Source organism: Aeromonas veronii bv. veronii, assembly GCF_000820225.1.
GTDB classification, from domain to species: domain Bacteria; phylum Pseudomonadota; class Gammaproteobacteria; order Enterobacterales; family Aeromonadaceae; genus Aeromonas; species Aeromonas veronii.
Map to the genome: position 1 here is coordinate 112,186 of NZ_CDDK01000028.1, position 45,173 is coordinate 157,358.

A 45,173-nucleotide genomic window follows, 5' to 3' on the forward strand; every position below is an offset into this window, starting at 1 on the left:
ACCATCATCCCGGTGCAAGGCGAGGCGGGCATGACCGAGGCCATCACCGGGCAGCAGGCACTGCTCGGGCTGATTATTCCGGGGGATTTCTCGCGTCGGCTGGCGCGCGGCGAACCGGCCAAGGTGCAGCTGATCATCGACGGCCGCCGCTCCAACGGTGGTCAGGTGGCGGCGGGCTACATCAGTCAGGTAATCGCCCGCTGGCAAAGTGAGGGCAAGGGGCAACCCGAGCTGGCGGTACGCAACCTTTACAACCCCAACGTCGAATTCCACTGGCATATCCTGCCGGCGCTGGTGGCCATCATCACCACCACCGGCTGTCTGATTGTCACCGCCCTCTCGGTCGCGCGGGAGCGGGAAGAGGGCACCTTCGATCAGCTGCTGGTCTCCCCCCTCACCGCAGGCTGGATCATGGCGGGCAAGGCGGTGCCCGGCATCATGGTGGCGGTGGGGCAAGGGTGCATAGTCGCGCTGGCCGCCCGTTTTGTCTTTCACCTCCCCTTTGCCGGCAGCCTCAGCCTGCTGATGGCGGGCATGGTCTGCTACGGGCTGGCACTGGCCGGGATCGGGCTCTTCATCTCGTCGTTCTGCTCGACCCAGCAGCAGGCGTTTCTCGGAGTCTTCTCCTTCACCGTACCGGCGGTGATCCTCTCGGGCTACATCTCGCCGGTGGAGAACATGCCGCAGGTGTTCCAGTGGCTGGCGGCCATCGACCCCCTCACCCACTTCATCGTGCTGCTCAAGGGGGTCTTCCTCAAGGGGTTTGACTGGTCGGCCGCCTGGCCCCTGCTCTGGCCGCTGCTCGCCATCGCCGGCGTCACTCTGTCGCTGGCGCTCGCCATGTTCCGCCGCCATATCGCCTGACGCGCCACCTTGTTCAGCTGATGCCGGTCTCGCCCAGCGCGAGGCCGGCCATTTTCCGCCAGAAGTTTTCACTCCCCGGCCGTGGGTAAACCGGGCTTTCCCTCCACCACCCCTCACCCCGAGCCACCCCAGAAATCATCAACTGGTATACCTAATTTTGTATATCTTTGAATTTTATCGAATTACCCCTGACGAGATATATAAATAGACACTTGATTTGCATCAATTGCCCGCTCCGACTGACTGGGTAGCCTAGCCCCAGAATGATGTTTTATTACTCCAAACTAGAGGCAATCATGAGCAAAGTCAGACTGGTCGTTGTGGGCAACGGCATGGTGGGGCACCGCTTCATCGAAGAGTTGATCGAGCGGGCCGACCCGGGCCGCTACGAGATCACCGTCTTCGGTGCAGAACCCCGTCCCGCCTACGATCGCGTCCATCTCTCCTCCTACTTCTCCCATCACACCAGCGAAGATCTCTCCCTCGTCAAACCCGGTTTCTACGACAAGCACGGCATCCGCCTGCTGCTCGGCGAAGCGGTGAAAAAAATCGACAGGGCCAACCGCGAAGTGCACTCCAACAAGGGGACTGTGGTCGGGTACGACAAGCTGGTGCTGGCCACCGGCTCCTACCCCTGGGTGCCGCCCATTGCGGGCAGTCAGCACCACGAGTGCTTCGTCTATCGCACCATCGAGGATCTGAAAGCCATTCGCAGCGCCGCCAGGAGTGGCAAGAGCGGGGTGGTGATCGGGGGCGGCCTGCTTGGCCTTGAAGCGGCAGGTGCCCTCAAGGCACTGGGTCTCGAGACCCACGTGGTGGAGTTTGCTCCGGTGCTGATGGCCGAGCAGCTCGACGGTCAGGGCGGCCAGCTACTGCGCCGCAAGATTGAATCCATGGGCGTGCAAGTGCACACCAGCAAGAGCACCAGCGAGATCCTGATGCATGGCGGCGAACAGGCGAAACACCGCCTCGCCTTCGCCGACGGCAGCCAGCTTGAAGTGGATGTGGTGGTCTTCTCCACCGGCATTCGTCCGCAAGATACGTTGGGCCGCTACGGTGATCTCGCCATCGCCGAGCGCGGCGGCATCGTCATCGACGATCACTGCCTCACCTCCGACCCCGACATCTACGCCATCGGCGAGTGCGCCGCCTGGCAGGGCCGCTTCTTCGGGCTGGTGGCGCCGGGCTACAAGATGGCCCAGATCACCGTCGACCATCTGCAGGGCGGCGACAGCCGTTTCGAAGGGGCGGACATGAGCGCCAAGCTCAAGCTGCTCGGCGTCTCCGTCGGCTCCATCGGTGATGCCCACGGCCGCACCCCGGGCAGCCACAGCTATGTGTTTCAGGACGATCAGGCCGGCGTCTACAAGAAGATCGTGGTGAGCGAAGACAACAGCCGATTGCTCGGCGCCGTGCTGGTGGGTGACGTGGAAGATTACGGCAACCTGCTGCAGATGATGCTCAACGCCCTGCCGCTGCCGAGCCACCCGGATACCCTGATCCTGCCCGCCTACGCCGGTGCCAAACCGACGCTGGGGGTGGATGCCCTGCCGGAAAGCGCCCAGATCTGCTCCTGCTTCGACGTCTCCAAGGGCGACATCGCCAAGGCGGTGGCCGAGGGTCACACCACCCTTGCCGCCATCAAGCAGCACACCAAGGCCGGTACCGGCTGCGGCGGCTGCGTGCCGCTCATCAGCCAGGTGCTCAACGCCGAACTGGTGAAGCAGGGCATCGAGGTCAACAACCACCTCTGCGCCCACTTCCCCCACTCCCGTCAGGAGCTGTTCCATCTGGTCAAGGTGGAGGGGATCAAGAGCTTCGACGAGCTGCTGGCCAAACACGGTCAGGGCTATGGCTGCGAGGTGTGCAAACCGACCGTCGGCTCCATCCTCGCCTCCTGCTGGAACGAGCATGTGCTGAGCCCGCGCAACATCCCGTTGCAGGACACCAACGACATCTTCCTCGGCAACATGCAGAAGGATGGCAGCTACTCCGTCATCCCGCGCATGGCCGGTGGCGAAGTGACCCCGGAAGGGCTGCTGGCGGTGGCCGAAGTGGCCCGCGACTACAAGCTCTACACCAAGATCACCGGCGCCCAGCGCATCGGCCTGTTCGGGGCCCAGAAGGATGACCTGCCCGCCATCTGGCGCAAGCTGCTGGCGGCCGGATTCGAGACCGGTCAGGCCTACGCCAAGGCGCTGCGCATGGCCAAGACCTGCGTCGGCAGCACCTGGTGCCGCTTCGGCGTACAGGACAGCGTCGGCCTCGGGGTCTTCCTCGAGAACCGCTACAAGGGCATTCGCACCCCGCACAAGATGAAGTTCGGCGTCTCCGGCTGTACCCGCGAATGTGCGGAAGCGCAGGGCAAGGACGTCGGCATCATCGCCACCGACGCGGGCTGGAACCTCTATGTGGGCGGCAACGGCGGCATGAAACCGCGCCACGCCGACCTGCTGGCGTCTGACCTCGACCGCGAGACGCTGATCAAGCTGATCGACCGCTTTATGATGTTCTACGTCACCAGCGCCGACAAACTGCAGCGCACCTCGGTCTGGCTCGGCAATCTGGAAGGGGGCGTCGACTACCTACGCGAGGTGATCGTCGACGACAAGCTGGGGCTGGCCGAGACGCTGGAGCGCGATATCCAGACCCTTATCGACAGCTACGAGTGCGAATGGTCGCGCACCCTCAGTGAAGAGGAGGCGCTCAAGCGCTTCAGCCACTTCATCAACAGCGACAAGCGCGACCCAGACGTTCAGTTCGTCAGCGAGCGCGACCAGCACAGACCCGCCACTCCGGCCGAGCGCATCCCCGTCTACCAGATCGAGGTGGAGACCAAATGATGAAATTAGCCTGCCAACTCAACGATATCCTGCCGGGCACCGGTGTCTGCGCACTCATTGAAGGTCGCCAGATCGCTCTGTTCCGCCCGAGCGCGGCCGCCGAGGTGTTCGCCATCGACAACCGGGATCCCTTCTTCGCCGCCAACGTGCTGTCGCGTGGCCTGATCTGCGAACACGACGGCGAGCTCTGGGTCGCCAGCCCGCTCAAGAAGCAGCGCTTTCGTCTGAGCGATGGCCACTGCTTCGACAACCCTGCGATGTCGGTGCAGAGCTATCCCGTTGAAGTGCGCGATCAGCAGGTCTGGGTCGCCGTCTGATGTCGACAACCCCCAGATCTATGTCGGTACAGGGATACCCCGTTGAAGTGCGCGACCAGCAGGTCTGGGTCGCCGTCTAAGCCGATTTCACTCTCTTTCGGGCTGCCTGTGGGCAGCCCTTTCAAGGACTCACAAGATGTACACGGAAACCATCAACAAGTGCGCCGCCAACGCGGCCCGCATCAACCGCTTCGAGCGCAGCGACAAGCTCGGCTTCTGGCTCAGCTCCGCCATGGCGGGGGCCTATGTGGGCCTCGGCATCATCCTCATCTTCACCCTCGGCAATCTGGTGGATCCCGCCATCCGGCCGCTGGTGATGGGGGCCACCTTCGGCATCGCCCTGACGCTGGTGATCATCGCCGGCTCCGAGCTGTTTACCGGCCACACCATGTTCCTCACCTTCGGGGTGAAGACGGGCAAGATCACCATGGCCGACCTGCTGCGTATCCTGCCGCAGACCTGGGCCGGCAACCTGATTGGCTCCATCGTGGTGGCGCTCATCTACTCCTACGGCGGCAGCCTGCTGCCGGACGCGGGCAGTCTGGCCCACAAGGTGGCGCTGGCCAAGACCCAGGCCCCGACGCTGACCCTGTTTATGAAGGGGATCCTCTGCAACTGGCTGGTCTGCCTTGCCATCTGGATGGCGCTGCGCACCGAAGGGGCCGCCCGCTTCATCGCCATCTGGTGGTGCCTGCTGGCCTTTATCGCCTCCGGCTACGAGCACTCCATCGCCAACATGACCCTGTTTGCCCTCTCCTGGTTTGGTGCCCACTCAGATGCCTACACCCTGGGCGGCATCGGCCACAACCTGCTGTGGGTGACCCTGGGCAACACAGTCTCCGGCGTCCTCTTTATGGGCCTCGGCTACTGGTATGCCACCCCGAAAGCTGAGCGCCCAGTTGCAGTGAGCGAGACCACCAGCACCGCCAACCAGACACAAACCGCCTGATCCGGAGGCCCCATGGACTACTTGCCCATCTTTTGCCGACTCGACAACAAACCCGTGCTGCTGGTCGGCGGCGGCGAGGTAGCGGAGCGCAAGGCGCGCCTGCTGCTGGATGCCGGTGCCCAGCTCACCGTGGTCGCGCCCGAGCTCGACCCCGAGCTGGCGGAACTGGCTGCCAACGGGAGCATCGAGTGGCTGGCGGGTGAATTTGCACCGCAGCAACTGGCGGGCAAGTGGCTGGTGGTGGCAGCCACCGATCGGCGCGAGGTGAATGCGCTGGTTTACCAGAGCGCCAATCAGGCGCGGATCTTTGCCAACGTGGTGGATGACCCGAAACGCTCCAGCTTCATCATGCCGTCGATCATCGACCGCTCGCCACTGATGGTGGCCATCTCCTCCGGCGGCAAGGCGCCGGTGCTGGCCCGGCTGCTGCGGGAAAAACTGGAAGCCCTGCTGCCGCAACATCTGGGGGCCGTGGCGACCTTCGCCGGCAGCCTGCGGGAGCGGGTCAAGGCGCGATTCGCCACCATGGGAGAGCGGCGCCGCTTCTGGGAGCGGCTGCTCGGGGCGGATCGGCTCGGGCAGGCGCTGGCGCGGGGCGATAGCGCCTCTGCCCACCAGCTGGCCGACAACCTGTTTGCCGACGGGAGCCAGACCGGAGGCGAGGTGGTACTGGTGGGAGCCGGCCCCGGCGATCCGGGTCTGCTCACCCTGCACGCCCTGCGCCAGATGCAGCAGGCGGACGTGGTGGTCTATGACCGACTGGTCTCTGACGAAGTGATGGCGCTGGTGCGCCGCGACGCCAAGCGCATCTTCGTCGGCAAGCAGGCGGGCAACCACTGCGTGCCGCAGGAGGGGATCAACCAGCTGTTGCTGGAGGAGGCGAAGAAGGGGCAGCGGGTGGTACGGCTAAAGGGGGGCGACCCCTTTATCTTCGGCCGTGGCGGCGAGGAGCTGGAGACGCTGGTCGGCACTGGCATCGGCTTTCAGGTGGTGCCGGGGATCACCGCGGCCAGCGGCTGCGCCGCCTACGCCGGCATTCCATTGACCCACCGCGACCATGCCCAGAGCGTCCGTTTCGTCACCGCCCACGGCAAGGGGGGCGCCCGGGATCTCGACTGGCCGCTGCTCGCCAAGGACAAACAGACTCTGGTGTTCTACATGGGGCTCTCCTCCTGCGCCACCATCCGTGAACAGCTGCTGGCCCACGGCAAGGCAGGCGACACCCCGGTGGCGCTGATCGAGCGCGGCACCCAGCCCTGCCAGCGGGTCATTCGCGGCACTCTCGATGAGCTACCCGCGCTGGCGGTGGGGGTCGAAAGCCCGGCGCTGATCATGGTGGGCTCGGTAGTGACCCTGGCCGACCGGCTCGCCTGGTTTGGCGAGGCCCCGCAGCGCCAGCGAGCCCTCGCCTGAGGGATCCTCGGCAACTCACCATGAGGCCACCAGCAGGTGGCCTCACTTTTACCCCCCTCTTCTCCCATCACGGTCATAACCTGTTGTTTTAAGTCTGGTATCCTATGGGCATTGAGCCCTTGGCTACCATCTCAGGAATTCATCCCATGTCTCTTCCCATCAAGAACAGCGCCCGGCAGCGCGCGGATGACAGATCCCGCATTCTCACCCTGCTGCTGCGCGATGATGCCCTCACCGACAGCCTGCTCGATCCGCAGGTGGTGCAGGATGCCGAGCAGCGCGATCAGACCAGCGAACTCACCACGCTGGTCAACGGGTTGCCCGCCGCCGACGTCGCCGATGCGCTGGAGTCGCTGCCGCCCGATGAGCGTCATGCCCTGTGGGCGCTGGTGGAGGAGGAGAAGCGCGGCCAGATCCTGGTCGAGGCGTCGGAGACGGTGTGGGACAGCCTCATCAGCGGGATGAGCGACAAGGAGCTGCTGCACGCCCTGCGCACCCTGGATATCGACGACCAGATCTATCTGGGCCAGTACCTGCCACGCAACCTGATGGGGCGGCTGCTCACCTATATGGCCCCCGCCGAGCGGGATCGGGTGCGGGAGGTGATCCGCTACGGCAAGCACACCGTCGGCGCCATGATGGATTTCGAGATCATCACCATCCGCCCCGAGGTGACGCTCGCCACCGTCCAGCGCTATCTGCGCCTGCGCGGCAAGATCCCCGCCAACACCGACAAGCTGTTCGTCATCGACCGGCGCAACCACCTGCTGGGGGAGCTGGCCCTCACCACAGTACTGCTGCACAAGCCCGCCACCCTGGTGAGCGACGTGATGGAGCGGGATCCGGTCACCTTCGATCCGGAGGATAACGACGAAGCGGCCGCCCGCACCTTTGAACGGGATGACCTGCTCTCCGCCGCCGTGGTGGATGGCAAAGGCAAGCTGATGGGCCGCCTCACCGTCGAAGAGGTGGTGGATCTGGTCTATGAGGAGAGTGACACCGACCTGCGCCGGATGGGGGGTATCAGCGAGGATGAAGACGTATTCGCGCCCGTCTCCAAGGCGGTCAAGACCCGCTGGGCCTGGCTTGCCATCAACCTCTGCACCGCCTTTGTCGCCTCGCGGGTGATCGGCCTGTTCGAGCACACCATCTCGCAGCTGGTAGCACTGGCGGCGCTGATGCCCATCGTCGCTGGGATCGGCGGCAACACCGGCAACCAGACCATCACCATGATAGTGCGGGCGCTAGCACTGCAGCACATTCAGGCGGGCAACCTCTCCTTCCTGTTGCTGCGGGAACTCGGCGTCGCCTTTATCAACGGGCTGGTGTGGGGCGGCACCATGGGCATTGCCACCTATCTGCTCTATCAGGATGCGGCGCTCGGCGCCGTGATGACGCTCGCCATGATGCTCAACCTGCTGGTGGCGGCGCTGATGGGGGTCATTATCCCCATGACCATGACCCGCCTCGGCCGCGACCCGGCGGTGGGAGCCAGCGTGATGATCACCGCCATCACCGACACCGGCGGCTTCTTTATCTTCCTCGGGCTGGCGACCCTGTTCCTGCTGTAAACCATGCGTTGAAAACAACAAGGGAGCCACTGGCTCCCTTGTTGTTTCAGGCGCGTTTGCCCACCCCTGCCGTTAGCTGCTTATCGCTTGTCAGCGGTGATCAGCAAGCCATTGGTGTCGGGGAAGCCGATGACCAGCGCCTCTTTTTTGGCATCCGTGGTATAGGTGGTGACATAGGCGACGCGGTTATCCATCGCCCGGGCCAGAGCAGCATTCCAGAGGTTTTCGATCGGCGTGGCGGCAGCGGATTGCTTGAAGTTGCACTTGCCAAACCCGGTCATGGTCAGCTTGCTCAACCCGGCCGTCGCACTCCCCTCGCCCACCAGCGTACAACCTGCCGCCGGAAACTCGATCGCCACCGTCAGCTTGCCGCCGTTGTTGGTGGTATCCACCTTGCCCACCATGTCGCTGCTGAAGCCATCGCTGCCCGTGGCACTCCAGCTGGCCGTGGTCACCGCTTTGGTGGTCAGGGCCGTCACCGCCACATGACCACTGAAACCGGAATAGATGGGGGAGTTGTCGGAGAACTTGGTGCCAGTTCGGGTGAAATCAAAAACCCAGCGCTTGCTCTCCTTGCCCTGCAGATCAATGACCGGCTGATCCTGGAAGGTGATGAGGTTGTGGTCGTTGGTCACCGAGCTGAGCGCCGTGCTGGTGCCGAGCCGTTCGCTGTTGCGGATCAACTGCACCGGGTAGATCCCGTCTTTGTCGGCTTTCTGGTCAGCCTGACCCAGCCACTGGCTGTTGGTCTCGACCTTGCCCACCTGATGATCCACCCAGACACCCCAGTGCTGCACGGTTTCACCCTTCGGGTAGACCAGCGCCAGACCATCCAGCTCCTTGATCATGCGCGGCGTCGCCTTGTCGCCGTCGCGGCTCATCAGATTCGCTTGGTAAAGACCCGCCTCCGGCAGGGCCAGTGGCACCCGCTTGGCAATGCTGTTGGCAGCTTTTTCGCTGTCACAGGCAGACAGGGCCGCAGCGCAGGCGATGGCCAGCAGCGCTTTGTTGTGCATTTTCATGAGGTTTTATTCCTTGCTGTCGCTTTGTAATTTTTAGATGCAATCAATCGCCGCTGAATTTAAGGGAAAGGTCATCTATCAGTCGAATGGAGATCTGTAACCAACCATTACAGCCTCGCAGGAGCGGCAAGCCGCGCAGCTTGCTCCGACCGCACAACGGTGACTACAGGGTGACTCACGGCGGAAAAGCAGCGAAAGTAGCGGCCCTGAAGAAAGACAAAAAACAGATGAAAATCAGAGCCATAACTCTATTAACAAGAGAGTAATTAGCCCGAATTGCCAGCCTGCTCACAATCGGATTCTTTTGCTGTCGATAGAATGCACCACGCTGGCATACCCATAACAAGAGAATCCAACAATGAAAACCACCCTCAAACTGAGCGCGGTGGCAGTTATCTTTTTGCTGTCCGGCTGTGATGACAACAACTCTCAGGCCCCCGGTGATCTCACCCTGCGGCTGATCGAAACCTCTGATATCCACTCCAACCTGCTGAGTTACGACTACTACCAGAACAAGCCGGATGCCTCGCTGGGCTTCGCCCGCACCGCTGTGCTGATCCGCAAAGCCCGCGAAGAGAACGCCAACAACTTGCTGATCGACAACGGCGACCTGATCCAGGGCACCCCGCTGGCCGACTATATCCACGACCAGCAGGTCAAACAGCAGTGGCTGAGCAAGCAGACCCACCCCGCCATCAAGGCGCTCAACACCATGAGCTATGATGTCGGCAACCTGGGCAACCACGAATTCAACTTCGGTCTCGACTTCCTCTCCGAGACCCTGAAAGGGGCCAACTACCCCTACATCAACGCCAACGTCTTCCAGGCCGATGCCTTCAGCCGTGATGGCAAGGGCACCATCGACTGGAGCAAGCAGAAGTTCAAACCCTATGTGGTGCTGGATCGTCAGGTGAAGGATGCCAACGGCAATACCCAGACCATCAAGGTCGGTGTGCTGGGCCTGACTCCGCCCCAGATCACCCAGTGGGACAAGCGCAATCTGGAAGGCAAGGTGGTGGTGGCCGATATGGTCGAGACCGCCGAGCACTATGTACCCGAAATCCGCGCCAAGGGCGCTGACATCGTCGTGGTCGTGGCTCACACCGGCATCATAGGTGACCCGCGCGAACCCATGATGGAGAACGCCGCCCTGCCGCTGGCCAAGGTAAAGGGGGTCGATGCCCTGCTGCTGGGTCACGCCCACCGCACCTTCCCGGGCGACTACCCCAACATGACCGACGTGGACAACGAGAAAGGCACCCTGGCGGGGGTACCGACCGTGATGCCGGGCGTCTGGGGCAACCACCTCGGCATCATCGACCTGCACATGACCTGGAAAGAGGGTCGCTGGGAAGTGGCCTCCAGCCAGTCCCAGCTGCGCAAAATCGACAGCAGCGCCACCGGCACCGAAGATCAGGCGGTAGTCGATCAGGTCATTGCCGAGCACGAGCAGGCCAACCAGTGGCTGGACGAGCCCCTCAGCAAGATCACCAAGCCGATCCACAGCTTCTTCGCGCTGGTGCAGGATGATCCCTCCATCCAGATCGTCAGCGACGCCCAGCTGTGGCATGCCAAGAAGCTGCAACAGGATGGTCAGCTCAAGGAGAAATGGCCCATCCTCTCCGCCGCCGCGCCATTCCGTGGCGGTCGCAACGGCCCGACCGACTTCACCTATGTACCGGCTGGCGATATCTCCCTGCGCAACGTGGCCGACCTCTATGTCTACCCCAACACCCTGCAGGTGGTCGCCATCAATGGCGCGACCGTACAGGAGTGGCTGGAGAAGAGTGCCGTCCAGTTCAACAAGATCGATGCCGCCAGCACCGCTACCCAGTGGCTGGTGAACGAGAAGTACCGCACCTACAACTTCGACGTGATCGACGGGGTGAACTATCAGGTCGATGTGACCAAACCCACCCGTTACGATGTGGATGGCAACAAGGTGAGCGACAGCTATCGCATCACCAACCTCACCTATCAGGGCAAGGCGATCGACCCGGCCCAGATGTTCTACGTGGTGACCAACAACTACCGCGCCAGCGGTGGTGGCAACTTCCCGGGCATCAACGCCAAGGTGATCGTCCATGAAGATCAGTTCGAAACCCGCGAAGTGCTCTCCGAATACCTCAAGGATCTGGCAGAGAAGAATCCGGCCGGTTTCGAGCCCCCGGCAGACAACAACTGGCAGCTGGCCCCCCTGCCCGCCAATCTGGATCTGCGCATCTACAGCTCGCCACGCAGCGAGGCGCAAGCCCTGACCGGTGGCAAGCTGAACTATGTGGAGACCCTGCCACCCACCGATGCCAAACACCCCGGCTTTGGCGTCTACAAGCTGGTGCTGGCACCCTGAACCTCAGGGTTAATCCGGCAATAACCTCTGCAACCCCCTCCTGATACGAGGGGGTTTTTAATGGTACTGGCAGCGGGATATGCACCTGTAAGCCAGCCGCTCCCCGCAGCAACTCACGCAGCCCCTTTATCCCTTCACGCCATCGCCTCCCTCTATCACACCATCCAGATCCCGACTGATCTGTCCCATCCCGCCCATAAAAAAACAGGCCCACCGAAGTGGGCCTGCTGTTATCTGTGTAGTCGGGAGTATCGCGATAGAGGGCGCTACTCCCGTTCCTTCACATAGGGGGTGCCGAGCGCCTTCGGCGCCACCGCACGGCCGATAAAGCCGGCCAGCAGGAACACGGTCAGGATGTAGGGCAGTGCCTCGATGGCCTGCACCGGAATGGCGAAGCCGCCGATGCTGACCCCTTGCAGCCGGATGGCGACCGCATCGAGGAAGCCGAACAACAGACAGGCTGCCATGGCATTCCAGGGGCGCCACTTGCCGAACACCAGCGCCGCCAGCGCCATAAAGCCCTTGCCCGCACTCATGTTGGGGATGAACTGGGCCGTCTGGGCCACCGCCAGATAGGTGCCACCGATACCGGCCAGCAGGCCGCCGATAAGGAGCGCGATGTAGCGCATCCGCACCACAGAGATACCGGCGGTATCGACCGCTGCGGGCGCCTCACCCACCGCCCGCAGACGCAAACCGAAGCGGGTACGGAACATCACCCACCAGGCCAGCGGCACGCAGGCAAACGCCACGTACTCCAGCAGGGAGTGGCCGCTCAGCAGCTCGCTGTAGAGCTGGCCGATCACCGGCACATCCCACAGCTCCTTGGCATAGGGCAGATCGATGGGGGCGAAACGGGCATCACCGGAGAGCGCCGGCGTCTGGCCACCCTGATCGAACCAGTAACGGCCCAGCGTCACGGTCAGACCGGCCGCCAGAATGTTGATGGCCATACCGCTCACCACCTGATCACCGCGGTGGGTGATGGTGGCAAAGCCGTGCATCAGGGCAAACAGGATGGAGACACCCACCCCGGCACCCAGACCTACCCAGGCAGAACCGGAGACCGCCGCCGCCGCACCACTGGCGAACGCCGCCGCCAGCAGTTTGCCTTCCAGCGCGATGTTGACCACCCCGGAGCGCTCGCAGAACATGCCCGCCATGGCGGCCAAAATGAGCGGCGGCGCAGTACGGATGGTCGCATCCAGCATCAGGATCAGAATTTCAAACATGATCAGACTCCTTTAGCTTGCGCGGCTGAGCGGTTGGCAAACGCCAGATAGAGCTGCTCGATGCGCGGACGCATCATGTGCTCAAGGGCGCCACAGAACAGGATCACCAGACCCTGCAACACCACTACGATGTTGCGGTCGACACCGAACTCGAAGCTGAGCTCGGCGCCCCCCTGATAGAGGAAACCGAACAGCAGGCTGGCGATGATGACACCGACCGGGTGGTTGCGCCCCATCAGCGCCACCGCGATACCGGTGAAGCCGAACCCTTCCACGAAGTTGAGCTTGATCTGGTGCAACTCACCCTGCAGTACGTTGAGGGCAAAGAAGCCCGACAGAATGCCGGAGATGACCATGGCCAGGATCACTACCTTGGGATAGGAGATACCGGCGTAGGCGGAGGCACTTTGGCTGGCGCCGACCGAACGGATCTCGTAACCCCAGCGGGTGTGCCAGATAAAGACCCACACCAGCGCCGCACAGATCAGCGCCCAGAAGAAGCTGATATTGAGCGGACTGTTGGGGATCTCCATCCCGAACAGGTTGGCCAGCCCGCTCATCTTGGGCAGCCAGCTTGCTTCGGCAAACACCTTGCTCTCGGTCGCCATCGAGCCGGGCGGCTTGAACACCTCCACCAGCAGATAGGCCATCAGCGAGGCGGCGATGAAGTTGAACATGATGGTGGTGATCACGATGTGACTACCGCGCTTGGCTTGCAGCCAAGCCGGAATAAAGGCCCAGGCCGCACCGAACAGACCACCGGCAATGATGGAGAGCGGCAACAGCAGGGCAAACGGCAGCACATCGCCGAGCATCAGACAGACCAGACCCACACCGAGACCGCCGATATAGGCCTGACCTTCACCACCGATGTTGAACAGACCGGCGTGGAAGGCGACCGCCACCGACAGACCGGTAAAGATAAAGCCGGTTGCGTAGTAGAGGGTGAAGCCGACCCCTTCACCTGTGCCGAACGCGCCGTACCACATGATCTTGGCGGCATCGACCGGGTTGATGTCGAGGTAGTAGAACAGAATGGCCGACACCAGGAAGGCCAGCAGGATGTTGACCGCAGACAAGACGCCTACGGAGACCCAGGCAGGAATACGTACTTGGCTCATCAGTGGGCCTCCTTGGCAACGTCATCGGGAACGATATTCGCCATCATCAGACCAATGGTGCGCTCATCCGCCTTGGCACCATCCAGCTCGCCGACGATGCGACCATCGGCAATCACCAGAATCCGGTCTGCAAGGCTCATGATCTCGTCCAGCTCCACCGAGACCAGCAAGACGGCCTTGCCCTTGTCACGCATGGCGATGATCTGCTGGTGGATATACTCGATGGCGCCGATGTCGACCCCGCGGGTCGGCTGGCCGATCAACAGCACATCCGGGTCCTGCTCCACTTCACGGGCGATCACCAGCTTCTGCTGGTTGCCACCGGAGAAGTTGGCGGTCTTGTGATCGGGATGGGGCGGGCGCACATCCCACTTCTCCATCTTGGCCTGACAATCCTGCTGGATCGCCTCCTTGTTCTGCAGCCAACCCTTGTTGTATTGCGGGCGGCGGTGATAACCGAGAATGAAGGCCTCTTTCGCCTCGAAGCGGTTGATCAACCCCATCTTGTGGCGATCTTCCGGCACATGGCCGAGGCCGTAGTTGCGCACCAGTTCGGGATCGGCCGGGTGCTCAGCGCTCACTTTGTGCACGCCGCTGCGGCTGCTGATGGTGAAGCTGCCCTTGCTCGGCTTGAGAATGCCGCCAAGCAGACTGAGCAGTTCGGACTGGCCGTTGCCGGAGACCCCGGCGATGCCGACCACTTCACCGGCCCGCACCTCGAAGCTGACCGATTTGACCCGCTCCACCTTGCTGGCGTCGAAGTAGCTGAGCCCTTCGATCTTCAACTTGGCTTCACCGGGCTGGGTTGGCCCCTTGTCGACCTTGAGGCGTACCTTGCGGCCCACCATCAGCTCGGCCAGCTGCTCCTTGTCGGTATCCTTGGTGGCGACGTGTGCCACCATCTCGCCACGGCGCATGATGGAGACCTGATCGGTAATGGCCAGGATCTCCCGCAGCTTGTGGGTGATAAGGATGATGGTCGCCCCCTGATCCCGCAGCTTTTTCAGCACCTCGAACAGGTGATCCGCCTCTTGCGGGGTCAGTACCCCGGTCGGCTCGTCGAGGATCAGGATGCGGGCGCCGCGATAGAGCGCCTTGAGAATTTCGACCCGCTGTTGCAAGCCAACCGGCAGATCTTCAACCTTCTCGTGCAGCGGCACGTCGAGGCCATAATCCCGCGCCAGTTCGCCAAGCAACTTTTCGGCTGACGCCACGCTCTGCTGAAGGTGCCAGCCGTTCTCAGCGCCGAGGATGACGTTTTCCAATACGGTGAAGTTGTTGACCAGCATGAAGTGCTGGTGAACCATGCCCACCCCTGCGGCAATCGCATCTTGTGAGCCATGGGGTTTGAAAGGATTCCCGTCGATCAGCATCTCGCCTTTGTCGGCATGGTAGAAACCATAAATGATGCTCATCAGGGTGGACTTACCGGCGCCATTTTCGCCGACAATGCCGTGGATACTGCCTTTGCGAACCTTAAGGTCGATCAGCTTGTTGGCGTACACTTCGCCGAACCGCTTATCGATACCTCTTAATTCGATGGCATAGCGATCTGTCTGGTCCATGATGCAGCCCTGCGTTTCATGAAATAAGACTAAAAACCGGCCCGTGCGGGCCGGTGGTGCGTTGAGAGTCGTAGCAGCTATCTAATTAGTATTTGCAGGTGTTATCGCTCATATAGTCATGAACCTTGACCTTGCCAGCGATGATTTCAGCCTTGATGGCATCCACCTTGGCTTTCATTTCCGGGGTGATCAGCTTCTCGTTGTCCTTGTCGAGTGCCCAATCCACACCGCCTTCGGCCAGACCCAGGTTCTTGATACCCGGCTTCCACTCGCCTTTGGCAGCGTCATCCCAAGTCTGGTAAGCGGCCAGACCCACAGACTTGACCATGGAGGTCAGCATGGTGCCCGGTTGCAGGTGGTTCTGGTTGGAATCCACACCGATGGCGAACTTGCCGCTGTCCTTGGCTGCCTGATAGACACCGATACCGGTACCGCCAGCTGCGGCGTAAACCACGTCAGCGCCTTTGGCGAACTGGGACTTGGCCAGCTCGGCACCTTTGGCCGGGTCAGCAAACGCGGCCGGGGTAGAGCCCGCCATGTTCTGGAACACTTCGATCTTCGGATTGACGAACTTGGCACCCTGCTCGTAACCGCACTGGAATTTGCGGATCAGCGGGATATCCATGCCGCCCACGAAGCCGACCTTGCCGCTCTTGGAAGCGATGGCAGCCAGCGCGCCCACCAGGAAGGAACCTTCATGCTCCTTGAAGATGACGGACTGGACGTTCGGCTTGTCGACCACCATGTCGATGATGGTGAACTGGGTTTTCGGGAACTCGGTCGCAACCTTCTCTACCGCAGAACCCATGTTGAAACCGACCGCCACGATCGGGCCGTTGCCACGGCTGGCCAGACGACGCAGACCCTGCTCGCGCTGGGCTTCGTTCTGGGGTTCAAACTCTTTGACCTTGACGCCCTTGTCCTTGTTGTAGAGCTCGACGCCGTTACGGAACACGGCTTCGTTGAATGATTTGTCATACTTGCCCGCTGTGTCATAAATGACGGCTGGCTCGGAAGCAGCCTGAGCAGAGAGAGCAGCGAGAGTGAGGGAGGCCACGGTGGCCAGCTTGAGCACTTTAGTCACGATCGTATCCTTGATTGTTATTAAGTGAGGGAACTTGCTTGCCTGTCAGAGCAGGCTATCTAGCACGCAGGCTTACTCTAAGTCAGCCCCGATGCGGGTCAAGCAAATGATAAGGGAAAAACGTTTGCGTTAACGGTTTGAATTCTAAGCAAATAACCTTATAAGCAGTTGTTTTTTAGCTACTTTTCAGTTTTTTATGCTAACAACCAAAAGACCCAAACGACATTTCTCTTATTGTTCAGCAAGTTACTGTAAACCGTTTTCCCCTGTTATTCATCCAGCCCCCCGGCAAGCCCGTGATCCGGCTCGCAAAATCCCCACAAACCGCGCGAGCAAGAGTTGGCTACAGCTGGGAACCTCAGCCCCCTCTTCTTTCTGTGCTAGCCAAAATTGGCCGCATCGGCGCCCCCGCAAGCGCCCATCTCGCCCCTCCCCCCCGAGTTTGGATTTGGTCTGGCAGGGGGATGGCCGTATAATCCCCGCCTGTATAAATAAACAGGAGTGGTGATGGACGTTTCAACCCTGCTCGACGGGCTCAACGACAAGCAAAGAGATGCCGTTGCGGCGCCCCGCAGCAACCTGCTGGTGCTGGCCGGTGCCGGTTCGGGCAAGACCCGGGTGCTGGTGCACCGTATCGCCTGGCTGATGCAGGTGGAACGCTGTTCACCCTTCTCCATCATCGCGGTCACCTTTACCAACAAGGCGGCGGCCGAGATGCGCGGCCGGGTCGAGAAGGTGATCGGCGACGGCGTGCGCGGCATGTGGATCGGCACCTTCCACGGCATCGCCCACCGTTTGCTGCGGGCCCACCATCTGGATGCGGGGCTGCCGCAGGATTTCCAGATCCTCGACTCCGATGACCAGTACCGGCTGATCCGCCGGGTGCTCAAGGCGCTCAACCTCGACGAGAAGCACTGGGCCCCGCGCGCCGTGATGGGCTACATCAACGGCAAGAAAGATGAGGGCTTGCGCCCCGGCGACATCGACCTCTACGGCGACCCCGTCACCCGCACCTATCAGCAGATCTACGAGACCTATCAGGAGACCTGCGATCGCTCCGGTCTGGTGGACTTTGCCGAGCTGCTGCTGCGCGCCCACGAGCTGTGGCTCAACAAGCCGCACATCCTCGAGCACTACCGCGACCGCTTCCAGAACATCCTGGTGGACGAGTTTCAGGATACCAACGGCATCCAGTACGCCTGGCTGCGAATGCTGGCGGGCAACAGCGGCAAGGTGATGATCGTCGGCGACGATGACCAGTCCATCTACGGCTGGCGCGGCGCCAAGATCGAGAACATCCAGCGCTTCCTGACCGACTATCAGGGCGCCGAGACCATCCGCCTCGAACAGAACTACCGCTCCACCGCCAATATCCTCAAAGCCGCCAACAGCGTCATCGCCAACAACGCCGAGCGCCTTGGCAAGGAGCTGTGGACCGAAGGGGCCGAGGGCGAGCCGATTTCGCTCTACGCCGCCTTCAACGAGGTGGACGAAGCGCGCTTCGTGGTCGGCCGTCTCAAGGATTGGAAGGAAAAGGGCGGCCTCCTGGCCGACTGCGCCATCCTCTATCGCTCCAACGCCCAGTCGCGGGTGCTGGAAGAGGCGCTGATGCAGGACGCCATGCCGTATCGCATCTACGGCGGCCTGCGCTTCTTCGAGCGCCAGGAAATCAAAGACGCCATGGCCTACCTGCGCCTTATCAACAATCGCGGCGACGACGCCAGCTTCGAGCGGGTGGTCAACACCCCGACCCGCGGCATCGGCGATCGCACCCTCGAGATCCTGCGCGGCAACGCCCGCGATCAGGGGCTCAACCTGTGGCAATCGGCCAAGGCGCTGCTCAACGACAAGGTGCTGACCGGTCGCGCCGGCAACGCGGTGCGCGGCTTTGTGGATCTCATCGACGCGCTGGAGGAACAGGTCTCCCTGCTGCCGCTGCACCAGCAGGCGGATATCGCCATCCAGAACTCCGGCCTCAAGGCGATGTATCTGGCGGAAAAGGGCGAGAAATCCCAGGCACGGGTAGAGAACCTGGACGAACTGGTCACCGCCTGCCGCCAGTACCAGCGCCCGGACGAGCTGGAAGATATGAGCGATCTCTCCGCCTTCCTCGCCCACGCGGCGCTGGAGTCCGGCGAGAATCAGGCGGACGAATATGCCGATGCGGTGCAGCTGATGACATTGCACAGCGCCAAGGGGCTGGAGTTCCCGCTGGTGCTGCTGGTCGGCGTCGAAGAAGGGATGTTCCCCAGCCAGCAATCGACCGAGGAGTCGGGCCGGCTGGAGGAGGAGCGCCGCCTCTGTTACGTCGGCATGACCCGCGCCATGGAGAAGCTCTACATCTGTTATGCCGAGAGCCGCCGCATCTACGGCCGCGAGATGTTCCACAAGCCGAGCCGCTTTATCCGCGAGATGCCCGCCGAGTGTCTGGAAGAGATCCGGCTGCGCACCCAGGTGAGCCGCCCCACCCAGTACGGCCGCTTTAGCCAGAACGAGGTGCAGCAGAGCTTCGACGCCAGCGGCATCAAGCTCGGCCAGCGGGTGCTCCATCCGAAATTCGGGGAAGGGGTGGTACTCAACTTCGAAGGGGTCGGCCAGCAGAGCCGGGTGCAGATCCAGTTCGACGACGTCGGCGCCAAGTGGCTGGTGACGGCGTATGCCAGACTGGAAGCGCTTTGATTTTTCCTGCCTTTTGATGCAACCAACCCGGCTTAGGCCGGGTTGGTTTTTATATCCGTTATCGCGACATATTAATCACGCGATCGTCCGAATACGCTTCGCTATTCGAACCTACGGGCAACCGGCAAGGAATACTAATCCCATTGACCATCATTATCCAGATCACGATCTGTACCACCTCGGTTGTAATCCCATTGACCATCGTTATCGAGGTCACGATCAGTGCCACCTGAAGATTGATCCCACTGACCATCATTATCTAGGTCTCGATCTGAGCCACCTGAAGATTGATCCCACTGACCATCATTATCTAGGTCTCGATCTGTACCACCCGCTAATTGATCCCATTGCCCATCGTTGTCTAAATCTCGATCCGTGCCGCCACGGTTATAATCCCATTGGCCGTCATTATCTAAGTCCCTATCATTTGCATAAGAAAAGCTAGTGCAAAATGAAAGCAATAATATAGTAACCATAAATATCTTCATTAGGATGATCCTCAAGTGTATTAGGATAGCCGTGGATTCAGCACCGAAGTACAACGCCAGTTCAATCATCAGGCCGCATTCAGTAACTCCTCAAAAACGACCTGCGGCCGTCTAAATCTTAGAAGGAAATCTGGAGAAATCTGGGACACCCACCTTCCTGAGCAAGTCATTGCTCGGCACACATAACACCTATGACAGGAACTCGTTCTAAAACCGAGGTGACAAAGAGGCTAAGTAGCGCGCTGACTCGAAAAAACCTTTGCTCAGGAAACAACCAGCGCGATCCTGGAGGTGAGCCTGTTGCACCTTGGCAACACTGCGGCGCAGCAGGTCGATCTGCTCCACCAGCAACCGGTTGTTGCGCCGCTCCAGCAGGTTGACGGTGAAGAACCAGGTTCCTCCGGGCCACCATGCCCGCCGCCAATTGGCCATCCCTTTCCCCTCATCGAGACCGAAAAGCCAAGCATAGCCTTGCCTCACATCGATCGGCTTGCGGACCGTGATGGTGCGGATGTTCCATTGCGCGATCGTCCGATTACGCTTCGCTAATCGAACCTACAAGGCGACTCAAAGCGGCTTGCAGCGATTCGTTAGACGAGTGGGCAAAACAGGTAGGAGGAAATCAGAAACCCGGCCGCCAGATGGGCTCGGCGGTCGGGTGAATTGTAAAGAGTAGGGTGACAGGGAAAGGGATCAGCCTAGTCTAATCAACTCGATGGGGGCGTAGCGCTCACCGGAGTTTGCCAGCAGCACACACTTCTCATGCTCCGCCTGATAGGGGGTCATATTGTCGGTGTGGGCCTCTTTCAGAAAGTCGACTGCGCCGGTGGCGGCAATCATCACGCGCTGACCCAGGTTCAGCACATTGCGGTTACGGTCATAGATCTTCATCTCATTCTCCTTTTCTTGTGTCCTGGCGAATGCGCAGGCGTCTGTCCAGGACAACGGCATTCAGCCTACGCCCCTGAAAAAAGGTGATTTATGTCACAGATCAAAAAAGGGGCGATAAGGGACTCGCAGGCTCAAAAAGCGAGCAGAACCCCTTGGCCAGCGGTTGTCGCGCGAAGTAGCGCCGCCCTGCCCTTTTTGTCTCCACGGGCTCGAACCCGGCAGCGGTTGGGGTATATTGGTGGTCGATTAGCCAGTCTCATTCACCGTGGCCGCGCACGCGGGACGCTGTTTCAACAAGATGGAGAGTGCTCATGAATCGCGATATCACCGTCCAGTTCATCAAGATGCTGACCAACCTCGACCACTGTCTGGCCAAGGCCGAAGCCCACGCCGCGGCGAAGCAGTTCAACGTGGAGAACTTCTTCGGCGAGCGGCTGATCGTCGATATGCTGCCGCTGTCCAAGCAGGTGCTGATCTGCTGCGATTCGGCCCGCGCCGTGGTCGCCACCGCCAGCCACAGCGAGCTGCCGGTGCTGGGGGATGACCCCAAAACCATGGCGGACCTGCGCGCCCATCTCGGCAAGACCATCAGCTATCTGCAAGGCAAGCTGGACGCAGACTACAGCCAGTATGCCAGCGGCCGTTACGTGCCCCACTGGGCGGGCGGCAAGGGGATGGATGGCCATACCTGCGTCCATGAGTACGGCATTCCCAACTTTTACTTCCACCTCACCATGGCCTACGCCCTGCTGCGCCGCGCCGGGGTCGATCTCGGCAAGCGCGACTATCTGGGCGGGCTCAATATGCAATAAGCGCCGCTCGCCACAGGCGACAAACAGATAGCAAAAGCCTGCCACGCGGCAGGCTTTTTTATATCGGGTGGTGCAGGGCTGGTGCGCAGAAAGGCTGCGCCCTAGAAGGGGCCGTTGCTCTCGCGCAGCTTGTCGGGCAGGCCGTCGTGATCCCCCAGCTCACGCTCGGGTACGTCATCCCAGCGCAGCTTGCCGAGGGTTATATTGCGCTCAGGATGCACGGCGTAGTGGATGCGGTTGTCCTCCCGATCCGTGTTACCGATGCAGAGCAGCCGGACAGTCTCTTCGGTGTTGTTGATAAAGGCGTGGGCCAGCCCGTCACCGGCCTTGAAACCGACCGAGTCCCCCGGTTGCAGCCGATAGAGCACGCCATCGAGCCAGACATCCGGCGTCCCTTCCAGCACGTGAACAAACTCATCTTCGGTCTTTTCGGCATGGGGCCAGCTGGTGCGATGGCCGGGTTCGACTATCTCGTGGTGAATGCCGATGCGGCTAAAGCCGAAGTGCTTGCCGAGGGCGCAGCCGCGAGAAAGGGGCTCCTGACTGCCGGAGTAGTAGCGCGGCGTCTGCTCTTGCAGCTCGCGCCAGTGTTTGATGCAGGGGTGGCGATTCATAGCGGTTCCTTTTCCATGAGGATGCAGTCACGGGAAGGGTCATCCTAACTGCCAAAATGTGGGGGAGAAAAGCAGAAATCGGTCGGCCCACTTCGCAGCAGATGGTGAAAAGGCGGACTCGGCCACGGGTCGATTCCCCATTCGGCAAGGGCTGCACGGCCATGCCAGCGGCAGCGGTGCGGACAAAAATAGGGAGCCGCTGGCTCCCTCACTCGATCTGTCTGCACCGGTTTTCTGAGGCTGATTTTCCGCTCTTATTTCCCCAGATTGTCCGCCAGCTGTTTGGCGCGGCTGGCCGCCCACTGGTCGATCATCTTCTCCATCTCCCCGGCGGTGATGGGCGAATCCTTGTGGGTGGTATCCGGAGTCTCGCGGGCATCCATCACCCGCACCAGCAGCTTGCCGCTCCGGGAGTCGAGCAGCTGGGCCATGCTGCCCACCTTGAGCAGATAAGGCTCCTTGCCGATCACTTCGCGGGTGACGTTGATGGCGATCTTGGCCGGCAGCAGGTCACGCAGCTTGGGGTCGGGGCGGGTCAGGTCGAAGTTGGTGACAGCGGCCTGGATCCGCATCACTTTCGGGCCGGGGGCGGTGGCGATCTTTACGCCCTGCTTGATCAGCTCGCTCTGGAACTTGTCGTGGTAGTAGCGGCCAATCTGGTTCTGTTCATTGGCGGTCAGCAGATACCACTGACCGTTCTCCTGACGAATAAACTGCAGCGGATCGAGCAGCACCTCATTGTATTGGCGCAGATCAACACCCGGCTCCTTGTAGACGCGCTGATTGGGGTTGCTCTCGCTCTGCTGGAAGGCTGTCAGCGGGATCGCCTGCAAGCTGTGGGATACCTGATTCTTGACGGCGCAGCCACCCAGCAGGGCCGCAGCCACGGCAACCATCACGACCTTTTTCATATTTGCTCCTGCATTTTACTGTTTGTTTTTGCGGTGGATTTCGCACCACATGGCTGGATAACCCGTGCCGGATGCCGCCAATGTCACAGAGAAATAACCTATTCATCACCTTCCCACAAGGGACAGCTCAGGATTGTTCAGCTCACATCCAAGTTGTCACAATTGAGGCACTTTTGTACAGGGTCAGCCAGGGTATGAACGGCAATCTGGCGAGGGTTCGGTTGTTTAATCCGGCTAAATGGGATTGCGGAAAGCGCGCAGTTTTTTCAAACGATGGGGGCCAACGAGCGGCGTGAGTTGAACGGGGAAATGCCCTGGAACGGGCGATGACCGATCATCAGCCATCTTGCGCAAACTTGCCTGCCGCCGGAGAAGCGGCAGGCTCATTCATCAGTTATCGAGATCCCAGGGGCACTGCTTGACCAGCCCCTCTTTGCCGCTGGCGACGATCGCCTGCTGCACCATCCGTTTGTAGCGATTCTTGATATGGGCGGGCAACGCGGGCACCAGCAGTCGCTCGTCAAACTCCGGCAGCGGGCGATCCGGCAGCACCGCCTGCTCCTGCGGGCTGAGGGGTGGCCGGGAGGCAATATTGCTGGCCGAAATGGTGGGCGTGCCCACCAGCATCTGGCGTTGCAGCGGCGCGCTCAGCAGAAAATCCACCAGCAGGTAGGCGGCCTTGAGCCGTGCAGGATCATCCCCGACATGGCGAGCGATGGAGATCGCATCGAGGGCATAGATGGCCCCCTCCTGCACCATGGCGATCCGCCACTGCTGATCGTTCTGCTTGTTGCACTCCACCAGCTCCAGCCCCCAGGTGGTGGCAAAGGTCTGCTGGCGCAGATCCTCGCAGCGGTTGGCCTGATTGAACCAGAAGCCGCGACTGGCTCGCAGCCGCTGCGAGAGCTGCTGCTCCACCTCTTGCTGCAAGGTCTTGTCGGCCAGCATCTCGCCGCTGGCAAACAGGGCGGGCGACTTGCCAAGGGAGAGCAGCACCGAAAAGAGCAGCGGCTCGAACTGGTCGCAGAACTCGGCAAACTGGCCCGACGGCGAGCTGTTGGCGAGCACCTGCCAACTGGTGGGCGCTTGCGGCACCTGCTTGCTGTCATAAGCGAGGCTGAACATGGCGTAGGAGAAGGGCACCGAGTAGTTGCGCTCCCCCTGCTTGTCATACTCGGTGTTCTTGAGGGCGGGCTTCACCTCGGGGTAGTGCTGCAGGCGGCTGAAATCGATGGGGAGCAGCAGCTTGAACAGCGGCTGGTGATGGGCCTTGTAGAAGTAGCTGGTCGGCAGCACCACATCGGCGCTGCGGGTGCGCAGGGCGCGGTAGACGCTGTCGAAATCGGTCAGCAGCGGCTCTATCCGGCTGACCGTCGCCTCCACCCCATGGGCTTTGGCGTAGTCGGAAAACTGTTGTTCATAACCCGCAGGCAGATAGCCCCACTCCAGCAATTTGAGCTGAACCGGGGCCGCCAGCGCCGGGGTCATCCCCAACAACCAGCAAAGAGGCAGTAGACGCATGGCCGGGTACTCCTGACAGGTAAACCTTGTTGGAGTATAGGCCCATGCGCCCACTCGTCAGGCCACCAGCTCGGCCCCCATGCTCACCAGAATGGAGAGGCTGACCACCGCAAACAGCACGCCGGTCACCAGATTGAGTGGCCGCTGCACCCGCAGCAGCAGGCGCTGGGCACGATCGGTGGAGAGGCTCCACGCCAGCAGCCCGAACCAGCAGAGGGAGATGATGAAGAGCTCGCCCACCAGCAGGCTGCGGGTCATCCCATCCACCTCTGGCGTCACCATGGCGGCCAACAGACCGATAAAGAACACCAGCGCCTTGGGGTTGAGCAGATTGGTGGCAAGGCCAGTGCGCACGCCCCTGCCCCAGCCGCGCAGCTCGTTGGCGGCACTGGCCATCACGGGACTGCTCTGCTGCCGAGCCGCCATCAGGGCCCCCCACCCCAACCAGCCCAGATAGAGGGCGCCGCAGCACTTGATCACCATAAACAGCAGCGGATGGCTCGCAATCAGCATGCTGATCCCGGTCAGGCTCAGGGTGGCGTGCACCATGATCGCCAGCGAGATGCCCAGCGCCGCGCCAAGGGCAGTCGGCCGGTGCAGGCTGGTGCGCAGGATCAGGGCGAAATCGGGGCCGGGGCTGGCCAGTGCAATCAGGTGCATCAGGCCGAGGGTAACGAACAGACTGGTCAGCATAACAACTCTCGCTTTAACGACGGAGAGCCAGCATGGCGGATCAGCGGGGGGCGTGGCTTGTAAAAGATTGCATCTGGGCACGAAATTCGGCGGGCGTCAGACCGAATGCCTGGCGAAAGCCGTGGTGGAAGTGACTCTGATCGAAGAAGCCGACCGCCAACGCCACCTCGCTCACCGCCATGCCGCTCGCCAGCAGCCGCTTGCCCTGCTCCAGCCGCAGCCGTTTCAGCCAGGCGTAGGGGGTCATGCCGCTGCGCTTCTTGAACTGGCGCAGGAAGGCGAAACGGTCGAGCCCGAGCAGCCCCGCCAGCTCTTCCAGCGAGTGGGGCTCGTCGAGGGCGGCCATCAGGTAGTCGCGCAGGAATCGCAACTGGGGATCCGCCAACTGGTGTACCTCGGGGGCCAGATGCAGCAGCTCCCCCAGCAGGGCGAGCAGCTGGCTCTCGATCAGCAGGCCATCAGCCTTGGGGTTGTCGAGATAGCCGTGTAGCTGGGCAAAGCCCTGATAGAGGTCGGGGCGGCTCTGCAATCCCTTGTCGAAGAAGGGTTCCGGCTGCTCCGGCAGCCAGAGCGCCAGCTGCTGCGGATCGATGGCGAAGACCCGTACCTCGTACCCTTCCGGCAACAGGCTGAGGCCGTCGTGCACCTCATCCGGGTTGACGGTAGAGAGCACCCCGCGCACCAGATGGTGGCTGTTCCCCTTGTGGATAAACTTCTGGCCACCCCGCTGCACCAGCCCGATATGGTAGTCGAGATGGACATGGCGGCCGTAGCTGAACGCCCTGTGGTGGGAGTGTGACAGCTCGACCCCCGGCAGGTGCGGGGATTGCCAGTAGCGGATGAGGGAATCGGTGGTATTCATGGGTTATAGATACACCAGAAACGGGCCTTGGGCTTGTAGATTATTGCACGCAAGCCCCTCTCAACGCCCCCACAGCCGCGGGGTTGGCTCCACCAGAGAGGCGAGCGGCACCCGTTCCACCATCTGACGCATATGTTGCACCAGCTCGGAATTGCCATCCCCCAACGACTTGTTCAGCACGATATGCACCTGCAGCGGGGTGACCGGCAGATAGATGAGGCGGGTCGCCGCAGGAAGTTTGGCGCGAAAATGGTTGGCGGAAATATCGTTGGAGAAGAGCGCGGCATCAATCCGTCCGCGCAGCAACTTCTGCATGTTGCCATGCTCCCAGCTGAGCTGGGAGAGGGTGTCGATATGGATCTGCGGATGCTGCAACAGCGGCGGCACGATCGCCTGACTCGACCAGCCGATGGTGGTGCCGAAGAGATCTTCTTGCCGTTCGACCGAGTGAAGCCGCGATGGCACCAGTACCACCAACACCGGCCGCAGCAGCAACAGGTGGGGGTCTATATAGCGGAAGTGACGAGCACGCTCGGGACTGTAACTCAGCAGCGGGGTCAGATCGCACTCGCCGCTCTCGAGGTTGCTGAGCAGCCGCGCCACATTGAGCCCCTGCCACTCGATGGTGCGCCCGATCGCGGGTTCGATATGACGGCGAAAGTAGTCGATCACCGGCCCGGAGACCTCGCCCTGCTGATCGATGGTGACCAGCGGCGCCAGCTGGAAGACGCATCCTAGCAGTGGCGCGTTGATCGCCACGGCCTGGCTGATGGTCATAAGAGGGAGAAGAAGTGCCGATAGCAGTAATAACAAACGCATAGCCGAACGAGAGATGCCCATAGGTGCCGACCCGATGCCCTGATAGCCATCAGCATGGCACAAGGCAAATGAGCGGGCTATCCGCTCATGCCGCGCTTCGACCTCTTGTGCCACCTACACCCATGACCAATGGGCCCCCGTTTTATTGCGGTGAAAATCAATAATTCCGCTGCTTTGATGGATTTGGGTCTCTTGAGATATAGTGCGGCCCCATTCATCAAACCGGCGGGTGAGCGCCCCGCCGGACAGGTAAATTCATGAGACTGTTTTTGCTGTTGTTGTCGTTGTTTGCTGCGACTGTAAGTTCTGATGAAAAGCCGCGCCTGCCCTATTACGACTGGGGTCGCTGCCCGTTTGAAGGTTGTACCTATAAGACATGGACCACCAAGCAAGAGGTGATCGTCAGAGCCGAGCCATCCCTGACGGCCAAAGCGCTGTTCCGGCTACCCCGCGGCCAGCAGGTGGAAGGGCTGACCGGGGTCGTCATTACCGAACAACCGGGGATCGTCGAAATACTCAGATCGGTCAAGCTGGGCTACAGCAAGGAGGGAAAAGGGCCGCTGTTGAATATGAAGGCAGGGGAAACGCTTTATATCCTCGGCGGACTGGGCGAAGGCAACAGCCTGTTCTGGTACAAGGGCAAAACCTACATTCTCGATTATGACTATGCGCGCAAAGAGCTCAGATACGGCCGGTCACCGCAGAACCAGTGGTGGGTAAAAATTCGGGACAAGCAGGGGCGTGAGGGTTGGGTTGCCGAAGCCAAAAACTTCGCCCATATGGACCGTTTCGAATAGTGACAGCCAGCCCACCGAGATCGGGGAGCTGGCCGTGGATGACTCACTGCTTGGGTTGCAGCTTCATCTCTTGCAAATACTCCAGCACCTGGGTTTTGTAGTCCGCCTGATAGGAGAACTTGGTGCTGTCGCACGCCGCGATCAGGTTCACAGCGGTACAGAACAGGGTGGCCGCCAGCAGCCCCTTGCCAACCCACAGCGGATAACGACGGCTCCAACGCACCAGCAACAGTAGGATCGGGAACAGGGCGTAGGGGAAGATCAGCATCAGGTGCCAATAGTTGAAGATGATGGGCGAGAGCGCCGCACTCACCAGCACCGCCAGCACCGCCGCCAGCGCATAGAGACCGAGCCAGCTTTCACCATCCACTGGCGCGCGGTCGCTACGCAACAGACGCGGCTTGAGCTCACGCCACAGCTGCCAGTTGGCCTTGGCCGCCAGCAGCACAGTCGCCGAGCCTACCCCGTAAATCACCACCCGCCACAGCCAGACTGCCGCCATCTGCAGATATTCGTGCCCCGCCAGCCAGATGAACTGGGTATCGTTGACCAGCTTGCTGGCAAACAGCCAGGAGCCGTAACGCAGCCAGTAGAGCACTGATTTCAGCACCGGATAGACGTGCACCAGCCCCCAGCCGATATAGCGCTGGCGCGCCTCGGGATCGACGTTCTGGGTAATATGACTGTTGCTCATCACTTCCATCGCGTAGGGGATCAGGGAAGCACCGATCAGCAGGGTAGCCACCACCACCCCGCTCCAGCTCACCTTGAGAATACGGCGCCAGAACAGATAGGTGGACATTACCGCCAGCAGCGGCCAGGAGTAGTGCAGTTGCATCGCCATGCCGATGGCCAGCAGGTGAACGATCATGTGCCAGAAGGAGGCCCGCTCGCGCATATGCCAGGCCGACCAGCAGTGCATGGCCGAGAAGAGGAACAGATAGGAGGGGTTGTAGAGCAGACTCTCGTACTGGAACCAGGGGTTGAGCCAGCAGAGCACCAGAAACAGCAGACGCACCCTGTCATCAAACACCTGACGGATCACCGCATCAAACAGCAGGAATCCGACCAACCGCATCGCCAGCAGCAACACCATGGGGGCATAGGGAGAATCCCACAGCAGCAGCGGCCCGCCAATCAGCCAGGCCGACAAACTCCCCGGCACATTGCCCACCGCGCTCGCCGCATTGCCATAACTGAGCCAGACCCCCTCATAGGCCCCCAAGTAACCCTTGTAGAGCATCTGGGTCTGATCGCCGGTGAGGAGTTGGTGGCATAAGAACAATGCGCTACAAAATAGACCTAATAATACCCCCCCCCCCCATAAAACTCCGTGACTTGATTTTGAATTATAATTATTTCTTAACACGGACATCTCCAACACGCTTATTAAAACCACTTAAAATGGATATATAACCCACCAAGTTTTCCATGTCTATAATACTAACACAGCTATCTTGCCATGCCATTTACCAACCTAGTTACCACATTAACATACGTTCCTCTGGTGATGCCTCATAGAATTCCCCAGCTTTGCCGAGCAGATCATAAAAAAAAGTACTCTCCAGCGGCCCCTGAACCTGACACAACGTATCAGTTCTTTTAAAATAAACTTGAACTTAATGACTGATGCGCTAAGCCAAGAATAATTCTTGCTTAAAAAATAAAATAACGATATGTAAAATTCTTTTTCTATATTAATATTTCTTGTCGTACTTCCACCACCAAGATGCACTATTTTAGAAGATGGTACATAACTCACCTTCATATTCTCACGCTGCAACCTCAAACAAATATCCTCTTCTTCACAATATAAGAAATAGTTGCTATCGAAGCCGCCAACTTTAAAGTAATCACTTTTTCTAAAACACATTGCAGCCCCAGAACCCATCTCAACATAAATAGGCTCACAGTACTCTTTCTTACGATCAGGAAATCTACGCCCTTTAATAGCACAATATACTTTATCACCAAAAATAGAATTTATTATTCCTGGTAGATAAGCAAATGATGCCGTTCGTCTACCATCAACTTCATAAATAGACGGAATCGAAAGAGACACTTGATTATTTTTTTCCATGTAGGAAACCAACTCTTTCAGAGCGTTTTTTTCTACTGTTGTATCATTATTTAAAAATAAAATATAGTCACCAACAGCATTATTTGCGCCAATAACATTCCCCATAGCGAAACCATGATTTATTTTATTCTTTATGAGCCGAATATGATTGCAATTTATTTTATTTAAGCCTGCTGCTAACAGTTCAACGTCTGCAGATAATGAACTATTATCAACAACAATAATTTCAAAATCTTGATAATCACTTTGCAACAGGCTCTCAATACATTTAATAGTGTATATTGATGAGTTGTAGTTCAATAAAACTATTGAAATCATATCTCCCCCAAGTAAAAGACTTTCCAGCTTGTTACACTTCTTCTTTATTTGTTTCATTTAGTGAAGTAATTAATAATGAAAAACACACAAAGAAAAATACAATCCCAGAATTATGGCTAATAAATGCTTGGGAAAGACTGTAATCTATGAGTGTTAGCGATGCCACAGCCATTAAAATATACTTCATCGATAAACTTTTTTTATACTTATAAAAAACTGATATCGGATAAAAATATACTAAACAAAGTGCAAACAATCCAATTATGCCACGTTTCGCCATCTCATCCAAAAACTGATTGTGAGCATGATAGTTGAAGTTATATATAAACTCAGAAATTTTACCCTGCTCTAACTGTTGCTTGTGTATCTGCCGAATACCATTATTACCCCAGCCAAATATTGGCTTTTTTTGAAAAGCATCCCAAGCACTTGACCACAATTGAAATCTAATACCTAAAGATGTATCCGGATTCTCACCATCAATGAACTGAACTATATCACTTTTTGCTGTTTTAATTCTGTCTAACACTCCGGTCTGAGGAGTTGAAATAATACCAAAACCACCAATAACAATGCATGTAAACACCCATAAAAAATAACGACGACCTGATCTTTGATAATGCATAACTATTGTGGTGATAATGACCGGAAGCAGCACCCATCCTCCTCTAGTGCCAGATAGAAAACTCCCCAACATCCCCATCAGACATGCCGCAAGCATAATTTTAGAAAAAACGTACTCATTATTTTCTCTATGCCAAAAATATGCACACAGACAAAACAGACCGAGTGTCATACTTATATTTCCTGATTGAATAGGCATTCCATCACCAAATGCACGCTCCATGCCAATATATATCTTGTCATATATTGCAATGAAACCGGATATGACAGCACCCAAAGCGAATCCGGACATGATGGAAACGAGGTGCACTCGATGTTTGGATAATAACGGTAAAATTATGGCCGCCATTAAGGCTCTACTGGGTCGGTCTAGCTCTTTGAGTGCACCATTATCCAAGGAAATCGATATGGCCTGAACCATAAAATAAAAAATAAATATCCAGAAAAGGATCTTCGCCTCTCGTGACATGGCTAACCAATAATCAGCTCGCCAAAAAACAAACAGGCTCATTATTGATAATAAAACTGGACCATATGAATAACCACTAGGAATAGCCAAGCAAAGAGCACCAAAAAAAAATGCTGATGTTTGTACTAAGTTATGAGTCAGATGGCTGCGAAAAGGCATGATCAGTGGTGAGCAGATGGCCATTCATTACTTCCTGAATACATAATTCCCGCGAATCTTGCGCCACAATCCGAACACATCGGTACGGGGGAAGATGGCAATCCGGCGGATCTGGAAAGGGTCCTGGTGCATTGCTTTGGGGCCGCTATTGGTAGCAACGGCAAAACGATACCCGGCGGTGATAGCCTGTTCCTTGGCACTCTCGTTCATATCTCCGTAAGGATAGGCGAACGAGAGCAGCGGATGGCCAAGCAGGGCCTCCAGTTGGCGTTTATTCTCCTGAATTTCATGGGCTTGCTGTTCGGGTGTGAGCTTGCTCAAGCGGGGGTGAGTCAGGGTATGACCCCCAATCTCCACATGACCGCTAGCGGCCAGCGCCTTGACCTGCTCACCACTCATCAATGAAACCTTGGTGTCCGGATTGGTCGGATGCTCCACATCCCAACGGTTATAGCCTTCACCGGTGACCACGTACACCACGGCTTTATAACCATATTTTTCCAGCAGCGGCAGCATGCGGGTCAGGTTGTCCTGATAGCCATCATCGGCGGTGATCATCAGGTACTTCTTGCCGTATTGCAGACGGTGGATAAAGCCTTTGTCCGCCAAATCGCGGAAAGTCAGGGTTTCGTAGCCGAGCCACTTCATCAGTCGCAGATGCTTCTCGAACATGGTGATCGGCATCCAGGTGCCATGCACCCCTTTCTCGCTATCCTGTTCGATAAAGCGGTGGTACATGATGACGGGCATCTCGCGGCGCAGGGTTTCGACTACGGCATCCTGATAGATGGTTTCGAGGCCGGATACTACCCCCTGCAAGCCATACTCATCCTGAATGCGTTGGCGAATGACTTCCGGCACCGTCTTGCTGGCCAGGGCGGGCTCGATTTCTCCCTCCAGAGCAGCAAAATCGATAGCTAGATCCTTGGGACCGATATCGCCAAAATTACTCGCCAGAGCATCATCCAGATTCTGTTCGGTCACCAGACCAATGGCCCTGGCTTCACCAATGGCAAAGGCGGGCCGACCGCAGAGCAGTGCTTCCATCGCTACCCGACCGGCGCCGATCACCAGATCGCAACTCGCCAGCAGAGCGGGCACATCATCGACATAACCAACAAACTCGGCACGGCCTTCGAAACGGGCAAAGCGCTCCGGTACCTTGGTACCGCTGACAATCCGCACCTTGCAGGCATCCAGATCGAGTACCTCGTCGAGCAGACGGTAACAGAGCTCCCCTTTGGGGCCGCTCAAACGGCCAATGATGGCGATCACCGGCTTTGGATTATCCGGCGCAGGTACAGGCTGGAATTTGTCGGTTTCGATACCGTTGCGCAGCACCTGCACGATCGCGGGATCGACCCCCAGATTGTCGACAATCTGATGGGCAATATCCTCACAAACGGCAACCGCCCTAAGCCCAAGGGCATGGAACGCTTTGCGCGAAGCGTGCACCGGCTGGCGACCATGCACCGTGGTGATCATCGGGGTGCCAGTCAACTTGCAGGCCACATAACTGCTCCAGCCGGAGGCGCGGGAGTGAGCATGCACCAACTGAATATGATGCTTCTTGATGAGATAGATGAGGTAAAAGACGTGCCAGAAGCGGCGCAGAATGCTGCGCTTGTTGAATCTCAGCTTGAAGACGGGGCCAAGGGTCGGCTTGGTCAGGGTATCTGACACATAAAAGACGTGGTGACCACGCCGGGTCAGTTCGTTACCGACCGTGGTGGCATAGACCTCAGCTCCCGTTACCTCGAGCTGGGAGAGTGCCATCAATATATTCATCGCGCGGTTACCCGGTAGAGAAGAGAGGAACGGCAAGCAGCTACAGAGACCAGAAACCGGAAGCAGGCGAGGGCCCACTTCCGGTTTTGCGCTCAAACTGCCGCGTTGTGCTCACCCGTTAGCGGTTGAGCCAGGCCATGTAATCCGCTACCCCTTCGGCAACGGTTTTAAACTCGGCGTCATAACCCACGCTGCGCAGCTTGGTCATGTCAGCCTGGGTGAAGCTCTGGTAACGACCCTTGAGGTGATCCGGGAAAGGGATGTACTCGATAGCTCCCTTCTGATGATGCTTGATCACCGCTTCGGCCACGTTCTGGAACGGCTCGGCACGGCCGGTACCACAGTTGAAGATGCCGGAGTGCTGCGGGTTCTGCCAGAACCAGAGGTTTACCTTGCAGACGTCGTCGATATAGATGAAGTCACGCATCTGACCACCGTTCGGGAAGCCATCGCAACCTTCGAACAGCTTGGGATTCTCGCCCTTCTTCACCTGGGTATTGAGGTGGAAGGCGACGGAAGCCATGGAGCCTTTGTGCTGCTCGCGCGGGCCGTAGACGTTGAAGTACTTCAGACCGACAACCTGAGAGTTGATCTCCGGCATCCAGCGGCGCACGTACTGGTCAAACAGCTGCTTGGAGTAGCCGTAGACGTTGAGCGGCTGTTCGAACTTGGGATCTTCGATGAAGTTGTCGTTGCGGCCACCGTAGGTCGCGGCAGAAGAGGCGTAAATGAACGGGATTTCACGCTCGATGCAGTAGTGGAACAGATCCTTGGAGTACTCGTAGTTGACCTCCATGATGAACTTGCCGTTCCATTCGGTGGTGGCAGAGCAGGCGCCTTCGTGGAAGATCACCTCAATGCCGTTATCCCACTCTTCAAACTCGTCACCGGAGACGATGCGCGCCTGAAACTCGTCTTTGTCCATGTAGTCAGCGATGGTCAGATCGACCAGGTTGACGAACTTGGTGCCGTCGGTCAGGTCATCAATGACCACGATATCGGTCCGTCCTTGAGCGTTCAGCTGCTTGACCAGATTGCTGCCGATAAAGCCAGCACCGCCAGTTACTACGATCATGGAGTTTGCCTCTCGTACGTTGATGGCTACATGTGACTGCTTGTTAAAGCTGTGTATAGTGAGCCAATTTGAAATTGCCGAAAAGTTTATCACGGGCCGTCCGGGGATTCGACCTTGTTCAAAACTGCCCCGAGCGGAACCTGTTGGAGGAATGAGTGATGAAAACCAGAGACAGGATCATTCACAGCGCGACCGAGCTGTTCAACGATCAGGGTGAACGCAACATCACCACCAACCATATTGCGGCGCACATGGGCATCAGCCCGGGCAACCTCTACTACCACTTCCGCAATAAAGAAGACATCATCCACTCCATCTTCGACCAGTATGCCCGTCACCTGAGCGAGAGCTTCGTCCCGACCCGCAACCGTGAGATCACCCTGCAGGATCTGATGGGCTATCTCGATGCCATCTTCTATCTGATGTGGCAGTTCCGCTTCTTCTACGCCAATCTGCCGGACATCCTGAGCCGTGACGAGCCGCTGCAACAGAAGTACCTCAAGGCCCAGGAGCAGATGCGCTCCTCCGTGGTCGCGCTGCTCCGGAGCCTGCGCGAAGGGGGCATCATAGATGTCAGCGATGAAGACCTGCCGGATCTGGGCCAGACCATCAAGATGGTGGTGACCTGCTGGATCCCATTCCAGATTGCCCAGGCCCCCAACACCCGCATCACCAAACCTCTGCTCTATCAGGGCGTGTTGAAGGTGTTGTTCCTGCTGCGCCCCTATGTGCAACCCCAAGTGGCCGGACAAATCCAGCAGCTGGAACAGCACTACCGCCAGCTGGCCCAACCAGCTGGGTGAGATCTGTTTCACATTTGTTGAATATCAGCACAATCATTTGAATTTACCGCAACAGATTGCAGTAAAATGTCGCCCTCTGTTGATACGCAGCTGAAATAGCCACTAAGGATCGAGGATGTCTAACGGATTCTATCGTCACCTGACCGAGCAACTGAACCAGGTGCAAGCTGAAGGGTTGTACAAGCAGGAGCGCATCATCACCTCCGCCCAACAGGCCAGCATCGCCGTCGGCGGTGAGCAGGTACTGAACTTCTGTGCCAACAACTATCTGGGATTGGCCAACCACCCTGATCTGATCGCCGCCGCCCATCAGGGACTCGACAGCCACGGCTTCGGCATGGCCTCGGTACGCTTCATCTGCGGCACCCAGGATCAGCACAAAGCGCTGGAGCAGAAGATGTCTGCCTTCCTCGGCACCGAAGATACCATCCTCTACTCCTCCTGTTTCGACGCCAATGGCGGCCTGTTCGAGACCCTTTTCGGTGCCGAAGATGCCATCATCTCCGATGCCCTCAACCACGCCTCCATCATCGACGGCGTGCGGCTGTGCAAGGCCAAGCGCTATCGCTACGCCAACAACGACATGGCCGAGCTGGAAGCCCAGCTCAAGCAGGCTGACGCCGACGGCGCCCGCTTCAAGCTGATCGCTACCGACGGCGTCTTCTCCATGGATGGCGTCATCGCCGACCTCAAATCCATCTGCGATCTGGCAGACAAATACGATGCGCTGGTGATGGTGGATGACTCCCACGCCGTCGGCTTTATCGGCGAGAATGGTCGTGGCACCCACGAATATTGCGGCGTGATGGATCGGGTCGACATCATCACCGGCACTCTGGGCAAGGCGCTCGGCGGCGCATCCGGCGGCTATACCTCCGGCAAGAAAGAGGTGATCGACTGGCTGCGTCAGCGCTCCCGCCCGTACCTCTTCTCCAACTCGCTGGCCCCCTCCATCGTTGCCGCCACCATCAAGGTGATCGACATGCTGGCGGAAGGTCACGACCTGCGCGCACGTCTGAAAGAGAACAGCCGTTACTTCCGCGAGCGGATGAGTGCCGCTGGCTTCACTCTGGCTGGCGCCGACCACGCCATCATTCCGGTGATGCTGGGGGATGCCAAGCTAGCCTCCGAAATGGCGAGCCGCATGCTGGCAGCCGGCATCTATGTGGTGGGCTTCTCCTTCCCGGTCGTGCCCAAGGGCCAGGCGCGCATTCGCACCCAGATGTCTGCCGCTCACACCCGCGAGCAGCTGGACAAGGCGATCGACGCCTTCATCCGCATCGGCCGTGAACTCGGCGTTATCTGATTTGAATCAAGGGGCAGCAGCCCCTTTTTTCTGCATTCATATTGAAGGAACAGCCATGAAAGCACTCTCCAAACTGCACAAAGAGGTCGGCATCTGGATGACGGATGTGCCGGCCCCCGAGCTCGGCCACAACGACCTGCTGATCAAGATCCGCAAAACCGCCATCTGCGGCACCGATATCCATATCTACAACTGGGACGAGTGGTCCCAGAAGACCATTCCGGTACCCATGGTGGTCGGCCACGAATATGTCGGCGAAGTGGTCGCCATCGGTCAGGAAGTGCGCGGCTTCGCCATCGGCGATCGGGTCTCCGGCGAAGGCCATATCACCTGCGGCCACTGCCGCAACTGCCGTGCCGGGCGCACTCACCTCTGCCGCAACACCATTGGCGTTGGCGTCAACCGCCCGGGCGCCTTTGCCGAATATCTGGTGATCCCCGCATTCAACGCCTTCAAGCTGCCGGACAACATCCCGGACGAGCTGGCCGCTATCTTCGACCCGTTCGGCAATGCGGTGCACACCGCCCTCTCCTTCGATCTGGTGGGTGAAGATGTACTCATCACCGGGGCAGGCCCCATCGGCATCATGGCCGCCGCCGTCTGCCGCCATGTGGGTGCGCGCCACGTGGTGATCACCGACGTCAACGAATATCGACTGGAGCTGGCCCGCAAGATGGGCGCCACCCGCGCGGTCAACGTGGCCAAGGAGAAGCTGGCCGACGTGATGAGCGAGCTGGGCATGACCGAAGGGTTCGATGTGGGGCTGGAGATGTCAGGCGTCCCGAGCGCCTTCCAGGAGATGCTCGACAAGATGAACCACGGCGGCAAGATCGCCATGCTCGGCATTCCCCCCTCCACCATGGCCATCGACTGGAACAAGGTGATCTTCAAGGGGCTGTTTATCAAAGGGATCTATGGCCGCGAGATGTTCGAGACCTGGTACAAGATGGCCAGCCTGATCCAGTCCGGGCTGGATCTCTCCCCCATCATCACCCACAGATTCCACATCGACGAATTCCAGCAGGGGTTCGATGCGATGCGCTCCGGCCACTCCGGCAAGGTGATACTGAGCTGGGATAAATAGGCCGTTTCACCCCTTGGTTACTCGAAACCCGGCGAATGCCGGGTTTCTTTTTATCTCCACCACCCGAATTGCCGTGATATCGGCCAAAACTTTGCACGCAGAGTGTTTAACACTTCACACACAAGCGTTTAAATGGCTGTAACTATTCGGTTATAATCCCGTCGTTTACATGGATAATAAAAGACTGCTGGGAGTATATGAGCGTGTTGAAAAAACTGAGCTATTTGCTGGCTGTCGGGATGACGGCCGCCAGCTTGTCTGGGGCAGTGCTTGCTGCCGATGAGATATCACCGGAGGCCATTGCCGAGCGGATCAAACCAATCGGTCAGGTCTATACCGCCAAGGATCTGGAAGGTATTGCCGGCGCGAGTGCTGCACCGACTGCGGCCGCCTCTTCCGGTCCCCGCGATGGCGAAACGGTATACAAGGGCGCCTGCTTTGCCTGCCACGACACCGGCGCCGCTGGTGCCCCCAAACGGGGTGACAAGGCCGCCTGGGATCCTCGCATCGCCCAGGGCATTGATACTCTCAAGAAACATGCCATCGAAGGCTTTACCGGCAAGTCCGGCATGATGCCTCCGCGCGGCACCTGTGCGAACTGTAGTGATGAAGAGATTGAAAACGCCATCCACTACATGATCGACAAGCTGTAAGTATTTGAAAGGGCCGCAATTGCGGCCCTTTCAATCTATCGGCTTCCGACTACTCTTGTAAGGTAGACATATCGGGAGTTGCACATGTCGGCCCAATCCATCGAACCCCACTACTCAACTCCTCTGTTGGCGTTGGTCTCTGCCATTATGGACTTCCCGGCGCCACAAACCGCCACATCTGACGATTACGATGCCCTGATCCAGCAGATTGACCAACTCTGCCCGCTGCAACATTTCGGCATGCTGGGCCTCTCCGATACCGGTCTGAACTGGCTTTACGCCTACAAGGTCAGCGACATCTTCAAGCAACAGCTGGGCCGTGAGCAGTCCCGCATCACCGATCAGCTCACCCAGCTGGATGAAGCCGAAGGGTGGTGCGTCTTCCCCATTGAGCATGGCCAGATACAGTGGTTGCTGGCTCGCGGCACCCCTGCCGACCTGCCGACCCTGCGTCTGCTGCTGGAGTGTCTGGCCAAACGGCTGACCGAAACCCAGGCGGGCTCCCATCTCACCGAGCTTCCTTCGCCGCTGATCCGCAAAGACCCGAACTGGAAAAAGAAAATCGAGAGCATCAGCCGCATCATGCGGCTCGCCAATACCCTGCCGGCTCAGGCGCTCTTCTCCCAGCTGGAAGCGGTACTGCGCCAGATGCTCACCATCGAGGACATGCTGCTGGTCAGGTTAACCAGTCAAAAGCTGGAAAAAATCTACCCCGCCCATCCCCATCAGGGAGACGAGTTCATCAGCGGCTTGTGCCACAGCACCAGCAATATCGAGGTGAGCAGGGAGTCACGCTACTGGCACAGCATGCCGCTGCGGCTGCAACAACAGTACTTCGCCCACTTCATCATCAGCACGGCTCAACCGCTGGAGACCGACGACAAGCTGTTTCTCGACTTCCTGCGTGGTCAGCTCACCCTGCTGCTGGAGCTGAGACGGATCCGCCAGCAGCTCAACGACATCAATACCGAAGACTCCATCAACCAGCGGCTGCAACAGCTGCGTCAGACCAACCTCAGGCTGCAAAAGCAGCTCAAGCAGCATCAGGAGCTGGAACGGCGGCTGCAATTCGATGCGCTTCACGACCCGCTGACCCAACTGCCCAACCGCGCGCTGTTGATGAACCACCTCAACCACGCCATGACCCACTACAACCGCTACAAGTCACCGGGATTCGCGGTAATTTTTATCGATGTGGATCACTTCAAGCAGATCAATGACACCCTGGGCCACAGCGCTGGCGATCAGCTGCTCAAGGAGGTGAGCCGCCGCCTGCAGACCTGCATCCGGCAAAACGATCTGGTGGCCAGACTGGGGGGCGACGAGTTCGTCATCTATCTGGACAGCAGCAAGAGCGACGATGACATCAGCCCGGTGCTCAACCGCATTATCAGCCGTCTCTCCTACCCGTTCCGGCTACTCGGCAACGAGCTGAGCATTACCGTCAGCCTTGGGGTATCGAGCGTCTCCGAGCAAACCTCAGATATCAGCCAGCTGCTCCATCAGGCCGATTTGGCCATGTATCAGGCCAAGCGCAATGGTCGCAGTCGCATCGTCAGCTACTCGGATGATTGTATCAACCAGAACTGGAATTCGCCGGAAGAGATGCTGGCCAGAGCCCTGCGGGAGGGGCGTATCGTCCCCTACTTCCAGCCGGTGATCCGGCTGCAGGATAGCCGCCTGACCGGACTGGAGGTGATGGCGCGCTGGCTGACCGAGGAGGGGATTCTGAAGGATGCGTTCGACTTTATTCCGCTGGCAGAGCAGTGCGGTCTGATACTGGAGCTGGATTACCAGATCCTGCGCCACACCTGCCAACAGCTGAAGAACTGGCTGCCAATCTCCGGGCAGGGCAAGTTCAAGGTCGCCATCAATCTGTCGGGCAAACATCTGGTCAACCATGACCACATCATGCGGCTGATGGGAATTATCGAAGAGGAAGGGGTCGCCCCCGGCTATCTGATTTTTGAATTCAACGAGCGGGAGCTGTCGCGACAAGATTCCGATGCACTGGCATCCCTGCATGACCTGAGGGCCAAGGGTATCCAGATCAGCCTCGATGATTTCGGCACCGGCTTCTCCTCCCTCAACGCCTTGTTCCACTTCCCGGTGGATTACATCAAGGTGGATGACAGCTTTACCCAGAGGATGCTGCAATCGCCCAAAGATTTGGCGCTAATCCGCGCCATGCGGGATATCTGTCAGGATCTCGATTACACCCTGGTCGTCGAGGGGATCGAGAACCAGCAGCAGTTGCAGAAGCTGATTGATATCGGCTGCCGGATGGGGCAAGGGCGCTATATCTCACCGCCCATGCCGGGAGCAGATATAGTGCCGCTACTGACCCCGGCCAATCCTTAGAGTTAACCCTTCTTGAACAACGCCCGCAGGTTGGCAACACCGACCTGCCCCTTCTGCTGGCGCTCCTCGGCAGTCACCTTCTTCTGGTTTTCCCATTCAAGATCATCCTGCGGCAGCTCCAGCAGGAAGCGGCTCGGCTCTGGCCGTACCGACTCGCCAAACTGACGCCGCTCCTTGCAGAGGGTAAAGGTCAGCTCGGTCTGGGCCCGGGTGATGCCCACGTAGGCGAGACGCCGCTCCTCCTCCACGTTGTCTTCATCTATGCTGGTCTGGTGGGGCAGCAAGCCCTCCTCCATCCCCACCATGTAGACATAGGGGAACTCCAACCCCTTGGAGGCATGCAGCGTCATCAACTGCACCTGATCCGCATCATCCTCCCCTTCGTTGCGCTCCATCATGTCGCGCAGGGTGAGGCGAGTGACCACCTGGGCCAGCGTCATCGACTCCTCCAGCTCATCCCCTTCCAGCATCTCGGTGATCCAGCGATAGAGGGTGGAGACGTTCTGCATCCGCATTTCGGCCGCTTTCGGGCTGGGGGAGGTCTCGTAGAGCCACTCTTCGTAGTGGATCTCCTTAATCATGTCCCGCACCGCCTCCACCGGATTGCCGCGCAGCGCTTGATCGCCAAGGCGCACCAGCCAGTTGGTGAATGCCTGCAGGGCCACGAGGCCGCGGCCGGAAAGATGCTGCTCCAGCCCCAGCTCGAAGCTGGCGGCAAACAGACTCTTGCCACGTTGGTTGGCGTATTGGCCAAGCTTTTCGAGGGTGGTGGGGCCAATCTCGCGGCGCGGCAGGTTGACCACCCGCAGAAAGGCGGTGTCCTCATCCGGATTCACCAGCAGCTTGAGGTAGGCCATGATGTCCTTGATCTCGGTGCGGGAGAAAAACGAGGTACCGCCCGAGATACGGTAAGGAATCCGGTTGGTCATCAACGCCTTCTCGAAGATGCGCGACTGATGGTTGCCCCGATAGAGGATGGCGTAATCCTTGAACCGGGTGCGGTTCATAAACTTGTGGCCCATCATCTCGGCAGCGATCCGCTCCGCTTCGTGCTCCTCGTTCTTGGCAAACAGCACCTTGAGCTTTACCCCTTCATCCAACTCGGAGAAGAGCGCCTTGTCATAGACGTGCGGGTTGTTGGCGATCAGGATGTTCGCGCACTTGAGGATCCGCCGCTTGGAGCGATAGTTCTGCTCCAGCTTGATCAGCTTGAGGCTGGGGAAATCTTCGCTTAGCAGCACCAGATTCTGCGGCTTGGCACCGCGCCAGGAGTAGATGGACTGGTCATCATCCCCTACCACGGTAAAACGTGCCCGCTCGCCGACGATCTGCTTCACCAGCTCGTATTGGCTGGTGTTGGTGTCTTGGTACTCATCGACCAGCAGATAGCGGATCTTGTTCTGCCAGCGCTCGCGAACCTCCTGATTGCTCTTGAGCAACAGGGTCGGCATCACGATGAGGTCGTCAAAATCCAGCGCGTTATAGGCCACCATCTGGCGGTGATAGCGCTCATAGAGCTGGGCCATTAGCACCTCTTCCGGCCCGCGAGCGATGCGCATGGCGCGGGCTGGCAGGATAAGGTCGTTCTTCCAGTTGGAGATTTGGCTGATCAGGGCCGAGAGCTTGTCCTTGTCGTTGTCGAGCTCGTCTTCAGTCAGCTCTTTCAGCAGTGCCAGCTGATCGGTGTCGTCGAACAGGGAGAAGTTCGCCTTGAGATTCAGGCTCTTGTGCTCACGACGAATGATATCGAGCCCCAGGGTATGGAAGGTGGAGACCATCAGCCCCCGCGCCTCCTTGCGACCCAAAGTCTGGCCAACCCGCTCCTTCATCTCCCGCGCAGCCTTGTTGGTAAAGGTGACCGCCGCTATGTTGCGCGCACTGTAGCCGCACTGCTGCACCAGATAAGCAATCTTGTTGGTGATGACGCGGGTCTTGCCCGATCCGGCACCCGCCAGCACCAGGCAAGGGCCGGAAACATACTTGACCGCTTCGTTCTGATTGGGGTTGAGCTTCATGGGCCGGATCTCTTGGCTTATGATGAGGGGCGGCATTGTACCAGAAATCACCCGATGAGCCGTACCTGCTGCACGGCAGGCAACCGCCCATCGGGCTTATCGCGCCTTGTGTTCGGGCGCTATTTTCAGGATCATGACCGACCTTTCGAGATGATGACTTTTTCCAGATGATGAGGGGAGCATGAATCAGCAACAGCACGACCAACTGCGCAGCCAGTTTCCGGCCTTGGCGCAGGAGGTAAACGGCCACCCTCTGGTCTATCTGGACAACGCCGCCACAACCCAGAAGCCGCGCGCGGTACTGGATGCCATCGCTCACTACTATGGGGCCGACAACGCCAACGTGCACCGCGCCGCCCACGCCCTGAGTGGCCGTGCCACCCGCGCCTTCGAAGCGGCCCGCGAGACGGTCGCCCGCTTTATCAATGCGCCCCACAGCCACGAGGTGATCTGGACCCGCGGCACCACGGAGGCGATCAATCTGGTGGCCCAGAGCTGGGGGATGAGCGAGCTCAAGGCAGGGGACGAAATTATCCTCAGCACGCTGGAGCACCACGCCAATATCGTCGCGTGGCAACTGGTCGCCCAACGCACAGGAGCGGTGATCCGGGTCATCCCCCTCAATGAGCGGGGCGATCTCGATCTGGCCGCCTATCACGCCATGCTGGGGCCACGCACCCGGCTGGTGAGCGTGGCCCACGTATCCAATGCCCTTGGCACCGTCAATCCGGTCACCTGGATAGTAGAGGCCGCCAAAGCGGTTGGCGCCGTGACGCTGATCGACGGCGCCCAGGCGGTGGCTCATCTCGAGGTGGATGTGCAAGCCATCGGTTGCGACTTCTACGCCTTCTCCGGCCACAAGCTCTATGGCCCGACCGGCATCGGTGTGTTGTGGGGCTGCACCGAGCTATTGGAGCGGATGCCGCCCTGGCAAGCCGGTGGCGAGATGATCGATCGGGTCAGTTTCAGCGGCACCACCTTCAATACCCTGCCCTTCAAATTCGAGGCGGGCACCCCCCATATCGCTGGTGCTATCGGCCTCGCCGCAGCCATCGACTTTGTGATGGGGCAAGATCGGCAATGGCTCGCCAACCATGAGCAGGCGCTGACCGACTATCTAGTCGCAGGCCTGCAACAGGTGCCGGGGCTGCGCCTGATCGGCGAGCCCGACCAGCGCGCCGGTGCGGTCTCTTTCTTACTGGAGGATATCCACCCGCAAGATGCCGCTACCCTGCTCGACATGCAGGGGATCGCCCTGCGAGTCGGCCATCACTGCGCCATGCCACTGATGGAATCGCTCGGGATCGGCGGCACCATACGTGCCTCGCTGGCCTGCTACAACAATCGGGACGATGTCGACGCCCTGCTGGCCGCCCTGCACAAACTCAGTGACTTCTTTTAAGGCAGACAATCCAATGAACAGCCTCGCAACCTATACCCGGATAGGCGTTGAGCCCGACACAAATAGCATCCGTCAGCAATTTGCGGCAGTAAACGGCTGGGAGAACCAGTACCGGCTCATTATCCAGCTCGGCAAGCAGCTGCCTGCACTGCCCAGCGAATGGCAGCAGGAGGCATTTCGCCTCAAGGGATGTGAAAGCCAGGCTTGGCTGAAGGGAGAACAAAGCGAGGATGGCTGCTGGCACTTTGCCTGTGATTCCGATGCTCGCATCGTGCGTGGCCTCATCGTCATCGTGTTGGCGGCACTCAACCACCAATCGTCTGCGGCGATCCAGGCATTTGATATGGAAGGGTATCTCACCGAACTGGGACTTGAGAAACACTTGAGCCCGTCACGAGGTAACGGGCTCAGAGCGATCGTACTGGCGATCCGGGAACAGGCTGTCTAACCCGCTCTGTTCAGTGGTCGATTAAGCTTCGCCAATCGATCCAGCTTCTTCATTCCCGCTCTCTTTCTCGGCTCGGGCGCCCCGCTCGGCAATCTTCTTCAATACCCGGGACGCGGCAACCAGCCCGAAGGTTGCCGTCACCGGCGTCACGGCGCCAAAACCGGAGGCGCAATCCATCTTCATGGTGCCATCGCTGGCGGCCTTGGCCTGACAGGTGCCACCATTACCATCCGGATAACTCAGCTGCTCGGTTGAGAAGACACACTCCACCCCGAATTTGCGCGCCGGATTCTTGCTGAAATTGTGCAACCGGCGCAGGTCGGAGCGCACCTTTGCCGCCAACGGGTCTTGAATAGTCTTGGCCAGATCGGCCACGGTTATCTGGGTCGGATCCATCTGCCCGCCAGCACCACCCGCCACAATTACCGGTATCTTGTTGCGCTTGCAGAAGGCAATCAGCGCCACCTTGGCCTTGACCGAGTCGATGGCGTCCACCACATAGTCAAACTCCCGCTTGATATGCTCGGCCAGATTATCGGCAGTGACGAAATCATCCACCTCGATCACTTCGCAATCCGGATTGATGGCGCGAATACGCTCGGCCATCACCTCGGTCTTGAGGCGACCGACCGTCCCCTGCATAGCGTGGATCTGGCGATTGGTGTTGGTGATGCAGATATCGTCCATGTCGATCAGGGTGATCTGGCTGATACCGGCGCGGGCCAGCGCCTCGGCCGCCCAGGAGCCTACGCCGCCGATCCCCACCACACAGACCTTGGCCTGGCTAAAGGAACGCAGGGCATTCTGACCATAAAGACGGGCAATGCCCCCGAATCGCTGTAGATATTCTGCTTTCATACCACCACCTTGCTTGAGGGCGGCCATTATAACGGCAACCACCGCCAGCCGCGATGGCAGAACCGGAGAAAATCGGGGAGGAAAAATGGAGAAAACGGCAGGGAAGAGGGAATAAAAGGTCAGTTATTAGACGATTTTATGAATTGCAGGCAATAAAAAACCCCGCTCGATGAGCGGGGTTCTTAAATTGGGTGCCTGGCAGTGTCCTACTCTCGCATGGCGAATGCCACACTACCATCGGCGCTACCGCGTTTCACTTCTGAGTTCGGCATGGGATCAGGTGGTTCCACGGCGCTATGGCCGCCAGGCAAA

38 protein-coding genes and 1 rRNA gene (1 of these 39 running past the window's edge) are annotated in these 45,173 nt (G+C 58.9%); 17 read left to right on the top strand and 22 right to left on the bottom strand.

Annotation, left to right across the window (positions count from 1 at the left end):
• From BN1139_RS12020 to mgtE, 6 genes are all read left to right on the top strand, one after another.
• Positions 1-864: the 3' portion of an ABC transporter permease gene (locus BN1139_RS12020; protein WP_005355575.1), read on the top strand. Its footprint begins 225 nt before the window's first position; the window shows 864 of its 1,089 coding nt (coding positions 226-1,089); its start codon lies beyond the left edge, outside the window; its stop codon occupies positions 862-864.
• Between the two features lie 296 nt (positions 865-1,160).
• Positions 1,161-3,707 carry a nitrite reductase large subunit NirB gene (gene nirB / locus BN1139_RS12025; RefSeq protein ID WP_005355577.1) on the top strand — a complete coding sequence of 849 codons (2,547 nt, stop codon included), beginning with the start codon at positions 1,161-1,163 and terminating at the stop codon, positions 3,705-3,707.
• Positions 3,707-4,024, top strand: a complete 318-nt coding sequence (nirD, locus tag BN1139_RS12030; protein WP_041202829.1) for a nitrite reductase small subunit NirD — start codon at positions 3,707-3,709, stop codon at positions 4,022-4,024. The genes nirB and nirD overlap by 1 nt, the downstream gene beginning before the upstream one ends.
• Before the next feature lie 136 nt (positions 4,025-4,160).
• Complete coding sequence (nirC, locus tag BN1139_RS12035) at positions 4,161-4,973, top strand: nitrite transporter NirC (protein ID WP_005355585.1); 813 nt, start codon at positions 4,161-4,163, stop codon at positions 4,971-4,973.
• 12 nt (positions 4,974-4,985) lie between these two features.
• Entirely contained in the window at positions 4,986-6,386 is a 1,401-nt protein-coding gene (gene cysG, locus BN1139_RS12040; RefSeq protein ID WP_005355590.1) for a siroheme synthase CysG, read from the top strand.
• 146 nt (positions 6,387-6,532) lie between these two features.
• Positions 6,533-7,957 carry a magnesium transporter gene (mgtE, locus tag BN1139_RS12045; RefSeq protein ID WP_005355593.1) on the top strand — a complete coding sequence of 475 codons (1,425 nt, stop codon included), beginning with the start codon at positions 6,533-6,535 and terminating at the stop codon, positions 7,955-7,957.
• 80 nt (positions 7,958-8,037) lie between these two features.
• On the opposite strand, the gene BN1139_RS12050 is transcribed toward mgtE, so the two are convergent.
• Positions 8,038-8,979: a hypothetical protein gene (locus BN1139_RS12050; RefSeq protein WP_005355598.1), complete on the bottom strand. Its 942-nt coding sequence runs from the start codon at positions 8,977-8,979 to the stop codon at positions 8,038-8,040.
• 358 nt (positions 8,980-9,337) lie between these two features.
• Here BN1139_RS12050 and BN1139_RS12055 point away from each other — a divergent pair, with 358 nt between their 5' ends.
• Positions 9,338-11,329 carry a bifunctional 2',3'-cyclic-nucleotide 2'-phosphodiesterase/3'-nucleotidase gene (locus BN1139_RS12055; protein WP_005355601.1) on the top strand — a complete coding sequence of 664 codons (1,992 nt, stop codon included), beginning with the start codon at positions 9,338-9,340 and terminating at the stop codon, positions 11,327-11,329.
• Positions 11,330-11,595: 266 nt separating this feature from the next.
• On the opposite strand, the gene BN1139_RS12060 is transcribed toward BN1139_RS12055, so the two are convergent.
• The 4 genes from BN1139_RS12060 to BN1139_RS12075 form a co-directional block, all read right to left on the bottom strand.
• The gene (locus BN1139_RS12060) at positions 11,596-12,561 is read right to left on the bottom strand and encodes an ABC transporter permease (protein ID WP_005355624.1); all 966 of its coding nucleotides are present in this window, start codon (positions 12,559-12,561) and stop codon (positions 11,596-11,598) included.
• 2 nt (positions 12,562-12,563) lie between these two features.
• Entirely contained in the window at positions 12,564-13,682 is a 1,119-nt protein-coding gene (locus tag BN1139_RS12065) for an ABC transporter permease (RefSeq protein WP_005355626.1), read from the bottom strand.
• Complete coding sequence (locus BN1139_RS12070) at positions 13,682-15,247, bottom strand: ABC transporter ATP-binding protein (protein WP_005355628.1); 1,566 nt, start codon at positions 15,245-15,247, stop codon at positions 13,682-13,684. Before BN1139_RS12070 ends, BN1139_RS12065 begins: the two co-directional genes overlap by 1 nt.
• Positions 15,248-15,332: 85 nt before the next feature.
• A complete protein-coding gene (locus tag BN1139_RS12075; RefSeq protein WP_005340803.1) occupies positions 15,333-16,331 on the bottom strand; it encodes a BMP family lipoprotein in 999 nt (332 codons plus the stop codon).
• Positions 16,332-16,838: 507 nt separating this feature from the next.
• Here BN1139_RS12075 and uvrD point away from each other — a divergent pair.
• Positions 16,839-19,010, top strand: coding sequence for a DNA helicase II (gene uvrD, locus BN1139_RS12080; protein WP_005355629.1), 2,172 nt, complete (start codon positions 16,839-16,841; stop codon positions 19,008-19,010).
• A gap of 134 nt (positions 19,011-19,144) precedes the next feature.
• On the opposite strand, the gene BN1139_RS21020 is transcribed toward uvrD, so the two are convergent.
• From BN1139_RS21020 to ydfZ, 3 genes are all read right to left on the bottom strand, one after another.
• Positions 19,145-19,498: a hypothetical protein gene (locus BN1139_RS21020; RefSeq protein WP_178378294.1), complete on the bottom strand. Its 354-nt coding sequence runs from the start codon at positions 19,496-19,498 to the stop codon at positions 19,145-19,147.
• A gap of 207 nt (positions 19,499-19,705) precedes the next feature.
• A complete protein-coding gene (locus BN1139_RS12090) occupies positions 19,706-19,930 on the bottom strand; it encodes a hypothetical protein (protein ID WP_005355633.1) in 225 nt (74 codons plus the stop codon).
• Between the two features lie 261 nt (positions 19,931-20,191).
• A complete protein-coding gene (gene ydfZ / locus BN1139_RS12095) occupies positions 20,192-20,389 on the bottom strand; it encodes a putative selenium delivery protein YdfZ (RefSeq protein WP_005342516.1) in 198 nt (65 codons plus the stop codon).
• Positions 20,390-20,700: 311 nt separating this feature from the next.
• Here ydfZ and BN1139_RS12100 point away from each other — a divergent pair, with 311 nt between their 5' ends.
• Complete coding sequence (locus tag BN1139_RS12100; RefSeq protein WP_005355634.1) at positions 20,701-21,201, top strand: DUF1993 domain-containing protein; 501 nt, start codon at positions 20,701-20,703, stop codon at positions 21,199-21,201.
• A gap of 101 nt (positions 21,202-21,302) precedes the next feature.
• On the opposite strand, the gene BN1139_RS12105 is transcribed toward BN1139_RS12100, so the two are convergent.
• The 6 genes from BN1139_RS12105 to BN1139_RS12130 form a co-directional block, all read right to left on the bottom strand.
• Entirely contained in the window at positions 21,303-21,815 is a 513-nt protein-coding gene (locus BN1139_RS12105) for a cupin domain-containing protein (protein ID WP_005355635.1), read from the bottom strand.
• A gap of 254 nt (positions 21,816-22,069) precedes the next feature.
• On the bottom strand, positions 22,070-22,726 hold the full coding sequence (locus tag BN1139_RS12110; RefSeq protein ID WP_005355636.1) for a DUF3313 domain-containing protein: 657 nt from the start codon (positions 22,724-22,726) through the stop codon (positions 22,070-22,072).
• Between the two features lie 390 nt (positions 22,727-23,116).
• Positions 23,117-24,247 carry an ABC transporter substrate-binding protein gene (locus BN1139_RS12115; protein WP_005355639.1) on the bottom strand — a complete coding sequence of 377 codons (1,131 nt, stop codon included), beginning with the start codon at positions 24,245-24,247 and terminating at the stop codon, positions 23,117-23,119.
• Between the two features lie 57 nt (positions 24,248-24,304).
• Positions 24,305-24,940 (bottom strand): LysE family translocator, encoded by a 636-nt coding sequence (locus BN1139_RS12120; protein ID WP_005355640.1) that lies wholly within the window; start codon positions 24,938-24,940, stop codon positions 24,305-24,307.
• Positions 24,941-24,980: 40 nt separating this feature from the next.
• Complete coding sequence (locus tag BN1139_RS12125) at positions 24,981-25,802, bottom strand: helix-turn-helix transcriptional regulator (protein ID WP_005355642.1); 822 nt, start codon at positions 25,800-25,802, stop codon at positions 24,981-24,983.
• Positions 25,803-25,862: 60 nt separating this feature from the next.
• On the bottom strand, positions 25,863-26,579 hold the full coding sequence (locus BN1139_RS12130; RefSeq protein ID WP_005355644.1) for a substrate-binding periplasmic protein: 717 nt from the start codon (positions 26,577-26,579) through the stop codon (positions 25,863-25,865).
• A gap of 299 nt (positions 26,580-26,878) precedes the next feature.
• Between BN1139_RS12130 and BN1139_RS12135 the strand changes: the two genes are divergently transcribed.
• A complete protein-coding gene (locus tag BN1139_RS12135; protein ID WP_005355646.1) occupies positions 26,879-27,418 on the top strand; it encodes a hypothetical protein in 540 nt (179 codons plus the stop codon).
• 43 nt (positions 27,419-27,461) lie between these two features.
• Here BN1139_RS12135 and BN1139_RS12140 read toward each other — a convergent pair whose 3' ends face one another.
• The 5 genes from BN1139_RS12140 to rfaD form a co-directional block, all read right to left on the bottom strand.
• The gene (locus tag BN1139_RS12140; RefSeq protein ID WP_005355649.1) at positions 27,462-28,661 is read right to left on the bottom strand and encodes a hypothetical protein; all 1,200 of its coding nucleotides are present in this window, start codon (positions 28,659-28,661) and stop codon (positions 27,462-27,464) included.
• A gap of 246 nt (positions 28,662-28,907) precedes the next feature.
• A complete protein-coding gene (locus BN1139_RS21025; RefSeq protein WP_005355651.1) occupies positions 28,908-29,873 on the bottom strand; it encodes a glycosyltransferase family 2 protein in 966 nt (321 codons plus the stop codon).
• Positions 29,848-31,092: an O-antigen ligase family protein gene (locus BN1139_RS12150; RefSeq protein ID WP_005355655.1), complete on the bottom strand. Its 1,245-nt coding sequence runs from the start codon at positions 31,090-31,092 to the stop codon at positions 29,848-29,850. Before BN1139_RS12150 ends, BN1139_RS21025 begins: the two co-directional genes overlap by 26 nt.
• A gap of 3 nt (positions 31,093-31,095) precedes the next feature.
• The gene (locus tag BN1139_RS12155) at positions 31,096-32,856 is read right to left on the bottom strand and encodes a bifunctional glycosyltransferase family 4 protein/polysaccharide deacetylase (protein ID WP_013723355.1); all 1,761 of its coding nucleotides are present in this window, start codon (positions 32,854-32,856) and stop codon (positions 31,096-31,098) included.
• A gap of 118 nt (positions 32,857-32,974) precedes the next feature.
• Entirely contained in the window at positions 32,975-33,931 is a 957-nt protein-coding gene (gene rfaD / locus BN1139_RS12160) for an ADP-glyceromanno-heptose 6-epimerase (RefSeq protein ID WP_005340846.1), read from the bottom strand.
• A 158-nt stretch (positions 33,932-34,089) separates the two neighbouring features.
• Here rfaD and BN1139_RS12165 point away from each other — a divergent pair, with 158 nt between their 5' ends.
• The 5 genes from BN1139_RS12165 (at position 34,090) to BN1139_RS12185 (ending at position 40,138) form a co-directional block, all read left to right on the top strand.
• Complete coding sequence (locus BN1139_RS12165; protein WP_005340848.1) at positions 34,090-34,734, top strand: TetR/AcrR family transcriptional regulator; 645 nt, start codon at positions 34,090-34,092, stop codon at positions 34,732-34,734.
• A gap of 115 nt (positions 34,735-34,849) precedes the next feature.
• Positions 34,850-36,040 carry a glycine C-acetyltransferase gene (locus tag BN1139_RS12170; protein ID WP_005342487.1) on the top strand — a complete coding sequence of 397 codons (1,191 nt, stop codon included), beginning with the start codon at positions 34,850-34,852 and terminating at the stop codon, positions 36,038-36,040.
• A gap of 55 nt (positions 36,041-36,095) precedes the next feature.
• Complete coding sequence (gene tdh, locus BN1139_RS12175; RefSeq protein WP_005340852.1) at positions 36,096-37,124, top strand: L-threonine 3-dehydrogenase; 1,029 nt, start codon at positions 36,096-36,098, stop codon at positions 37,122-37,124.
• Positions 37,125-37,321: 197 nt separating this feature from the next.
• Positions 37,322-37,777, top strand: coding sequence for a c-type cytochrome (locus tag BN1139_RS12180; RefSeq protein WP_013723354.1), 456 nt, complete (start codon positions 37,322-37,324; stop codon positions 37,775-37,777).
• Between the two features lie 84 nt (positions 37,778-37,861).
• Complete coding sequence (locus BN1139_RS12185) at positions 37,862-40,138, top strand: putative bifunctional diguanylate cyclase/phosphodiesterase (RefSeq protein ID WP_005355671.1); 2,277 nt, start codon at positions 37,862-37,864, stop codon at positions 40,136-40,138.
• A 2-nt stretch (positions 40,139-40,140) separates the two neighbouring features.
• Here BN1139_RS12185 and rep read toward each other — a convergent pair whose 3' ends face one another.
• Positions 40,141-42,153, bottom strand: coding sequence for a DNA helicase Rep (gene rep / locus BN1139_RS12190; RefSeq protein ID WP_005355674.1), 2,013 nt, complete (start codon positions 42,151-42,153; stop codon positions 40,141-40,143).
• Positions 42,154-42,334: 181 nt separating this feature from the next.
• Between rep and BN1139_RS12195 the strand changes: the two genes are divergently transcribed.
• Complete coding sequence (locus tag BN1139_RS12195; protein ID WP_005355677.1) at positions 42,335-43,555, top strand: aminotransferase class V-fold PLP-dependent enzyme; 1,221 nt, start codon at positions 42,335-42,337, stop codon at positions 43,553-43,555.
• Between the two features lie 13 nt (positions 43,556-43,568).
• Positions 43,569-44,003 (top strand): SufE family protein, encoded by a 435-nt coding sequence (locus tag BN1139_RS12200; RefSeq protein ID WP_005355679.1) that lies wholly within the window; start codon positions 43,569-43,571, stop codon positions 44,001-44,003.
• A 21-nt stretch (positions 44,004-44,024) separates the two neighbouring features.
• On the opposite strand, the gene tcdA is transcribed toward BN1139_RS12200, so the two are convergent.
• Positions 44,025-44,861: a tRNA cyclic N6-threonylcarbamoyladenosine(37) synthase TcdA gene (gene tcdA, locus BN1139_RS12205; protein WP_005355682.1), complete on the bottom strand. Its 837-nt coding sequence runs from the start codon at positions 44,859-44,861 to the stop codon at positions 44,025-44,027.
• Positions 44,862-45,054: 193 nt separating this feature from the next.
• Positions 45,055-45,169, bottom strand: a 5S ribosomal RNA gene (gene rrf / locus BN1139_RS12210).
• Positions 45,170-45,173 lie beyond the last annotated feature (4 nt).

Bases quoted from the DNA above. Each gene is read 5' to 3' on its own strand.
- BN1139_RS12155 (WP_013723355.1), bottom strand. From the start codon at position 32,856: ATGAATATATTGATGGCACTCTCCCAGCTCGAGGTAACGGGAGCTGAG.
- tcdA (WP_005355682.1), bottom strand. From the start codon at position 44,861: ATGAAAGCAGAATATCTACAGCGATTCGGGGGCATTGCCCGTCTTTAT.
- BN1139_RS12115 (WP_005355639.1), bottom strand. From the start codon at position 24,247: ATGCGTCTACTGCCTCTTTGCTGGTTGTTGGGGATGACCCCGGCGCTG.
- rep (WP_005355674.1), bottom strand. From the start codon at position 42,153: ATGAAGCTCAACCCCAATCAGAACGAAGCGGTCAAGTATGTTTCCGGC.
- tdh (WP_005340852.1), top strand. From the start codon at position 36,096: ATGAAAGCACTCTCCAAACTGCACAAAGAGGTCGGCATCTGGATGACG.
- nirB (WP_005355577.1), top strand. From the start codon at position 1,161: ATGAGCAAAGTCAGACTGGTCGTTGTGGGCAACGGCATGGTGGGGCAC.
- BN1139_RS12165 (WP_005340848.1), top strand. From the start codon at position 34,090: ATGAAAACCAGAGACAGGATCATTCACAGCGCGACCGAGCTGTTCAAC.
- BN1139_RS12120 (WP_005355640.1), bottom strand. From the start codon at position 24,940: ATGCTGACCAGTCTGTTCGTTACCCTCGGCCTGATGCACCTGATTGCA.
- cysG (WP_005355590.1), top strand. From the start codon at position 4,986: ATGGACTACTTGCCCATCTTTTGCCGACTCGACAACAAACCCGTGCTG.
- BN1139_RS12055 (WP_005355601.1), top strand. From the start codon at position 9,338: ATGAAAACCACCCTCAAACTGAGCGCGGTGGCAGTTATCTTTTTGCTG.
- BN1139_RS12200 (WP_005355679.1), top strand. From the start codon at position 43,569: ATGAACAGCCTCGCAACCTATACCCGGATAGGCGTTGAGCCCGACACA.
- BN1139_RS12135 (WP_005355646.1), top strand. From the start codon at position 26,879: ATGAGACTGTTTTTGCTGTTGTTGTCGTTGTTTGCTGCGACTGTAAGT.
- BN1139_RS12185 (WP_005355671.1), top strand. From the start codon at position 37,862: ATGTCGGCCCAATCCATCGAACCCCACTACTCAACTCCTCTGTTGGCG.
- nirC (WP_005355585.1), top strand. From the start codon at position 4,161: ATGTACACGGAAACCATCAACAAGTGCGCCGCCAACGCGGCCCGCATC.
- BN1139_RS12065 (WP_005355626.1), bottom strand. From the start codon at position 13,682: ATGAGCCAAGTACGTATTCCTGCCTGGGTCTCCGTAGGCGTCTTGTCT.
- BN1139_RS12195 (WP_005355677.1), top strand. From the start codon at position 42,335: ATGAATCAGCAACAGCACGACCAACTGCGCAGCCAGTTTCCGGCCTTG.
- BN1139_RS12150 (WP_005355655.1), bottom strand. From the start codon at position 31,092: ATGGCCATCTGCTCACCACTGATCATGCCTTTTCGCAGCCATCTGACT.
- BN1139_RS12050 (WP_005355598.1), bottom strand. From the start codon at position 8,979: ATGAAAATGCACAACAAAGCGCTGCTGGCCATCGCCTGCGCTGCGGCC.
- BN1139_RS21025 (WP_005355651.1), bottom strand. From the start codon at position 29,873: ATGAAACAAATAAAGAAGAAGTGTAACAAGCTGGAAAGTCTTTTACTT.
- BN1139_RS12170 (WP_005342487.1), top strand. From the start codon at position 34,850: ATGTCTAACGGATTCTATCGTCACCTGACCGAGCAACTGAACCAGGTG.
- nirD (WP_041202829.1), top strand. From the start codon at position 3,707: ATGAAATTAGCCTGCCAACTCAACGATATCCTGCCGGGCACCGGTGTC.
- uvrD (WP_005355629.1), top strand. From the start codon at position 16,839: ATGGACGTTTCAACCCTGCTCGACGGGCTCAACGACAAGCAAAGAGAT.
- BN1139_RS12070 (WP_005355628.1), bottom strand. From the start codon at position 15,247: ATGGACCAGACAGATCGCTATGCCATCGAATTAAGAGGTATCGATAAG.
- BN1139_RS12125 (WP_005355642.1), bottom strand. From the start codon at position 25,802: ATGAATACCACCGATTCCCTCATCCGCTACTGGCAATCCCCGCACCTG.
- BN1139_RS12110 (WP_005355636.1), bottom strand. From the start codon at position 22,726: ATGAAAAAGGTCGTGATGGTTGCCGTGGCTGCGGCCCTGCTGGGTGGC.
- BN1139_RS12100 (WP_005355634.1), top strand. From the start codon at position 20,701: ATGAATCGCGATATCACCGTCCAGTTCATCAAGATGCTGACCAACCTC.
- ydfZ (WP_005342516.1), bottom strand. From the start codon at position 20,389: ATGAAGATCTATGACCGTAACCGCAATGTGCTGAACCTGGGTCAGCGC.
- BN1139_RS12060 (WP_005355624.1), bottom strand. From the start codon at position 12,561: ATGTTTGAAATTCTGATCCTGATGCTGGATGCGACCATCCGTACTGCG.
- BN1139_RS12140 (WP_005355649.1), bottom strand. From the start codon at position 28,661: ATGCTCTACAAGGGTTACTTGGGGGCCTATGAGGGGGTCTGGCTCAGT.
- BN1139_RS12105 (WP_005355635.1), bottom strand. From the start codon at position 21,815: ATGAATCGCCACCCCTGCATCAAACACTGGCGCGAGCTGCAAGAGCAG.
- BN1139_RS12180 (WP_013723354.1), top strand. From the start codon at position 37,322: ATGAGCGTGTTGAAAAAACTGAGCTATTTGCTGGCTGTCGGGATGACG.
- BN1139_RS12090 (WP_005355633.1), bottom strand. From the start codon at position 19,930: ATGGCCAATTGGCGGCGGGCATGGTGGCCCGGAGGAACCTGGTTCTTC.
- rfaD (WP_005340846.1), bottom strand. From the start codon at position 33,931: ATGATCGTAGTAACTGGCGGTGCTGGCTTTATCGGCAGCAATCTGGTC.
- BN1139_RS12130 (WP_005355644.1), bottom strand. From the start codon at position 26,579: ATGACCATCAGCCAGGCCGTGGCGATCAACGCGCCACTGCTAGGATGC.
- BN1139_RS21020 (WP_178378294.1), bottom strand. From the start codon at position 19,498: ATGAAGATATTTATGGTTACTATATTATTGCTTTCATTTTGCACTAGC.
- mgtE (WP_005355593.1), top strand. From the start codon at position 6,533: ATGTCTCTTCCCATCAAGAACAGCGCCCGGCAGCGCGCGGATGACAGA.